General features: G+C 62.8%; 43 protein-coding genes and 1 tRNA gene (2 of these 44 running past the window's edge). 27 read left to right on the top strand and 17 right to left on the bottom strand.

Translation table 11 applies throughout. From position 1 onward, the window contains the following. On the bottom strand, positions 1-49 hold the beginning of the coding sequence (locus PQQ95_RS09010) for a lysozyme inhibitor LprI family protein (RefSeq protein WP_408436930.1). 524 nt of this gene lie to the left of the window's left edge; only the first 49 of its 573 coding nucleotides appear in the window; it begins with the start codon at positions 47-49; the stop codon falls past the left edge of the window. A 317-nt stretch (positions 50-366) separates the two neighbouring features. Between PQQ95_RS09010 and PQQ95_RS09005 the strand changes: the two genes are divergently transcribed. Beyond that, a complete protein-coding gene (locus PQQ95_RS09005; RefSeq protein ID WP_408436928.1) occupies positions 367-1272 on the top strand; it encodes an SH3 domain-containing protein in 906 nt (301 codons plus the stop codon). A gap of 169 nt (positions 1273-1441) precedes the next feature. On the opposite strand, the gene PQQ95_RS09000 is transcribed toward PQQ95_RS09005, so the two are convergent. Further along, entirely contained in the window at positions 1442-2305 is an 864-nt protein-coding gene (locus PQQ95_RS09000; protein WP_408436926.1) for a LysR family transcriptional regulator, read from the bottom strand. 94 nt (positions 2306-2399) lie between these two features. On the opposite strand from PQQ95_RS09000, the gene PQQ95_RS08995 reads away from it, so the two are divergent. The 9 genes from PQQ95_RS08995 (at position 2400) to PQQ95_RS08955 (ending at position 10446) form a co-directional block, all read left to right on the top strand. Then, positions 2400-2969 carry a DUF4865 family protein gene (locus PQQ95_RS08995; RefSeq protein ID WP_408436924.1) on the top strand — a complete coding sequence of 190 codons (570 nt, stop codon included), beginning with the start codon at positions 2400-2402 and terminating at the stop codon, positions 2967-2969. A 122-nt stretch (positions 2970-3091) separates the two neighbouring features. Continuing rightward, positions 3092-5401 (top strand): putative bifunctional diguanylate cyclase/phosphodiesterase, encoded by a 2310-nt coding sequence (locus tag PQQ95_RS08990; RefSeq protein WP_408436922.1) that lies wholly within the window; start codon positions 3092-3094, stop codon positions 5399-5401. Positions 5402-5633: 232 nt separating this feature from the next. Beyond that, a complete protein-coding gene (locus PQQ95_RS08985) occupies positions 5634-5822 on the top strand; it encodes a hypothetical protein (RefSeq protein WP_408436920.1) in 189 nt (62 codons plus the stop codon). Positions 5823-6007: 185 nt separating this feature from the next. Continuing rightward, on the top strand, positions 6008-7408 hold the full coding sequence (locus PQQ95_RS08980) for an FAD-containing oxidoreductase (RefSeq protein ID WP_408436918.1): 1401 nt from the start codon (positions 6008-6010) through the stop codon (positions 7406-7408). A gap of 101 nt (positions 7409-7509) precedes the next feature. Further along, complete coding sequence (locus tag PQQ95_RS08975; RefSeq protein ID WP_408436916.1) at positions 7510-7827, top strand: hypothetical protein; 318 nt, start codon at positions 7510-7512, stop codon at positions 7825-7827. An 85-nt stretch (positions 7828-7912) separates the two neighbouring features. Then, positions 7913-8299, top strand: a complete 387-nt coding sequence (locus tag PQQ95_RS08970; RefSeq protein WP_408436914.1) for a DUF488 domain-containing protein — start codon at positions 7913-7915, stop codon at positions 8297-8299. Positions 8300-8552: 253 nt separating this feature from the next. After that, the gene (locus tag PQQ95_RS08965) at positions 8553-9128 is read left to right on the top strand and encodes a TMEM175 family protein (RefSeq protein ID WP_408436912.1); all 576 of its coding nucleotides are present in this window, start codon (positions 8553-8555) and stop codon (positions 9126-9128) included. Between the two features lie 2 nt (positions 9129-9130). Further along, positions 9131-9940 (top strand): hypothetical protein, encoded by an 810-nt coding sequence (locus tag PQQ95_RS08960; protein ID WP_408436910.1) that lies wholly within the window; start codon positions 9131-9133, stop codon positions 9938-9940. Positions 9941-9957: 17 nt separating this feature from the next. Beyond that, complete coding sequence (locus PQQ95_RS08955) at positions 9958-10446, top strand: metallophosphoesterase family protein (protein WP_408436908.1); 489 nt, start codon at positions 9958-9960, stop codon at positions 10444-10446. Between the two features lie 153 nt (positions 10447-10599). On the opposite strand, the gene proP is transcribed toward PQQ95_RS08955, so the two are convergent. The 3 genes from proP to argA all read right to left on the bottom strand — a co-directional run bounded on the left by proP (position 10600) and on the right by argA (position 14767). Further along, on the bottom strand, positions 10600-12102 hold the full coding sequence (proP, locus tag PQQ95_RS08950) for a glycine betaine/L-proline transporter ProP (protein WP_408436906.1): 1503 nt from the start codon (positions 12100-12102) through the stop codon (positions 10600-10602). Positions 12103-12954: 852 nt separating this feature from the next. Then, positions 12955-13230, bottom strand: coding sequence for an oxidative damage protection protein (locus tag PQQ95_RS08945; protein ID WP_027775455.1), 276 nt, complete (start codon positions 13228-13230; stop codon positions 12955-12957). A 148-nt stretch (positions 13231-13378) separates the two neighbouring features. Beyond that, positions 13379-14767 carry an amino-acid N-acetyltransferase gene (argA, locus tag PQQ95_RS08940; protein ID WP_408436904.1) on the bottom strand — a complete coding sequence of 463 codons (1389 nt, stop codon included), beginning with the start codon at positions 14765-14767 and terminating at the stop codon, positions 13379-13381. Between the two features lie 23 nt (positions 14768-14790). On the opposite strand from argA, the gene hrpA reads away from it, so the two are divergent. Further along, a complete protein-coding gene (gene hrpA, locus PQQ95_RS08935; RefSeq protein WP_408436902.1) occupies positions 14791-19212 on the top strand; it encodes an ATP-dependent RNA helicase HrpA in 4422 nt (1473 codons plus the stop codon). Positions 19213-19487: 275 nt separating this feature from the next. On the opposite strand, the gene PQQ95_RS08930 is transcribed toward hrpA, so the two are convergent. Continuing rightward, entirely contained in the window at positions 19488-21959 is a 2472-nt protein-coding gene (locus PQQ95_RS08930; protein WP_408436900.1) for a YadA-like family protein, read from the bottom strand. A gap of 618 nt (positions 21960-22577) precedes the next feature. Here PQQ95_RS08930 and PQQ95_RS08925 point away from each other — a divergent pair. The 4 genes from PQQ95_RS08925 to PQQ95_RS08910 all read left to right on the top strand — a co-directional run bounded on the left by PQQ95_RS08925 (position 22578) and on the right by PQQ95_RS08910 (position 26571). Beyond that, on the top strand, positions 22578-23597 hold the full coding sequence (locus tag PQQ95_RS08925) for a YVTN family beta-propeller repeat protein (RefSeq protein ID WP_408436898.1): 1020 nt from the start codon (positions 22578-22580) through the stop codon (positions 23595-23597). A gap of 105 nt (positions 23598-23702) precedes the next feature. Then, positions 23703-24701: a sterol desaturase family protein gene (locus PQQ95_RS08920; RefSeq protein WP_408436896.1), complete on the top strand. Its 999-nt coding sequence runs from the start codon at positions 23703-23705 to the stop codon at positions 24699-24701. A 178-nt stretch (positions 24702-24879) separates the two neighbouring features. Beyond that, positions 24880-25710 (top strand): EI24 domain-containing protein, encoded by an 831-nt coding sequence (locus PQQ95_RS08915; protein WP_408436894.1) that lies wholly within the window; start codon positions 24880-24882, stop codon positions 25708-25710. Between the two features lie 30 nt (positions 25711-25740). Next, positions 25741-26571, top strand: a complete 831-nt coding sequence (locus PQQ95_RS08910) for a competence/damage-inducible protein A (RefSeq protein ID WP_408436892.1) — start codon at positions 25741-25743, stop codon at positions 26569-26571. 452 nt (positions 26572-27023) lie between these two features. Here the strand turns inward: PQQ95_RS08910 and PQQ95_RS08905 are convergent, their stop codons facing one another. After that, on the bottom strand, positions 27024-27488 hold the full coding sequence (locus PQQ95_RS08905) for a rhodanese-like domain-containing protein (RefSeq protein WP_408436890.1): 465 nt from the start codon (positions 27486-27488) through the stop codon (positions 27024-27026). Positions 27489-27927: 439 nt separating this feature from the next. Here PQQ95_RS08905 and glnA point away from each other — a divergent pair, with 439 nt between their 5' ends. The 4 genes from glnA to PQQ95_RS08885 all read left to right on the top strand — a co-directional run bounded on the left by glnA (position 27928) and on the right by PQQ95_RS08885 (position 34899). Further along, entirely contained in the window at positions 27928-29343 is a 1416-nt protein-coding gene (gene glnA / locus PQQ95_RS08900) for a type I glutamate--ammonia ligase (protein ID WP_105506871.1), read from the top strand. Positions 29344-29554: 211 nt separating this feature from the next. Further along, complete coding sequence (gene glnL / locus PQQ95_RS08895) at positions 29555-30697, top strand: nitrogen regulation protein NR(II) (protein WP_408436888.1); 1143 nt, start codon at positions 29555-29557, stop codon at positions 30695-30697. 118 nt (positions 30698-30815) lie between these two features. Continuing rightward, a complete protein-coding gene (gene ntrC, locus PQQ95_RS08890) occupies positions 30816-32333 on the top strand; it encodes a nitrogen regulation protein NR(I) (RefSeq protein WP_408436887.1) in 1518 nt (505 codons plus the stop codon). A gap of 247 nt (positions 32334-32580) precedes the next feature. Next, on the top strand, positions 32581-34899 hold the full coding sequence (locus tag PQQ95_RS08885) for a prolyl oligopeptidase family serine peptidase (RefSeq protein WP_408436885.1): 2319 nt from the start codon (positions 32581-32583) through the stop codon (positions 34897-34899). 16 nt (positions 34900-34915) lie between these two features. Here PQQ95_RS08885 and xth read toward each other — a convergent pair whose 3' ends face one another. Continuing rightward, complete coding sequence (gene xth / locus PQQ95_RS08880; RefSeq protein ID WP_408436883.1) at positions 34916-35692, bottom strand: exodeoxyribonuclease III; 777 nt, start codon at positions 35690-35692, stop codon at positions 34916-34918. 257 nt (positions 35693-35949) lie between these two features. Between xth and PQQ95_RS08875 the strand changes: the two genes are divergently transcribed. Then, positions 35950-36237, top strand: a complete 288-nt coding sequence (locus PQQ95_RS08875) for a hypothetical protein (protein ID WP_408194027.1) — start codon at positions 35950-35952, stop codon at positions 36235-36237. A gap of 126 nt (positions 36238-36363) precedes the next feature. After that, positions 36364-36440 (top strand) — tRNA-Met (locus PQQ95_RS08870). 93 nt (positions 36441-36533) lie between these two features. On the opposite strand, the gene PQQ95_RS08865 is transcribed toward PQQ95_RS08870, so the two are convergent. Beyond that, the gene (locus PQQ95_RS08865) at positions 36534-37232 is read right to left on the bottom strand and encodes an aspartate/glutamate racemase family protein (protein ID WP_408436882.1); all 699 of its coding nucleotides are present in this window, start codon (positions 37230-37232) and stop codon (positions 36534-36536) included. 214 nt (positions 37233-37446) lie between these two features. Here PQQ95_RS08865 and PQQ95_RS08860 point away from each other — a divergent pair, with 214 nt between their 5' ends. Then, positions 37447-38739 carry an amidohydrolase family protein gene (locus PQQ95_RS08860; RefSeq protein ID WP_408436880.1) on the top strand — a complete coding sequence of 431 codons (1293 nt, stop codon included), beginning with the start codon at positions 37447-37449 and terminating at the stop codon, positions 38737-38739. A gap of 177 nt (positions 38740-38916) precedes the next feature. Here PQQ95_RS08860 and PQQ95_RS08855 read toward each other — a convergent pair whose 3' ends face one another. Beyond that, positions 38917-41025, bottom strand: a complete 2109-nt coding sequence (locus PQQ95_RS08855; RefSeq protein ID WP_408436878.1) for a M3 family metallopeptidase — start codon at positions 41023-41025, stop codon at positions 38917-38919. 333 nt (positions 41026-41358) lie between these two features. On the opposite strand from PQQ95_RS08855, the gene PQQ95_RS08850 reads away from it, so the two are divergent. Further along, on the top strand, positions 41359-42474 hold the full coding sequence (locus PQQ95_RS08850) for an acyltransferase family protein (RefSeq protein WP_408436876.1): 1116 nt from the start codon (positions 41359-41361) through the stop codon (positions 42472-42474). A 227-nt stretch (positions 42475-42701) separates the two neighbouring features. Here PQQ95_RS08850 and folD read toward each other — a convergent pair whose 3' ends face one another. The 6 genes from folD to fixL form a co-directional block, all read right to left on the bottom strand. Further along, entirely contained in the window at positions 42702-43562 is an 861-nt protein-coding gene (folD, locus tag PQQ95_RS08845) for a bifunctional methylenetetrahydrofolate dehydrogenase/methenyltetrahydrofolate cyclohydrolase FolD (RefSeq protein ID WP_408436875.1), read from the bottom strand. A 388-nt stretch (positions 43563-43950) separates the two neighbouring features. After that, positions 43951-44892, bottom strand: coding sequence for a DUF2950 domain-containing protein (locus PQQ95_RS08840; protein WP_408436874.1), 942 nt, complete (start codon positions 44890-44892; stop codon positions 43951-43953). Between the two features lie 20 nt (positions 44893-44912). After that, on the bottom strand, positions 44913-46271 hold the full coding sequence (locus PQQ95_RS08835; protein WP_408436872.1) for a DUF3300 domain-containing protein: 1359 nt from the start codon (positions 46269-46271) through the stop codon (positions 44913-44915). A gap of 21 nt (positions 46272-46292) precedes the next feature. Continuing rightward, on the bottom strand, positions 46293-46763 hold the full coding sequence (locus PQQ95_RS08830; protein WP_408436870.1) for a hypothetical protein: 471 nt from the start codon (positions 46761-46763) through the stop codon (positions 46293-46295). Positions 46764-46895: 132 nt separating this feature from the next. Further along, positions 46896-47540: an oxygen response regulator transcription factor FixJ gene (gene fixJ / locus PQQ95_RS08825; protein WP_011488992.1), complete on the bottom strand. Its 645-nt coding sequence runs from the start codon at positions 47538-47540 to the stop codon at positions 46896-46898. Beyond that, entirely contained in the window at positions 47537-50053 is a 2517-nt protein-coding gene (gene fixL / locus PQQ95_RS08820) for an oxygen sensor histidine kinase FixL (protein ID WP_408437004.1), read from the bottom strand. Before fixL ends, fixJ begins: the two co-directional genes overlap by 4 nt. Positions 50054-50329: 276 nt before the next feature. Here fixL and aceE point away from each other — a divergent pair, with 276 nt between their 5' ends. The 4 genes from aceE to PQQ95_RS08800 all read left to right on the top strand — a co-directional run bounded on the left by aceE (position 50330) and on the right by PQQ95_RS08800 (position 57053). Next, positions 50330-53026, top strand: a complete 2697-nt coding sequence (aceE, locus tag PQQ95_RS08815) for a pyruvate dehydrogenase (acetyl-transferring), homodimeric type (protein WP_408436868.1) — start codon at positions 50330-50332, stop codon at positions 53024-53026. An 86-nt stretch (positions 53027-53112) separates the two neighbouring features. Continuing rightward, on the top strand, positions 53113-54774 hold the full coding sequence (gene aceF / locus PQQ95_RS08810; protein ID WP_408436866.1) for a dihydrolipoyllysine-residue acetyltransferase: 1662 nt from the start codon (positions 53113-53115) through the stop codon (positions 54772-54774). Between the two features lie 268 nt (positions 54775-55042). Further along, positions 55043-56818 carry a dihydrolipoyl dehydrogenase gene (gene lpdA, locus PQQ95_RS08805; protein ID WP_408436864.1) on the top strand — a complete coding sequence of 592 codons (1776 nt, stop codon included), beginning with the start codon at positions 55043-55045 and terminating at the stop codon, positions 56816-56818. Positions 56819-56861: 43 nt separating this feature from the next. After that, on the top strand, positions 56862-57053 hold the full coding sequence (locus PQQ95_RS08800) for a hypothetical protein (protein WP_408436863.1): 192 nt from the start codon (positions 56862-56864) through the stop codon (positions 57051-57053). Between the two features lie 103 nt (positions 57054-57156). On the opposite strand, the gene PQQ95_RS08795 is transcribed toward PQQ95_RS08800, so the two are convergent. Beyond that, positions 57157-57671, bottom strand: the 3' portion of a protein-coding gene (locus PQQ95_RS08795) for a phasin family protein (protein WP_054038013.1). The gene runs 58 nt beyond the window's last position; 515 of the gene's 573 nt are visible here — the last part of the coding sequence; its start codon lies off the right edge, out of view; its stop codon occupies positions 57157-57159.

The following is a 57671-nucleotide window of genomic DNA, read 5'->3' as shown; positions in this document are numbered from 1 at the left end:
GCGTCGACAGCATGAGGGCGGCGACAAGCATGAGGCGGAAAATTTTCATTGTGCTCCCGGCAGTGCATGGGTTTTTCATGCAATGGATGATCGGTCGAGTCGCCGGAACACAGATGCCCGAGAACAGCGTGGGTTCGGGTGGGTAATTACCAAATCTTGCCTTACGCGGGACGCACTGGAATGGGGTAGGGCAAGCCCGCACGATTTCAGGTATATGCATTGCAGGTGCGAATGAGTAGACGCCTTGCTTGCCACGCCGCTTGAGACGATGGCGAAGCCGACGCATTCACCCATGCGCACAGGCAGGCACAGTTGCGGGCCGTAATGGCCCGCACGCAAACGCGGGACGTAAAAACGGGAGAAAAAATGAAACAAGGCCTCGTTCGATGTATGTATGCGGTGGCCGGCTTGCTGGCCCTGCCAGCAGTGGCGTACGCGCAGTCGCAGGCTTATACGAACGGCCCGGTCAACATGCGCGCCGGGCCGGCTTCGGATTACCCGATCGTGACGCAGTTGCCAGGCGGTGTCCCGGTTAGCGTGATGGGTTGCATCAGCAGCTATCAGTGGTGTGACGTCGCCGCGCCGAACCTGCGCGGCTGGGTGTATGCGGGGCGGCTCAGCTATCCCTATCAGGGCAGCAACGTGCCGGTGATGAGCTACGGCACGGTGATCGGATTACCCATCGTGACGTTCTCGATCGGCACGTATTGGGGCAATTATTATCGGGGCCGGCCGTGGTACGGCCAGCAATCGCGCTGGGCGCATCATCCGCCCCCGCCACCGCCGAGACCGGGGGCCGGACGGCCACCGGGAGGGCGCCCGCCGGGACATGCGGGTGGGCGGCCGCCGGGTGGCCCGCCACCGGGGCATGGTGGGGGGCGACCGCCGGGGCATGCAGGCGGTCGGCCACCGGGTGGGCCGCCGCCAGGGAATGCGGGCGGGCGGCCACCGGGTGGTCCGCCACCGGGGAATGCGGGTGGGCGTCCTCCGGGAGGTCCGCCACCAGGGAATGCCGGCGGGCGGCCACCGGGCGGTCCGCCACCGGGGAATGCGGGTGGGCGGCCACCGGGCGGTCCGCCACCGGGGAATGCGGGTGGGCGGCCACCGGGTGGCCAGCCGCCAGGTAATGCAGGTGGCCGTCCGCCGGGAGGTCAGCAAGGCGGCGGGAATAACCGCCCTCAAGGCGGGCCTCAGCAGGGCGGAGGCGGACCTCCGGGTGGCGGAAGAGACGGCGGAGGCGGCGGTGGCCGGCCACCCGATCAGCACGGCTGATCGGGTTCGCGCCATCTGCGGGCGGCACAACGCGCCTCAACTCGCGTGAGTCAGACTCCAGATTCCAGGGGCCGCACCGCCGCGAAGCGCGAGCGGAATCCGTCTTATGAGCTCACTAGATCGCCACCACTATCCCCGCGTTGGCGACCTGGTAAGCCGGCGCCTCTCTTCAATACGCCGCGTTCAGAAACGCCGAGCTGACCGCCCGCAAGGTTTCCTGGGAGCGCGGATCGCTCAGCCGCGTATGCAGTACCACTTTCGAGGTCGGCAGCGGCGGCAGGCCGAGTTGCTCGCCGACCTCGATCGCTCCCGCCGGTGCCACGCGCTGCGCCAGCGCGGCCACGGCGAGCCCTGCGCTGACGGCCGCGCCGACGGCCATCACGCCGCCACCGACGAACACCTCGGTCCACGCGATCCCGGCCGCATCGAGCGCATCTGTGGCAATCGCGCGAATTCCGCACGGTGCGGCGAGCGTCGCCAGCTTCAGCGGCTGCCCCTCGCGATGTTGCCAACCCGGCGTCGCGAACCAGCCAAGCCGTTCCTCAGCCAGCAACTGTCCATCGTGGCGATCGCCCTCGCGACGGCCGATTGCCGCGTCGACTTCGCCCCGCTCGAACCATCCAAGCACATCGCGTGACGCGGCAATGCGCACCTCGATGACGAGCAGCGGATCGTACGCCGCGAGCCGCCCCAGCAGCGCCGGCAGATTGGGTCCTGCCACATGGTCGCTGATGCCGAGCTTGAGCCGGCGCTCTGGCGCATCGGCGGTCCCCGCGAGCGCTCGTTCGTGGGCGAGCAGCAATTGCCGGGCTGCGCCGATGAAGGCATCGCCGCGCGGCGAGAGCCTTACCGCGCGCGGCGTGCGCTCCAGCAAGCGGTAACCCAGACGCGCTTCGAGCCGTTTGAGCTTGAGGCTCATCGCGGCCTGGGAGGTGTCCATGACTTCGGCGGCGCGCGTGAAGCTGCCGAGATCCGCAACCAGCACGAAGGCCTGGATCGCATCCAGATCGAGAGGGCGAGCGAGGGTGTTCATATCAAAACTTTATCGCAGATATAAATCACCATATCTTGATGTAATGATTGCGCAGGCGCAAGCTCACCCTCAATCGAAACCACAAGGAGTTCGCATGCTTGCCAAACAGTATTCGCACCGTCTGCCCTGCACTTATGACATGGGGATCATCCGCGAGCGCGCGACGCGGCGCGGCCCGTTGTGGGATGCGACCGAGGGGCTCGGGTTCAAGGCGTTCGTCGCCCGCGAACGGGGCCGCTACGGTGCCACCGCGAACGTGTATTCCGCGGTGTATCTGTGGCTCGACGTCGAGCAGACCGCCGACTTCTTCATGGGCTCGCGCTTTCAGAACGTGATTGACGACTTCGGCCGTCCCGATGTCGAAACCTGGCTGCCGCTGGATGCCCGCAAAGGGCCGGCGCAACGGGCGCTTGCGTTGTATCGCGAGGAACAGCCAATCGGCGAGCAGGACAATCGCGCCGAGCTGCGCGCCGCGCACGCCGAACAGAACCGTCGCATCGCCGGGCAGGACGATACGGTCGCCGTGGTCTCCGCGCTCGACGTCGCCAACTGGAAGCTGATCCGCCTCACGCTGTCGGCGGCGGCGCCGGTCGCCACCGCGGGCCGCACGGTCTACGAGGTGTTGCACCTCGCGCGACCGGGCGTCGCGAGCCTGATCGGCTGACGCGCCAGCCGGCCGGCTCGCGCACTTTGCGCCGTGTATCGCGATTAAAGTGCGCGGGCCTCGCGTAAACCCCGGTGCGCCGCGTACACTAACCTGCCGATGTGGGGTTAGGGGGCGCACAAATGACACGCGAAGCGACATCAGATTGCACGATGGGAGCAACGCCTGAGGGCACCCGCTACGGGCCAGACCGGGCCGAGGGGGTGCTGGCGTCGGAGCGTACGGTGTTGCGGCTGATTACGCGCAATACCCCGCTGCCGGAATTGCTCAATGAAGTATGCCGCCGCGCGGAAGCGCTGCTGGGCGATGGTGCGAGCTGTACGATCCTGCTACTGGACGCGGACGGCCTGCGCGCGCGCGTGGGCGGCGCACCCTCGCTGCCGGCGCACTTCAGTGCCGCGATCGACGGCGTCGCGATCGGCCCACGGGCCGGTTCGTGCGGCACCGCGATGTTCGAGCGGCGCATGGTCGCCGTCGAAGATATCGAAACCGATCCGCTGTGGGCTGATTTCCGGCATCTTGCCTTGCCGCTCGGCCTGCGCGCGTGCTGGTCGATGCCGTTTGAAAACGATGCCGGCAAGGTGCTGGGCGCGTTCGCGGTCTATCACCGCACCTCGCGCCGACCGAGCGCCGAAGAAGCGGCGATGCTGCAGGACATCAGTCACAGCGTCGGTCTCGCCGTCCATCAGGACGCCATGGCGCAACGCCTCGCGCAGAGCGAGGAACATCACCGGCTGGTGGTGGATCACCTGAACGAAGGCATCGTCGTGCAGTCGCGCGACGGCGTGGTGCTGGCCTGCAATCCGAGTGCGCAACGCATTCTGCGCGCGAGCCCCGACCTGATCGGCCATGACATTCTGACGGTGATGGTGCGGGCGTATCACGAGGACGGTTCCATCGTCACCGAGGCCGACCGCCCGACCACGCAGGTGCTGACGACCAACAAACCCATACTCGGCATCACGATCGGTCTGGAACTGACCGACGGCGATATCATCTGGATTACTGAGAATGTCGTGCCGATAATCAAACCGGGCGACAGCGAACCCAGCTCGGTGCTGATCTCGTTTACCGACATTGGGCCGGTGCGCGAGGCGCAACGGCAACTTAGGTTTCTGGCCACCCGCGATCCGCTCACCGGCCTCTACAACCGTGCCTACCTGGCCGAGCGGATGCAGGATCTGTTCACGCCGGGCGGGGTGGTGGGAATGGGCGAGCTGGCGCGGGTCGCCGTGCTGTTCGTCGACCTGGACGGTTTCAAGAAGGTCAACGACACCGCGGGTCACGAGGCTGGCGATGCGCTGCTGTGCAGCGTGGCGGAACGGCTGTCGGCGTGTGTGGGACGCGACGATACGCTCGCGCGCGTGGGGGGCGACGAATTCGTGATCGTGGTCAGTGCTTACGAAAACACGGGACATCTGATCGCGCTTGCCCAACGTATTCTCGACACGATCGCGGTGCCGTTCGCGGTGGCCGACAACGAGTACTACATGGGTGCATCGATCGGTATCAGTCTGTTTCCCGAAGACGGGCAGGACGTGCCCACGCTGATGCGCAACGCCGACTCGGCGATGTACCACGCCAAACAATGCGGCCGCAACAATTTTCAGTTCTTCACCGCCGAGCTGAATCAGCATCTGCAACGGCGCTTCATGATCGAGCAGGCGTTGCGGCGCGCGCTCGCCACCGACGAACTGAGCCTCGTGTATCAGCCGATCGTCGACAGCCAGTGCGGCCGGACGATCGGCGCCGAAGCGCTGCTGCGGTGGTACAACAGTGAGCTGGGCAATGTCTCGCCGGCGGAATTCATCCCCGTGGCGGAAGACGCCGGCCTGATCGTCGAGATCGGCGCCTGGGTGCTGGCGCGGGCCTGCGAGCAGGTCGCGCAATGGCGGCGCACGCTGGCGCCGGATCTGATCGTCGCGGTGAATCTGTCGCCGCGCCAGTTCAAAGGTGGCCTGGTGGAGCGGATCGCGCGCTGTCTCGAGGAGTCCGGGCTCGAGCCGGCGGCGCTGGAACTGGAGATTACCGAGCGGCTGCTGATGAACGACAGCGACGCCGTCCTGCCGATGCTGAGCGCATTGAGTGCGATGGGCGTGCGGATTTCCGTCGACGATTTCGGTACCGGCTATTCGTCGCTGTCGTATTTGAAGCGGTTTCCGCTGCATAACCTGAAGATCGACCGGTCCTTCGTCGCGGGGTTGCCGGATCATCGCGATTCGATCGCGATCACCCAGGCGGTGGTGGCGATGGCCCATTCGCTCGGCATGAACGTCACGGCGGAAGGCGTGGAGACCGCCGAGCAGGCGGCGTTTTTGCGCGGGATCGCCTGCGATAAGCAACAAGGGTATTTTTACAGCCGGCCCGTGGGCGCGAGTGCTTATGCGCGTAGTTTGTATGACGCGCAGGTGGGGTTGGCCAGCGCCTCATGACTGTCCGGACGTCTGCGGCCATGGCCGCGGGCGTCACAAATCCACTTCGCCGGCCGGGGTAATAGGGCAATGGGACGTCACTGCCGGGGGCATTCCGGCTCGATTGTTCAGTTTGACAAACAAGTGCCTTCGCGTTCCCGGTATTTATCCGCGCCCCCTGTCTCCTTAAAATCCTCCCATCGAATGTAAATTCCGCGCCGTGCCGAAGCGGCACAGCGCGATGGGAGTCGTTATGTCAGCCTTGATTCAAAAGCAGCTCTATCGGCCTGAGGTAATCCTGCCGATGGTCGCCCTCATGCAGGTGATGGTGTCGCAGGATTTCAACCTGGGCCAGGTCGGCTGGGTCGTCGCGGCGCGCGGTGCGCAGGCCGCCTTGCAACGCTCGCGCGAATTGATTTGCGCCGTGCATTGCCACGCCTGAGCCTGACCAGGGGCAATTCCCGCCAATCGACCGGCGTCGGTCTCCCGGCGGGGTGAGAACAGATCGCTTGCCGCAGCGGCGACGTCACAGTACGCAACAGAATCAACGAGAAGAGGCGATAAAGGCAATACGAGGCGCTGAGGGTAAGATGCTACGACCTGCACCCCAGCCTCGGGAGATCTGCCATGCCACAGCACTTCGACGCAGTCGTGATCGGCACGGGACAGGGCGGTTCGCCGCTCGCAGTCCGTCTCGGCAAAAGCGGCCGTAAAACCGCTGTCATCGAACGAGGGGCCTTCGGCGGGACCTGCGTGAATGTCGGCTGCACGCCTACCAAATCGTATGTGGCCAGCGCCCGTGCGGCGCACGTGGCGCGCCACGCCGCGGACCTGGGCGTGCAGCTGAGCGGGGCGGTCAGCGTCGATCTGGCCGCGGTCAAGGCGCGCAAGGACAGGATCATCGGCCAATCGCGCAGCGGCGTGGAGAAATGGCTGCGCGGCGCGGATAACGTCACGGTCTTTAGCGGCCACGCGCGCTTCACCGGCCCGCATACGCTCGCCATCAGCGGCCCGGACGGCATGGTGCGCGAGGAACTCAGCGCCGGCGAAATCTTCATCAACACCGGTACGCGCGCAGTCGTGCCGCCGCTCGAAGGGCTCGAGCGCGTTCGCTATTACACCAACTCCAACCTGCTCGAACTGACGGAATTGCCGGACCATCTGGCGATTGTCGGCGGCAGCTATATCGCGCTCGAATTCGCACAGATTTTTCGCCGTTTCGGCAGCCGGGTGACGGTGCTGGTGCGCGGCGAGCGTGTGCTCACGCGCGAGGATGCCGACTTCGCCGACTCCGTGCAGAAGGTGCTGGCGCGGGAAGGGATCGAGTTTGTCTTCGGTGTGCAGCCCGTGCGGGTCGAACCGCATCCGCATCACGAGAACGAGGTGTGTATCGGTTTTGAGCAGAACATTCCCGCGCTCGAAGCGTCGCACCTGCTGTTCGCCACCGGCCGTGAACCGAATACGGACGACCTCGGTCTCGCCGCCGCCGGCATCGTGACGGACAAGCACGGCATGATTCCCGTCGACGGCCAGTTGCGCACCAACGTGCCGGGCGTCTGGGCGATCGGCGACATCAACGGACGCGGTGCTTTTACGCACACTTCCTACGATGATTTTCAGATCGTCGCGGCCAATCTGCTCGACGGCGGCGCACGCAGTGTCGATACCCGGATCATGACCTATGCGGTGTTCGTCGACCCGCCGCTTGCGCGCGTCGGGCTCTCGGAGGCCGACGTGCGCAAAGCCGGCCGCGATGCGCTGATCGCCACCATGCCGATGACGCGCGTGGGCCGCGCGCGCGAACGCGGCGAGACCGACGGTTTCATGAAGGTGCTGGTCGACCCGCAAAGCCGGCAGATTCTCGGTGCGGCGATCCATGGCATCGAGGGTGACGAAGCGCTGCACACGTTCATCGACATCATGACGGCCGGCGCGCCGTATCCGACCTTGCAGTACGCCATGCACATTCATCCAACCATCAGCGAGCTGGTGCCGACTTTGCTCGACGGCCTCAAGCCGATGAAGTGAGCAGACCGTGTTCAACGGCTTGACGTGCAACAACCGAAAGCTGCGGTCACGCCGTCCTAACGGGATTACACTCGAACTGGCACGTATCCTGGAGCGAGATCATGACTGAGGCCAACCCCAACAGCACTTTTCGCGGTCTTCCGTTGACCCCGGAGCAGGACGCGGAAGTCAGGCACTACATCAAGAAACAGAAGCAGCAGGGCGCGCCGTGGGATACGCCGGAACTGGCGTCCATGCTTCAAGACATGCTGGAACCGCCGGGCGATGACGACGCGGAATTCGATCCCATCTTCGACGAAACGAAGGCTGTCGCGGAACGCGCGGCGGCGTCGATCGACGAGTCGATGGACCCGATTGAAGCCAGCGAGGAACTGCACGCGGCCATGGAAATCGAGGCCATGAAGGGCATGCGACGTTGAGCTTGCGTCGTGGAGCTACGGGCGAGCGGCGCTTCTCGACCCCGCGGGGAACGGTCGCGCGGCGACCACGAATCAGGGAAAAAACATGAGCATCAGCATCGTCCAGCTCGGGTCTCCGAGGGCGCCCGACGAAGGGCTGCGCATCGGCACCGTTCGGCGACCGCCGCGCGGCGTACCCCGGGCGGAATTCGCCACGCGCGACTACTACGATGTGTGGCTGCCTAATCTGTCGCCTGATGCGGAATTGATCAAGGAAGCAAAGGCGGCTTCCAGCGACACCGAATGGGCCGCATTTGCGAAAAAATTCCGGGCGGAGATGAATAGTAGCGATACCAGTAAGGTGCTGGACCTGCTGGCCGCATTGTCAAAAACGACGCACTTTTCCGTCGGCTGCTACTGCGAGGACGAAAGCCGGTGCCATCGCAGCATTCTCCGCCAGCTGTTGGACGAGCGCGGGGCGCTGGTTCGGTGATTGTTTAAATACGCTAGACACGCCTCGTGGTGTAACAGCGCCGGCGATACCGGTCAATTTGGCGCGCCGGGTGCCGGTTATGTGCATGCGTAGCCGGTCCACATTCGACAAGTCTCGTAGTCATCGTCGATAATCGGCAGCGTGCGGGGCCACCTGGGCGTCCAGGATGCTGCGCCTGGCTGGCCATTGCGGTGCGCGATGCCCACTAGCACACGTCTTCACACTCGCGACTACACAATCAGGAAACCGACCGATGGGCAAGGGACGCGTCGAAGCCTTCAGCGATGGCGTGATCGCCATCATCATCACGATCATGGTGCTCGAGTTGAAGGTGCCGGAAGGCTACGATCTCGCCGCGCTGCGCCCCGTGATCCCCGTGTTCTGCGCCTACGTGCTGAGTTTCATCTACGTCGGCATCTACTGGAACAATCATCACCACATGTTCCATGCCGTGCAGAAGGTCAACGGCGCGGTGTTGTGGGCCAATCTCCACCTGTTGTTCTGGCTGTCGCTGCTGCCGGCCGTCACCCATTGGGTCGGCGAAAACCATCTCGCCGCCTGGCCGACCGCGATGTACGGCGCCGTGCTGTTCATGTCGGCGATTGCGTATTTCATTCTGACGCGCGTGTTGATCCGCGAGCACGGCGCCGGGTCGACGATCGCGAAGGCGGTCGGCAATGACTTCAAGGGCAAGGTCTCGGTCGTCATCTATCTGACGGGGATCGCGCTGGCATTCGTTCAGCCGTGGCTCTCGGCGGCGCTCTACACGCTGGCCGCCGCGTGGTGGCTGGTGCCCGACCGCCGTATCGAACACCTGATGGAAGCGTAAGCATGTTGCTTGCGCTCAAGCTCGCGCTGGTGCCCGCGTTTCTTGCCGCGCTGACCGTGGCGGGGCGTGTCTGGGGACCGTCGGTGGCGGGATGGCTGGCGGGATTGCCGGTGGTGGCCGGACCGATCGTTTTGCTGCTCGCGCTGGAGCGCGGGCCGGCGTTCGCGGCGCAGGCGTCGGCGGCATCGATCGCGGCGATCGCCGCATCCGAGGCGTTTAATTTTGCCTACGCGTGGACCTGCCGGCGTTCAGCATGGCCGCTTGCGCTGACGGTCGGCATGCTCGGGTGGGTTGGCGTGGCGATGCTGCTTACGCATTTGCCGGGCGGACTGATATGGGCGGTGGCCGCGGGATGCGTCGCTGTCGCGATTTCGCAAAGCGGCTTGCCGCGCGTCGCCGGTCACGTGCCGGCAGCGCGCGTCGCGCTCGGCGATCTTGCGCTGCGCATGCTTGCCGGCGCGTTGCTGACAGTTGCGGTGACCACGCTGTCCGCCTCGATGGGGGCGACGTGGAGCGGGCTGCTCTCGGTGTTTCCTTTGCTCGGCATCGTGCTCGCGGTATCGGCCCAGCGCGCGCACGGCGCGGACTTTGTCGCATTGCTGATGCGCGGCATGGTGATCGGCCGCGGCTCGTTTGCGGCGTTTTTTGCCGTGACCGCGACGATGTTGCCGCATAACGGCGTCTGGCTGAGCTTCGCGTGCGCGGCGGTGGTGTCGATGGTGGTGCAGGGCGCGACCCGGCGGATGCTGGGCGCGAAGCGATCTGTGCCGGCTTTGACTCGTGAACTTGCCGAACCGCAGTCGGCGGATTGAGTGTTTGAATTCGAATCATGACTTCGCGTACCCACCGCTCCCCAACCACCCGAATCGGCCTGATCTCCGACACGCACAACCTCGTGCGTCCGGAAGCCCTGCACTATCTCGCGGGGTGCGACGCGATCATCCACGCGGGCGATATCTGCAATCAGGCGGTGCTCGATGCACTCGCACAGATCGCGCCGGTCACCGCCGTGCGCGGCAATAACGATATCGATGAGCCCGTCGCCTCGCTGCCGACGCACGTCAAACTGACCGTGCAACAGGTGACGATCCTTGTCGTGCATGACATCGCCGACGTGGGTCACGATCCGCGCAGTGAGGGCATCGGCGTGGTCGTGACAGGGCACTCGCACAAGCCCGCGATCAGCGAACGCGACGGGGTGCTGTTCGTTAATCCAGGCAGCGCCGGACCCCGGCGTTTCAAGTTGCCGATTTCCGCGGGCATGCTAGTCATTGAAGGCTCGCATGCAAGCGCAACGTTCGATTCTCTGCTGACGTAAAAAAACGGGCCGGCAAATCTGCCGTCCCGTTTTCGGACACGCTAATGCGAATTGCCACGGTTGGTCGCCTCTTACTGCGAGCGATACGCGGCTGATCCGCGTACACCGTCGGTGGTCAGCTGCTACGGTCAACTACCGTGGCGTAACTCGGAATCAGGCACGCGCCGTAGCCGCGGTCGCGTAACCTTCGTCCATCTCCGCCGCCTCACGCTCGCCGCGCAGCACCGCATGCGCTTCCGCACGCGTTGCGACACACGGACCCGAGCCGAGCAACGGCTTGCGGGCCGTTTCGCGCAGCGCGAACACCGACACGATACCGATCAACGACGCGCCCATCAGGTAGTACGCGGGCATCATCAGATTGCCGGTGCTGTCGACCAGCCATGCCGTCACGAGCGGCGTCGTCCCGCCGAACAGCGACACCGAAATGTTGAAGCCGATTGCAAGCGCGCCATAGCGAATTTTGGTCGGGAACAGCGCCGGCAGTGCCGACGGCATCACACCGGTAAAGCACGACAGCAGCACGCCGAGAATCATCAGGCCGCCGAATACCGGCAGCACCGTGCCCATGCGAATCAGCAACAGCGCGGGAATCGACAGCACGAACAGACCCACGCAACCGAACAGCATGACCGGCTTGCGGCCGATCGTGTCGGACAGGCGGCCGGCCGCCAGCGTCATCGGCATCATCAGCACCATCACGAGCAGCACGAGGAACAGGCCGTGCGTTTCGTTGAAGTGCAGCGTGGCCGACAGATAGCTCGGCAGATACGAGAGCGCCATGTAGTCGGTGACGTTGAAGATCAGCACGAGACCCACGCACAGCAGAAGCGGTTTCCATTGCTGCATCAGCAAGTCGCGGAACGATTGCTTCGGGAGCGCCTTGTCTTCGGCTTCGCGCTGCTCGGCCTGCTTCTTGAATGCGGGCGTTTCTTCGAGCTTCATCCGGATGTAGAGCCCCACCAGACCCAAGGGGCCCGCGATCAGGAACGGCACACGCCAGCCCCACGAGAGCAGCGCCTCGTTCGACAGCGTCGCCGTCAGAACCGCGACCGTACCCGCGCCGAGCACGTAGCCAATCAGCGTGCCGAACTCGAGGAAGCTGCCCATGAAGCCGCGGCGCTTGTCCGTCGAGAATTCGGCGATGAAGGTCGCGGCGCCGCCGTATTCACCCCCCGTCGAGAAGCCTTGCACGAGGCGTGCGACCAGCAACAACGCCGGCGCAAAAATGCCGATCGTCGCGTAGCTCGGAATCAGGCCGATCGCGAAGGTGCCGAGCGCCATCATGATCATCGTCATGGCCAGCACGCGCTGACGGCCGATGCGGTCGCCCAGCGGCCCGAACACCATGCCGCCGACCGGTCGCACGAGGAACGCCGCGGCGAACGTGCCGAAGGTGGCGATCAACTGGGCGGACGGGCTCGACGACGGGAAGAACACTTTGCCGAGCGTGACAGCGATGTAGCTGTACACGCCGAAATCGAACCATTCCATTGCGTTGCCGAGCGCCATGGCGCCGACGGCCCGCTTGAGGAGGGATTTGTCGACGACGGTGATGTCGTCGAGTGAGAGGCGTTGTTCTTCTTTGTGATGTCGCCAGAAGCCGTTGCTGGAAGCGGTCAAGGTGAAAACTCCAATGACTGCGACGAAACTCATGAAAACGCGTATGAACGTTCCGCCACGGGTGCTGGGGAAGTGCCGTTTCGCGAGCTGAGCGAGGGGGTTTCACTCATTCACCCGGAGGCGACTGAGGGAGAGGGCGTGAAAAAGAAAATAAAACGCCCGTGCCTCGCGAACGATTCGCGAAAAAACACTCGTCTAGATTGTGCTGACTGTTGCATCTGCGTGGCCGTGGAAGGGGGGCAGATGCATGAGGACGCTGGGGTGGCTGAAAGCTGGCCCATGCGCCGCTGGAAGGCTCGAAACGAAAAAGGCCGGTGCTGGATCGCCGCTCAGGGTATGAGCTCAAGCGGGGAAACGACCGACAAGCCTTCTTGTATAAAAACTGTTCAATTCGACGCGGCGCCGTGCGGGAAAACGGCGCGGTGGGCCAGCTTGAAAAGAACGTAACCGAGGGTGAAATGCAGGTGAAATGCTGTTGGAACGATGAACATGGTAGCACGATGACAGAGGATCGTGCAAACCTATTGTCCTTCCGGAAGCTCGGGGAGGGCGCTCAATCCCTTGCGTGACGGGGGATTCAGCGGATTGCGGCGGTATGGAAAGAAGGCTTAAAAGTGGCCGGAAATGGTCCGGTTAGTGAGTTTTTGCTGGAGCTCGAAAGCGGCGAAAGCGCAACGGGAAGGCTGCAAAAGGCCCAACTGGAAAGCGGCGATCTGGCGGCGAAAAACTCGACGAAAATGTGTGTATCGAGTGGCGAATGAAGCGATAAAAATCTACTGCGTCTAGCGGCGAAAGTCCCGGCCAAACGGACGAAAAAAATCCGCGCTCGCGGCGCGGATTTTTCATACGGCTGATGGCCAATACGGGCATGTAGCCGAAAAGCGTTTACTCGGCCGGCGGCGGCACGTAGCCCTGCGCCGTATCCGCGCCTTCGCCGAAGAAGAACTTTTCGGTCTGCTTCATCAGGTATTGACGTGCGCGCGGATCGGCCATGTTCAGGCGGTTTTCGTTGATCAGCATGGTTTGCTGCTTCAACCAGGCCTGCCAGGCTTCCTTCGAAATGCTTTCGTAGATCCGCTTGCCGAGTTCGCCCGGCAGCGGCGGGAAATCGAGGCCTTCGGCTTCCTTGCCGAGCTTCGCGCATTGAACCATACGAGTCATGCTGTGCTTCTCCTGTGTCGACCGGTGTAGGTGCTTCAGCACTTACTCCGGTCCCATGAAAGATATTTACTGCAGTTAGTGCTTCAGCACCTGTTCCGGTCCCGTGAAAAACGTTGACGGGGCGGGCAGGCGCTTTATATGGGGCTCTTCAAAGCTGTTTCATCAGCACGAGCGACTTGCGCTGCCAGTTATAGAGCCGGCGGCGGTCTTCCGGCAAATCGTCGACCGTGACCTTGACGAAGCCGCGCTTGAGGAACCAGTGTTCAGTACGCGTGGTGAGCACGAAAATCCGCGTGAGGCCGCGTGCCCGGGCGCGTTGTTCGATGCGCTTGAGCAGGCGCTCGCCGTCGCCAGTGCCTTGTGCTTCAGGCGCGACCGTGAGGCACGCCATTTCGCCGATGCGCTCCTGCGGGTACGGATACAGCGCCGCGCAGCCGAACAATACGCCATCGTGCTCGATCACCGAGAAATGGTCGATGTCGCGTTCGATCTGATGGCGGCCGCGCCGCACCAGCGTGCCGTCGGATTCGAGCGGCTCGATCAGCGAGAGAATGCCGCCGACGTCGTCCGGCGTGGCTTCGCGCAGGCTTTCGAGGTTCTCGTACGAGATCATCGTGCCCACGCCGTCGTGCAGGAACAGTTCGAGCAGCAGGCTGCCGTCGAGCGCGTAGGGGATGATGTGCGCCCGCGCCACGCCGCCGCGGCAGGCGCGGATCGAATGTTTCAGATAGAAACCCGCGTCGCCGGTGACTTCGCCGCTTTCGTGCAGCTTGTAGGCGTCGTCGAGCGACAGTTCGCGGACCAGTTCGGGGCCGTCTTCGCCGGTTTCCATCAGGCCCGGGGTCTCCGTCAGGAAGACGATCTTGTCGGCGCGCAGCGCGATGGCCGCCGCCGAGGCGACGTCTTCCATCGACAGGTTGAATGCCTCGCCGGTCGGCGAGAAGCCGAGCGGCGACAACAGCACCAGCTTGCGGCTCGCGAGCGAATGGCGGATCGAATCCGCGTCGATCTTGCGCACCACGCCGGTGTGGGCGAAATCGACGCCGTCCAGAATGCCGACCGGCCGTGCCGTCACGAAGTTGCCGGACACCACGCTGATGTGCGCGTGCGCCATCGGCGTGTTCGGCAAGCCCTGGCTGATCGCCGCCTCGATATCCAGACGCACTTCGCCGGCCGCTTCTTTCGCGGACTCCAGCGCACGCGCATCCGTAATGCGCATGCCGTGCGAGAACTCGGATTCCACGCCGTGCAGGCTCATCTGCTCTTCGACCTGCGGCCGGGAGCCATGCACCAGCACGATCTGGATACCCATGGCCTGCAGCAGCGCGATATCGGACACGAGCGCATTCAGGAGTCCCTGATGCACCACCTCGCCGCCGAAACCGACGACGAACGTCTTGTTACGGAACGCATGGATGTAAGGGGCGACTGAACGCATCCAGTCGACGAATTGCGCGTGCTGTGCGAGGTCTTCCGTTGTTCCGGCGGGGGCCGGAACGCTCGCGGGCGCGGGGACGAGGTCGGTTTGGGAATTCATGCCGGGGATTATAATGCGCCCCCATGTCGAATGTACCCAAAAGTCCCGCTCCGGCGAACGAGAATGTGGCGCCGGCCGCCGATCAGGTGAAGCCCGGCGACGCGCCACGCCGCGATGCGCAGGACGCTAAGCGCAACACGCCGGAAACGGCGCGCGAGCCGCGCCGTCCCGCGGAAGGCGCGCAAGCGTTGCCGCAGAAAAATAATCCGCCGCGTGAGGCGCGCCGCGAAGCGGGTGCGCAGGCGCCGAATACCGCTCATGAGGGGCGCAAACAGCCGCCGCGTCGTGATGACGGGCGCGCGCGCGGTGCGTCTCGCGGGCCGAAGCGCGGCGATGGCCAAACTAATCAGCAGGGCCGCGCACGGTCTCAAGGCGGCGAGGCTAACCGCGAAGCCGGCGCGCCTGTGCAAATTTCGCCGCAAGCAGGTGAAGCGCAAGGTGCTCAGCCGCGTCGTGAACCACGCCCGCCGCGCGCGCAGCGTGTGGTCGAACCGAATCCGATTCCGCCGATCACGTTCCCTGAAGCGCTGCCGGTTTCCGGTCGTCGCGAGGAGATCGCCAAGGCCATCGCGCAGAATCAGGTGGTGATCGTTTGCGGCGAGACGGGTTCCGGTAAGACGACCCAGTTGCCGAAAATCTGCCTCGAACTCGGGCGCGGTCTCGGCGCGGGCGGCGCCGGTCTGATCGGGCACACCCAGCCGCGCCGGATCGCGGCATCGGCGACGGGCCGCCGGATCGCCGAGGAACTCGGCACGCCGTTCGGCGAAGTGGTCGGCTACAAAGTGCGGTTTACCGACAATCTGTCGCCGGGCGCGTCGGTCAAGCTGATGACCGACGGTATTCTGCTCGCCGAAACGCAGACCGATCCGCTGCTCAAAGCCTACGACACGCTGATCATCGACGAAGCGCACGAGCGCAGTCTGAACATCGATTTTCTGCTCGGCTATCTGAAGGAAATTCTCGTCAAGCGCCCCGATCTGAAGCTGATCGTGACCTCGGCGACGATCGACGCGGATCGCTTCGCGCGCCATTTTGGCAGCGAGGAGAAGCCCGCGCCGGTGATCGAAGTGAGTGGGCGTCTGTATCCGGTCGAGGTGCGCTATCGGCCGGTCGCGGAGGACAGTCCGGCGGTGAAGGCGGCTGAGGGCTCCTCTTCTTCGTCGCGTGAATCGCGTGACAGGCCGAAGACGCAGCGCGAAACCGATCGCGATCTGATGGAAGCGATCGTCGACGCGGTCGACGAACTGTGCCGCGAAGGTCCCGGCGACGTGCTGGTGTTCCTGCCCGGCGAGCGCGAGATTCGCGATGCCGCCGAAGCGCTGCGCAAACACCATCCGCCGCATACGGAAATTCTGCCGCTCTTTGCACGTTTGTCCGCAGCCGAACAGGAACGCGTGTTCCGCACCTCGAACGCGCGCCGTATCGTTCTGGCCACTAACGTCGCCGAAACCTCGCTGACGGTGCCGGGGATTCGCTATGTCGTCGATACGGGGCTCGCGCGCGTGAAGCGCTACTCGTATCGCAACAAGGTCGAGCAACTACAGGTCGAGTCGATCTCGCAAGCCGCCGCGAATCAGCGGGCGGGGCGCTGCGGCCGCGTTGCCGATGGCGTGTGTATCCGTCTGTATGAGGAAAGCGACTATCAGGGCCGCGTGCGCTTCACGGATCCGGAAATTTTGCGGTCGTCGCTGGCGTCGGTGATTCTGCGCATGAAGTCGTTGCATCTGACGGCGATCGAAACCTTTCCGTTCATCGAGCCGCCGCCGGGCCGCGCCATCGCGGACGGTTATCAACTGCTCAACGAGCTCGGCGCGGTCGACGACGACAACCAGCTCACGCCGCTCGGCCGCGAACTGGCGCGCTTGCCGCTCGACCCGCGCGTCGGCCGGATGATTCTCGCCGCGCGCGATCAGCAGGCATTGAAGGAAGTGTTGATCATCGCCAGCGCGTTGTCGGTGCAGGACCCGCGTGACCGGCCGATCGAGGCGCAGGAGCAGGCCGATCAGGCGCATCGCCGGTTCGCCGACGAGCGCTCCGAATTCCTGCAGTGGCTGAAGATCTGGAACTGGTTCGAAGAAGCGATCGCGCACAAGAAGTCGAACAAGCAGTTGCAGGACGAGTGCCGCAAGAACTTCCTGTCGCAACTGCGTCTGCGCGAATGGCGCGACGTGCACTCGCAACTGCTGACGGTGGTGCGCGAGCACGGCTGGCGGCTGAACGAAACCGAAGCGACTTTCGAGCAGATTCACCTCGCGTTGTTGACCGGCTTGCTCGGCAACATCGGCCTGAAAGCCGACGACGAACCGTATTTCCTCGGCGCACGCAGCATCAAGTTCTACCTCTGGCCGGGCTCGGCGCTGGTGAAAAAGGCCGGCAAGTGGGTGATGGCCGCCGAACTGGTCGAGACGAGCCGTCTGTACGCGCGCTGCATCGCGAAGATCGAGCCGGAATGGATCGAAAAGATCGGCGAGCATCTGCTGAAGAAATCGTTGTCCGAGCCGCATTGGGAAAAACGCGCCGCGCAGGTGTCGGCGTTCGAGCGCGCAATGCTCTATGGCCTGCCAATCTATCACCGGCGGCGCGTGAGCTTCGGCAAACAGGACCCGGCGCGCGCGCGCGAATTGTTCATTCGCGGTGCGCTGGTCGAAGGCGAGTTCGATACGAAGCTCGCGTTCTTCGCGCACAACCGCAAGCTGCTCGCCGATATCGAGCAACTGGAACACAAGTCGCGCCGTCAGGACGTGCTGGTCGACGATGAGCTGATTTTCGGCTTCTACGATCAGGCGCTGCCGCAAGGTATTTACACGGGCGCGTCGTTCGAGCGCTGGTATCGCGACGAGGTGAAGAAGAGCGGCCAGCCGGAAGACAAGCTGCGTCTGCTGTATCTGTCGCGTGACGATCTGATGCGGCACGAAGCGGCAGGCGTGACGACGGACCTGTTCCCGAAGCGGATGACGATGGCGGGCGTCGAGATGGCGCTCACGTATCACTTCGAGCCCGGTTCGCCGCGCGACGGCGTGACGCTCGCGGTGCCGCTCTACGCGCTGAATCAGGTCGACGCGCGGCGCTGCGAATGGCTCGTGCCCGGCATGCTGAAAGAGAAGACGCAACTTTTGCTGAAGTCGTTGCCGCAGAAGCTGCGGCGTCATTGCGTGCCGTTGCCTGAGTTCGCGGCGGGTTTCGTCGAACGGCATAGTGGTCCGCGCTTCGGCGCGGGCGGTTTGCTCGAAGCGCTGATCGCGGACATTCGCGAGCAGACCCAGGTCGCGATGAAACAATCGGACTTCAAGCTCGAGACGCTGACGCCGCATCTGTTCATGAACTTCAAGGTCGTCGACGAGCATGGCCGGCAGCTCGCGATGGGCCGCAACATGTCGCAATTGCGTGCCGAACTCGGCGGCCAGGCGCAGCAGCATTTTCAGAAGATTGCGTCGGGCGCGGCTGGCGTGGCGTTGGCGGATGCGGGCGGCGGGGGCGCTGGCGCGCAAGCGGGCGGAACGGCCGGTGCGGCAAGCGGTGCGGTTTCGCGAGGCAAGGGCACACCTGTTTCAGGTCCGCAAACCGCGTCGCAAGAGGGTGCAGCGGGCACCGCGCTGTACGAAAAACTGACGACGTGGAATTTCGGCAAGCTCCCCGAGTTGCTGGAAATTCGCCGTGGCGGCCAGACCTTGTTCGGTTATCCGGCGTTGGTGGATCGCGGCACGCACTGTGACGTCGAAGTGTTCGATTCACCGGACGAAGCGGCGCGTATCCATCGCGCAGGGCTGCGGCGTTTGTTCGCCTTGCAACTGAAAGAGCCGATCAAGTATCTGGAGAAAAATCTCCCGGGTTTGCGCGAAATGGCGATGCAGTTCATGCCGCGCGGCACGCAGGAAGAATTGCGCGATCAACTGATCGACACCGCGCTCGATCGCGCGTGTCTGCAAGACCCGCTGCCCGCCGATGACGTCAGTTTCCACACGCGCCGCGACGAAGGCCGCAGCCGGTTGACGTTATTGGCTCAGGAAATCGCGCGGCTGGTAGGGCAGATTCTCAGCGAATACGCGACGGTGACGAAAAAGCTGGTGCAGGCGAAGTCGTTCACGGCGGCGCACGCGGACATGCAGAATCAGCTGGATGGCCTGATCGGCAAGCGCTTCGTGGTCGATACGCCGTATTCGCAGCTGGCGCACTTTCCGCGCTATCTGAAAGGGATCGCACTGCGTATCGACAAGCTGAAGGCGGACTCTGCGCGCGACGCACGGCAGTTCGCCGAATTCCATCCGCTGTTGCAGAGCTACCAGCGCGCGCTGGCGCAACGCGGCGGCGTGCTGGATCCGCGCCTGTCCGAATTCCGCTGGCTGCTCGAAGAATTGCGGATTTCGCTGTTCGCGCAGGAGTTGCGTACGCCGATGCCGGTGTCGGTGAAACGTCTCTACAAAGTGTGGGAATCGATGCAGCGTTAACTGTGTGTGGTGAATGCGGAGGGCCGATGCCGCGCTCCGCAGCGCACGGAGTGGGGTGCCGTGGGTGCCCGCTCCGCTCGCCCAGCATTGGCCGATGTGGTTCTCCGCGTGGCGTCCAGCAAAAAAGCGCGCGACGCCACTCCTTTTGAGTATGACGTCACGCGCAAAAGGCGCGAACGCTCAAGGCCCGCGCCTGCTCGCTGCCAGTACGGCCACGCTATCGGCCCGGGCGTGGCTGGGTCTGATCGAACCCGACACGCGCCTTGCCGAATTTTTTACCAGTGCATGCCCGCGCCGACCGACGCGCCGAACTGACCCCGCGAGTCGGTCGTGCCTTGCACCTTGTAGACCCACTTGCCCGTTTCCGAGAGCTGCGACACACCGATGGCCATTGCCGACTGGCCGCCGTACGTGCCCCCCGCAATCGCCACCATCCCGTGACCCGGCAAGACCGCCTGCGGCAACCCCGCGACTGCGAGCGCCGATGCCGTGCCGCCGTACGAATCGCGGCGGGCCGAGCGGATCTGGTCGTCGGTATAGCTGTTTGCCTGGCCGACCGCGCCGCTTACGCTCTGCTGCAGCTGATTGACGTTGACCGCGTCCGTGCCTTGTACGCCAGCTGCGACATTGGTGATCTGACGCTCCTGGCCCGCCGCGCCGACCGACACCGTATTCGCCCGGTCCGCGACCGAACCCTGACCCAAAGCCACTGAGTTGTCTGCGCTGGCGTTTGCCGCGGCGCCGAGTGCGGTGGCGTTGTTGCCGCCTGCGACCGAGTTCGCGCCGATAGCGACAGCGTTGGTGCCCGTGGCCTGTGCGTTCGCGCCCGAAGCAAGCGAGTGCGTGCCGGTTGCCACCGCGCCTTCGGTGTCGACATTGCCGTCGGCGCTGAAGAACGGCACGTTCGGATTCACGGTGATGTTCTGCACCGCGCTGCCGATTGCCGCGTTCAGCTGGCCGACATTGACGGCATCGGTTGGGTCCACGCCGTCGGCGACGTTATGGATAACCGTGCCGCCAGCGCTTGCATCGCCGAGCGTGACGCTGTTCTTATTGACGCTGCCGTCGGCGTTCTTGTCGTACATCACGGCGCCATCGAGCTTGGCGTCGGTTTGCGCGGAAGCCTCCTTCAGTTGGGCGACGTTGACTGCGTCGGTGTCGGCGGTGCCGGCTGCGACGTTGGTGATCTGACGTTCTGCGCCCGCAGAACCGACCGATACGGTGTTGATGCGATCGGCGATCGAACCGTTGCCCAACGCGACCGAGTTGGCAGCGCCGGCATTGGCCTGATAGCCGAGTGCCGTCGAGTTCTCGCCCACCGCTGTAGCGAGGGGTCCGACGGCCGTGCTGTTGTTGCCCTGCGCCGAGGAGGACGTGCCGGCTGCAAATGACGCGTCGCCGGAAGCGTTGGCAGAGGCGCCGATCGCGACCGAGTGGTTGCCGGTTGCGATGGCGTCATCCGAGCCGTCATTGGCGCCGCCTGCCTTGAAATAGCGCGAGGCATTGGCGGCAGCGGCATTCAATTGACTCAGGTTGACGGCGTCTGTCGCTTCGGTGCCGGCCGCGACGTTGGTGATTTGACGTTCTGCGCCCGCTGAGCCGACCGATACGGTGTTAGCGCGATCGGCGATCGAACCGTTGCCCAAGGCGACCGAGTTGGCCGCGCCGGCATTGGCGTTATGGCCGAGGGCCGTCGAACCGTCGCCTGCCGCTGTGGCGAATGCGCCGACAGCCGTGCTGTTGTTGCCCAGCGCCGAGGACGAGGTGCCGGCTGCAAATGACGCGTCGCCGGAGGCGTTGGCAGAGGCGCCGATCGCGACCGAGTGGTCGCCGGTTGCGGTGGCGTCATCCGAGCCGTCATTGGCGCCGCCTGCCTTGAAATAGCGCGAGGCGTCAGCGGCAACGGCATTCAGCTGGCTCAGGTTGACGGCATCCGTAGCCTGGGTGCCGGCTGCGACGTTCGTTATCTGGCGCCGTTTCGTGGAGGAGCCAACCGACACCGTATTCGCCCGCGTAGCCACTGAGCCTTGGCCTAATGCAACGCTGCCGTCAGCGGAGGCGGCAGCGTCAAGACCTAGGGCGACCGCGCCGCTGTTGCTCGCGAGCGCATTGGCGCCGAGCGCCGTGGCACCCACGTTAAACGCATAAGCGTTGGCTCCAAACGCGCTCGCTTGCGAGCTGTTCGCCCGCGAATAGGAGCCAATGGCGATCGAATCCGCACTTTGTGCCATCGAGCTGTAGCCGAGCGCAACGGAGTTCTCTCCATTGGCCTGCACGAACGCGCCGAGCGCCGTCGCGCCCACGCCATTGGCGACGACGTAGTTACCTATGCCGGTGCTGAAATCAGCGGTGGCCAGAGCCGTCATCCCGGCGGCGAATGCTCCTTCACCGTTGCTTTGTGCCTTGAACCCGAACGCGATCGCGGCCGTGTTCGTTGCCGTTGCCCAGTTGCCGATCGCGATGGACCCTGACGCCGATGCGCTCGCGCCAACGCCCGCCGCCACGGAGCCCGGTCCCGAAGCTGTCGCATTCGGATCCACGCCTGGAACGACCCCGCCGGCAGCAAAGTAAATCGTGTCCGCCTGTGCTACCGGCACACCGCTTAGCAACGCTGCGCCAGCCAACATAGCTTGCGCCAGCGCAAGCCGCCGCGACACCCCGCGTTTCGTTTTCGAGCGCGCTGTCTCCGATGTGGCGACCCACGTGCCTGTCGTCTCACACCAAACTGATTTGTAGATTTTATTCATTTTTTCAGAAAACTCCGCCGGAATTACGAACGTGGACGGCACACGAAAGCATGCTGATTCGGAAAAGACGTCATCGCCCTTGATGTATCGCGCATAAACAAAGAATACCGGTGGCGGTTATTATTCCATCCGGTTTTTCTGTGTTCTGTTGAGTTCTTCGCGCGTCCGAATCATCTGCGTCACGCTTTCAAATCCACGGGATTAAGTGCACGGGCGATGAACGGCGAGATTGTCAGTCCTAGCGGGGCGGAGCCGGTATAAGCCAATTCCTAAATTGTTGGAAATAAATAAAATCCGTAATTGATTTTGGATGAGCGTTGTTAATTTTTAAAAATGCAGAATAATCTTGTTATGTCTTATGGAGAATGAAGTTGAGTGAGAATTTAATGGGGCGTTATTTGGCGAAATAAATGCGTTGATACAGATCGCCGCTGTTTTTCCTACGCAAAACCGACGCGAGGTTGTCGGCGTGTAGGAGTTTGCTGACAGCGCTCGTCTTGGAGCCCTCTGCGGCCCTCTTTTTTTCGTGTGTCGCACGCGCATCCACCACGCATCCACGTCAACCGCTGGCCCCAGCAAACGTTCTACAATGATGGTTGTTCTCCGAAGTGAGTTTTCATGCGTAAATTTTTTCTTCCTGGCTTGACTGCCACGTTCGCCGCAGGCGCGGCGCTGGTCTTCGCCACAGGCTTTTTTTCTCCCGCGGCTTTCGCCAACAACGTGATCGTGCTGAATTCCGGCGAAGCCACGCTGAGCCTGATCGACGAGACCACCCGCCAGGTCGTCGGCACGGTGCCGACGGGCAAGGAACCGCACCACCTGATGGTCACGCCGGACAATTCGTCGCTGATCGTCGCCAACTCGGTGTCGAACAACCTGATGTTCGTCGATCCGAAATCGGGCCAGGTGCAGCGCTGGGTCGAGAATATTGAGGACCCGTACCAGATCGGCTTTTCGCCCGACCGCAAGTGGCTCGTCACCACCGGGCTGCGTCTGGACCGGCTCGACATCTATCACTACGACAGCCAGAAGAACCAGATGACGCTGGCTTCGCGTCTGCCGCTCGCGGTGATGCCGAGCCACATGGCGTTCACCAATGACAGCAAGACGGTTTTCGTCACGCTGCAGGTTTCGGGCGAGCTCGCTGCTATTGATCTGGCCACGCAAACGGTCAAGTGGAAGATGAAGGTCGGCAAGGTGCCGGCCGGGCTGTGGATGACACCGGGCGAGAAATATCTGCTGATCGGCATGACCGGGGCGGATTACGTCGCGGTGGTCGACTGGCGCAACCAGAAAATCGTCAAGACGATCCAGACGGGTAAGGGCGCGCACAATTTCCGCTCACTGGCGGACGGCAAGCATGTGGCGGTGTCGAACCGCGTCGCGAGCACGATCAGCATCATCGACGAAGACACGCTCACTAATGTCGGTGATATCACTGGCCTGATGCCGGGACCGGACGACATGGAACTTTCCGCTGACAAACGCTATCTATGGGTGACCTTCCGCTTCGCGAAGCATATCGGCATCATCGACCTGAACACGCGTAAGCTGATCCAGACGATTGCTGTCGGCCGTTCACCGCACGGTATTTATTTCTTCAATCGCGCGCCGGTCACGGCGCCGAACGGCGCTTGATGCACAGGCAGCGCAGCGAGAAATGAACCAGGAAGCGAACCGAAAAGCGAACCAAGAAGCGAACCAAGAAGCGAACCGCCAGGAATGAAGTAACAGGCCAGCACCATGTTCCATCTGATTTTTTCTTCTCTCGACAACTTCGTCTCGACAGTGCAGACGTTGCTGTATGTCGACGTGGTGCAGCCGCTGCTGTTCCGCTTCAATCTGATGGACTACGACGAAGACACGTTCGATAGCCTGTATTGGGTGATCGTGGGTGTCTTCGAGGTGCTGGCGATGTACGCGATCCTGCGCCCGCTCGAGGCGCTTCGGCCAGTGGAGCAGTGGGAAAATCGCAAGGCGGTGCGGGTCGACGTGATCTACACGTGGATCGCCAAGCTTGGCATCCTCAACCTGTTCTTCTTTTTCGCGCTTCAGCCTTTCTTCGACAATGTGCAGGCCTGGCTGCGGCTGCACAACATCGCGAATATCGAATTCGACAATCTGTGGCCGGGTGTCACCACGCAACCGATCGTCACGTTTGTGATGTATTTACTCGTGCTCGATTTCGCCGGTTACTGGTATCACCGCTGGGAGCACCGGATCGGCGTGTGGTGGGAACTGCATGCGGTCCATCACAGCCAGCAGCAAATGTCGCTCTGGTCCGACGATCGCAACCATCTGCTCGACGATCTGCTGCAGGCGTCGTTTTTTGCGGTGATCGCGCTGGTGATCGGTGTGCCGCCGTCGCAATTTGTCGTGCTGGTGGCTATCACGAACCTGGCGCAGAGCGTGCAGCATGCCAACATTCGTTTGTATTTCGGCTGGCTTGGCGAACGCCTGCTGGTCAGCCCGACGTTCCATCGCCGTCACCATGCGATTGGCTACGGTCATGAAGGCCTGAAGTACGGTTGCAACTTCGGCGTGCTGTTCCCCTGGTGGGACATGCTGTTTCGCAGCGTGTCGTGGAGCCGGGAGATGGAGCCGACCGGCATCCGTGACCAACTCGAAGGCCGGCGCTACGGCGACGGTTTCTGGGCCCAGCACTGGCTCGCCTTTGTGCGCATCGCCGGGCGGCTTGCGCCGAAGCGCCGCACCGAAGGCAGCGACGCCGCCCCGGTTTGAGCATTTCCCCTCTCGCGCGGCCGGTTTTCCCGGCGGCGCGTCACGTGGTTTATCCTGTCCACGTTTGCGCGCACGTTCCTGGTCCGCTTTCGGGGCCGAGTTCGGATCCGTTTGCCGGACGCTTTGCCGGTTCGTCGCGTCTCCTATTCCATCGTTTCGTTCACCGGCACTGGCTCGCATGAATGATCTGTTGCGCTCGTTCGGGCGCGCGCTTGCAAGCGCGCTCCACCCGCGCATGCTCTGGTTGACCTTCCTGCCGTTTCTGGCGGCAACGGTCGGGTGGGGCGTGATCCTGTGGTTTTCCTGGCAGACGCTGATCGGCGCCACCCGCACGTGGCTGGAAAGCTGGTCCTTCACCGTCACGCTTTATCATCTGTTCGACTGGCTCGGCTTTTCGGCGCTGCACGCGGCGATCGCGCCATTCATCGTGATTGCGATGGCGATTCCACTGATCGTCGTCACGGTGTTGCTGTTGATCGCCACGTTGTCGATGCCGGCGGTGATCCGCTTTCTGTCGGCGCGGCAATTCCCCGGCCTTGAAATGCGCCGCGGCGGAACGTGGTACGGTAGCCTTGGCCAGGCGTTGTGGACCACGCTGGTCTGTCTCGTGCTGCTGATCGTCACGTTGCCGCTCTGGCTGGTGCCGCCGTTTTTCGCGCTGATTCCGCCGCTCCTGTGGGGCTGGCTGACGTATCGCGTGATGAGTTACGACGCGCTCGCGCTGCATGCCACGCGTGACGAGCGGCGCGCGCTGGTGCGGCGCTTCCGCTTGCCGCTGCTGCTGATCGGCATCGCCAGCGGGCTGCTAGGTTCGCTGCCGACGCTGTTGTGGGCGTCGTCGGTCTGGTTGATCGTGCTGTTCCCGGTGATCACCGCGGTGACGATCTGGATCTACGCGTTCATCCTCGTGTTTTCGGCGCTGTGGTTCGGCTACTACTGTCTGCGCGCGCTGCAACGCATGCGCGCGGACGAGCACGGGCCGCGGCACGCGGCGCCGGTTCCCTACTGATGAATTACTGACTAAGCAAAAGAGGCGGCCATGGCATTTGGCGTCATCATCATCGGCGACGAAATCCTGTCGGGCAGACGTATCGACAAGCATCTGCCGAAGGTCATCGAATTGCTGGGCGCGCGCGGGCTGTCGCTCAGTTGGGCGGAATACATCGGCGACGAGCCGGAGCGCATCACAGCCACGTTGCGACGCACGTTCGCGTCGGGCGACATTGTGTTCTCCACGGGCGGCATCGGCGCCACGCCGGACGACCACACGCGCCAGTGCGCGGCAGCCGCGCTCGGGGTGCCGCTCGAACTGCATCCGGAGGCCGCGAAGCTGATTCAGGAGCGCATCCGCGATATGTATCCGGCGAATTCGCCTACGCCGCTCGATCTGGAAACGCCTGAGAACCGGCATCGACTGAATATGGGCACGTATCCGCAGGGCGCGTCGATCATTCCCAACGGCTACAACAAGATTCCTGGTTTCTCGATCAATCAGCATTATTTCGTGCCGGGCTTCCCGGTGATGGCGTGGCCGATGATCGAGTGGGTGCTGGATACGCAGTACGCGCATCTGCATCACGCGATGCCGCACGCCGAAAAGTCATTGCTGGTGTTCGAACTGCCGGAGTCGCGCCTTACGCCGTTGATGGAAAAAATCGAACACGATTTTCCGGGCGTGCGCGTGTTCAGCCTGCCGAGCGTGGGCGATGCGGAACGCGGCGGCGTGTATGCGCGCCATCACATCGATCTTGGTGTGAAGGGCGAACCGGAAGCGGTGGCGGCGGCCTTCGTGAAGCTGCGCGAAGGCGTGCATCTGTTGGGCGGCGATATCGTGGAGCTGGAGGCGGCTGTGGCCAAACCGCGCGCTTGAGCCGCGTTAGCGTCGCAGCTGAGCGGTCATTGAGCCGGGTCGAGTCGCGGTGTACTCGCCGCGCACGCGATCCGATCTTTCCTTCGGGCGCGTTTGTGCCCCTTCCTGCGCTTGCCCCGTGCCTGATTAAAGACGTAAATAAAGACGTAAAGACGCGGCCCATCATCGGCCTGTCACATGCAGCGCCGACGATGCACCCAATTGTCCCGTCTAACCTGCGGGGGCATCCTCACGCGTCTGCTCGCGTTGGTTTGAACGCATGCCCGACGAACGCTATTCGTCGCACCGTGCCGGCAACGGCGCGCGCACACAGGCCTCGCTGAAGCGAGCACCGGCGATCGCGCAGCTGGCGAGGCTGCGCTCAGGCAACCCGCAATCAGAGGCGCAATCAGCAATCAAGCACGCATTCCGCAATCAGACACGCAACCTGCAATCCGACGCACAACCCGCAATCAGGCGCCGATCCACGGCAATCCGCGAAAGCACCAGCCCGACACTGTCTTCCGATGCCCCTGGCCGTCCTTGTCGCCTTCGAAGCCTTCCAGCAGGTCATATGCCTTGGTAAAACCGGCCTGGGTAGCGGCGATCGCGGCGAGCTTCGAGCGCGCGGCGCTGCGGCACAAGAACAGCACCGGCGTATCGGGCGAGGCAGCCTGACTCAGTTGCTGCAGGAATTCCTGGTTCGGCACGGCGCCCGGATAGCGGGTCCATTCCACATGGGCGTATTGCCCGTCGCCGATAACCGGCCGCCCAACCCAATCGAGTTCGGCACGGGTGCGCACGTCGATGAGACGCGTGCGCGGATCGAGTTGCAGCAGTTCGAACGCCTCGGCGGGCGATACCGCGCCCGCATAGGGCAACTGGTTCTCAGTGCGGCGTTTCTCCGCCTGGGCGTACAACTGTTCGAGCGTACTCATGAGCGCAAATCTCCCTCGGACCAAATGACCATTCTAGCGCGCGGTGTGCGGCGCGCACGCGGTTCACCATGGGCGCCGCGTGCGCTCGAAACAAAAGGACGGACGCCCGGAAATGGTGCATATTCCGGTGGATGCACCAAAATAGAGAGGTCATCCGTTGCCAATTGTATGAGTGCACTAGTTCGGTGCGTTATAGGGTGGCAGGATTTTGGGGCTGCATGCTGTTCGGTGCGCCCATTCCCTGCAAACGCGCGCGCAACGTGGTTTTGCGCCGGGTTGGCGCATACATGGCACAGAAGCTGCTTTATTGGTGCCGATCGATTTGTTCCAGCAGGCTTTTATGTTCATCCTCAACGATAGAGGGGTGGACGCGCCGGGATGGGTCAGCTAGATTGGGCGGCGGCTGAATCCGCCGAATTCGTTAATCAGGAGATAGGTTATGAGTAAATCCGTGGCCGACGTCGTTCAACTCGTCAAAGACGAAGACGTCAAGTTTGTCGACTTCCGTTTCACCGACACGCGCGGCAAAGAGCAACACGTTTCGGTGCCGGTGTCGGCATTCGATGAAGACAAGTTCGAAAGCGGCCATGCGTTTGACGGTTCGTCGATTGCCGGCTGGAAGGGCATCGAAGCATCGGACATGTTGCTGATCCCGGACGCGAACACCGCCTTCATCGACCCGTTCTACGAAGAGTCGACCTTGGTTTTGACCTGCGACGTCGTCGAACCGGCTGACGGCAAGGGCTATGAACGCGACCCGCGTTCGCTCGCCAAGCGCGCTGAAGCGTATCTGAAGAGCACGGGCCTCGGCGACACGGCCTTCTTCGGTCCGGAACCGGAATTCTTCATTTTCGATTCGATCAAGTGGGGCACGGATCAGTCGGGCACGTTCGTCAAGATCGGTTCGGAAGAAGCACCGTGGTCGTCGTCGATGGACTTCGAAGGCGGCAACACCGGCCACCGTCCGGGCACGAAGGGCGGCTACTTCCCGGTCGCTCCGGTCGACACGTTCCAGGACATCCGTTCGGAAATGTGCCTGTTGCTCGAACAGATCGGCATCCCGGTCGAAGTGCATCACCACGAAGTCGCGGGCCAGGGCCAGAACGAAATCGGCACGAAGTTCTCGACGCTGGTTCAGCGCGCCGACTGGCTGCAGCAAATGAAGTACATCATCCACAACGTCGCGCACACGTACGGCAAGACGGCAACGTTCATGCCGAAGCCGGTGGTCGGCGATAACGGTTCGGGCATGCACGTTCACCAGTCGATCTGGAAAGACGGCACGAACCTGTTCGCAGGCAACGGTTACGCAGGTCTGTCGGAATTCGCGCTGTTCTACATCGGCGGCATCATCAAGCATGCTCGCGCGCTGAACGCGATCACGAACCCGTCGACGAACTCGTACAAGCGTCTCGTGCCGCACTTCGAAGCACCGGTGAAGCTGGCTTACTCGGCTCGCAACCGTTCGGCATCGATCCGCATTCCGCACGTGTCGAACCCGAAGGGCCGCCGTATCGAAACGCGTTTCCCGGATCCGATGGCGAATCCGTACCTGTGCTTCTCCGCGCTGATGATGGCGGGTCTGGACGGCGTGCAGAACAAGATTCACCCGGGCGAAGCAGCCGACAAGAACCTGTACGACCTGCCGCCGGAAGAGGATGCAAAGATCCCGACCGTGTGTGCCGGCCTCGACCAGGCGCTCGACGCACTCGACGCGGATCGCGAATTCCTGACGCGCGGTGGCGTGTTCACGGACTCGATGCTCGACGCGTACATCGAACTGAAGACGGGCGAGCTGCAACGCTATCGTCAGTCGGTGCACCCGATCGAATTCGAAATGTACTACTCGCTGTAAGCGGCAATGGCGCTTCGCCCTTCAAACGGCGAAGCGCGTTGCCCGACGCTCGCGATCGGTCACGAAGGGACGGCGGCGCCGTCCCTTTTTTGTTAGACGCGAACGAGTCCACGCGCGGCGTTTGCGGCGTAGGGCAATGAAGCAGAGCATCAGGCAGGACAATAAGCTGTACACCTGATTGATCACCATCTCCTATCGGCCAGACTGCAAGATGGTTCTGAAGAATCTGATGAAGGCAAGGAAAGGGCACGAGCAGACGCTGTCGGACGACGCTCAGCTGGTGAGTTCCGGTTTGCTGCCGGGCTTCGAGGCATTGCCGACGGTCGTGCTGGTGCTGGAGAAACGCACGCTGCGCGTGGTGTTTGCGAACCCGTCGGCGGAGTCGATGCTGGAGCTCTCGCGCAAGCAATTGACGCAGATGGCGTGGCCGGACATCTTCTCGAACGCGGACGAACTGCTCGCCACGATTTCGGCGATCGCCGCTCACCGTTTTCACGCGACGCATCTGGACGCCGTCCTCGAGCGTCCGGGCCACGAGCCGCTGCATGTGCACGCGATCGTCGGCCACCTGGAAAGCGCGCAAGACTATGTGCTGCTCGAACTGTTCGAGAACGAGCGGCATATCCGTACCGACCGCGAGGAACGCATCAACGACCTCACCGCGGTCAACAAACAACTGATTCGTAATCTCGCGCACGAGATCAAGAATCCGCTCGGCGGGATTCGCGGCGCGGCGCAACTGCTCGAGTTCGAACTCGGGGAGCGTCAGCGCGACGAGTTGCGCGAGTACACGCAGGTCATCATCAAGGAATCGGACCGGCTGCAAACGCTGGTCGATCGCTTGCTGGAGCCGCACCGTCATCCGCATATCGTCGGCGACGTGAATATTCACGAAGTGTGCGAGCGCGTGCGCCAGGTGATTCTCGCGGAGTTTCCGCGCGGTCTCACGATCGAGCGCGATTACGACGTGAGCGTGCCGGATCTGCGCGGCGACAAGGAGCAGTTGATTCAGGCGCTGCTGAACATTGTGCGTAACGCTGCCGAAGCACTGCGCGAACGCATCTCGCAAGGCGACGCGCGCATCGAATTGCGCACGCGCATTGCGCGCAAGATTACCGTGTCGAAACGTTTATGTAAGCTGGCACTGGACTTGCATATCACTGACAACGGCCCAGGCATTCCCGATGAAATCCGCGACCGTATTTTCTATCCGCTCGTGTCGGGGCGCGAAGACGGTAGCGGTCTCGGCCTGACGCTCGCGCAGACTTTCGTGCAACAACACGACGGACTGATCGAAGTGGATAGCCGCCCGGGCCACACCGAGTTTCAGATTCTGCTGCCGCTCGACTGCTAACACCAAACCTGGTGAGAGAACGTGGGGCCGCCCCAAGTTTTCTCATTCCTCTTCGGGGGGCCTGGCGCGAAGCGACAGGCATGGGGGCTCTTCTTATCAAGACTTCTGACCGACCTATATGAAGCCGATCTGGATAGTAGACGACGACCAATCGATTCGCTGGGTGCTCGAGAAAGCACTCGCTCGCGAAAACTTCGCGACACGCAGCTTCGCGAACGTGCGCGAGGCTTCGGCGGCGCTCGATCACGACAGTCCTCAGGTGCTGGTATCCGACATCAGGATGCCCGGCGGCTCCGGCCTCGAACTGTTGCAAACCGTGCGTGACAAGGTGCCGGGCTTGCCCGTCATCATCATGACGGCGTTCTCCGACCTGGACAGCGCGGTCGCCGCATTCCAGGGCGGCGCATTCGAATACCTCGCCAAACCGTTCGACGTCGACAAGGCGGTCGAGTTGATCCGTCGTGCGGTCGACGAAAGCATGCGCGGCGAACAGACGTGGGACGACCGCGTCGCCGATGCACCGGAAATGCTCGGCCAGGCGCCGGCGATGCAGGACATGTTTCGCGCGATCGGCCGGCTGTCGCATTCCGCCGCCACCGTGCTCATTACCGGCGAATCAGGCACCGGGAAGGAACTGGTCGCGCGTGCGTTGCACCGACATAGCCCACGCGCGAACGGCCCTTTCATCGCGCTGAATACGGCGGCGATTCCGAAGGATCTGTTGGAATCCGAACTGTTTGGTCACGAGCGCGGTGCGTTCACCGGCGCGCAGGCGATGCGTCAGGGGCGCTTCGAGCAGGCCGAGAACGGCACGCTGTTTCTCGATGAAATCGGCGACATGCCGTTCGATCTGCAGACGCGTCTGTTGCGCGTGCTGTCGGACGGGCAGTTCTATCGCGTCGGTGGGCACAATCCGTTGCGCGCCAATGTGCGCGTGATCGCGGCGACGCACCAGAACCTCGAATCGCGCGTGCGTCAGGGTCTGTTCCGCGAGGATTTGTATCACCGGCTCAATGTGATCCGTTTGCGCTTGCCGGCCTTGCGCGAGCGCAGCGAAGATATTCCGCTGCTCACGCGCCACTTCCTGCAGAAGAGTGCGCGCGATCTGGGCGTGGAACCGAAGCGCGTGTCCGAAGAGGCGCTGGCTTATCTGGCATCGCTGCCGTTTCCGGGCAACGTGCGGCAACTGGAGAATCTCGCCAACTGGCTCACGGTGATGGCGCCGGCGCAGACCATCGAGATCAAGGACTTGCCGCCCGATCTGGGGCCCACGCAAGTCGGCGTGACCGATCTCGCGGGCGGTGGCACTGGTGTGATCGGCACGGGTGAAGCGGGGCTTGCGGGCGGCGCGCCGATCAATGGCGCCAGCGCGGCCACTCATCCGGCGACGGCTGCCGGCATGCCCGCCGCAACTACCGTCAGTGCGTGGGAAGGCGGCTTGCGCACCGAAGTCGCCCGGATGTTGCGCGAGAATGCGGCCGACGTGATGGACGAACTCGCGCGCCGTTTCGAAGCGGCGGTGATTCGCGAGGCGCTGGATTTCACGCGCGGACGCAAGGTGGAGGCGGCGGAGCGGCTCGGCATCGGTCGCAATACGATCACGCGCAAGATTCAGGAACTCAATCTCGAGCCATGAAGTTGGCATGGTTGGCCGGGGCGGCGTGCCAGTCGCTCCGGTAGTGGTTTGGCTCGGGCAGCTTGCGGCCGCCTCCTGGATAGCCCTCTGAGCTTGTGTCCCATAAGCTGTCCCATGGGTCGCGGCCTAAGCCGCTCCATAAGCGCCCGGTCGGGCGCTGCACTTTTAGCCGCTCAGGCGCATAGCAGCAAAGGCCCTCGGGCTCCCGCAAGGCATAATCAACGCTGTTTTCATTCGACAGCCGACGATGCCCGCTTCTCCCGCTTTTTTCTCCTGGCCGCTTTCTTCCGATCCCTTTCTGTCGCTCGAAGCGCTCGACGACCCTGACGCGCTCGCATGGGTCGAAGCGCAGAACGCCCGCACGCGCGCCGCGTGGTGCAGCAGTGCGGAATTCGAGTCGCTCAAACAGCGGCTCGCCGACGCGTATCTGCCGCGCGAGCGTCCGGTGATTCCCGATCGCTGGAAGGAGTGGGCGTACGATCTGTGGCAGGACGAGCGCAATCCCAAAGGCATCTGGCGGCGCACGACGTGGGCTGCCTGGCGTAGTGGCGCACCCGTCTGGCAGAACCTGCTCGATTTCGACGCGCTCGGTGCAGCCGAAGGCACGCCGTGGGTTTGCGCCGAACTCGACATTCTCTATCCGGATGGCGATCGTGCGCTGGTCACCTTGTCGCCGGGCGGCTCGGATGCGCTGGTTGTGCGCGAGTTCGACATCGACGCGCAACGTTTTGTCGACGACGGTTTTGTGATTGCGAAGGCCGGCAAGCACACGGCTTCGTGGATCGATCGGGATACGCTCTATGTTGGCTGGGACAATGGTCGCAAGACGCTGACGCGCTCCGGCTATCCGCGCGAAGTGCGGCGCTGGACGCGGGGCAGTGCGCTGGCCGACGCGCTGGTGGTTTTCAAGGGCGCGTATGGCGATATCGGCGTGGAGGCGCACTACGATCCGATCGAGCAGCGCCATACGGTGGTGAGCAGCGTCGATTTCTTCGATTCGCATACGTACTACCTCGATAGCGCCGATGGCTCCGCAGATGGTGTCAAAGCGGCTGGTGCGGCCAATGCAGGCAGTCGTTCTCATGCGGCCAGTAGTGCCCCTGTGTGGCACAAGTACGACGTGCCGTCGCACGTTGCTGTAGGCGGCTGGCAAGGCTGGCTGCTGCTCGAGCCGCGCCTTGACTGGAACTGCAACGGCGTGCGCTATCCGGGCGGCGCGTTGCTGGCGATCCGTGAAGCCGCGTTCCTGCGTGGCGAGCGCGACGTGGTGCCGCTGTTCACGCCGACGTCGAAAACCTCCGCCTGCGAATGGAGCCATACGCGCAATCATCTGATCGTGTCGTACCTCGAAGATGTGCAGAGCAAGACCTCGCTGTGGATCCCGTCGCAAGCGGCCGATCAGGCGTGGCACTGGCATCAGCGCCTCTTTCCGTCGCGTGACGACGTGCAAGCCGATGTTTCGCCCGTCGAGCCGACGCTGAACGACGAAGTGTTTGTGGATACCGACGATTATTTGCAGCCGCCTGCGTACTGGCTCACCGATCTTGCCCAGGACGACCTGACCGACTGGACGTTGCTCGACCGCTGGCCGACTCAGTTCGATGCGACGCCGTTCGCGGTGACGCATGGGCACGCGGTGTCCGCGGATGGCACGCGCGTGCCGTACACCGTGATCGGGCCGCGGGTTGGGCACCAATCTGCGCAAGGGCAGATGGCGCAGAACGTGCAGCAAACGCACAAACAAACGCACGAGCAAACGCACGAGCAAACGCACGAGCAAACGCACGAGCAAACGCACGAGCAAACACACGAGCAAACACACGAGCAAACACACGAGCAAACACACGAGCAAACACACGAGCAATCACGCCCATGCCTGCTCAACGGTTACGGCGGTTTCGCGATTCCCTTACTGCCAGGCTATCTGACCGGGCAGGGCATCGGCTGGCTGGCGCGGGGCGGTGTGTACGTAGTGGCGCATATTCGCGGTGGCGGCGAATTCGGTACGCAATGGCACACGGCGGCGCAGGGCGAACATCGGCAGCGCGCATTCGACGATTTCATCGCGGTGGCGGAGGCGCTCATCAGCACGGGCGTGACCAGCGCGGCGCAACTCGGCATTCAGGGCGGCAGCAATGGCGGCCTGCTGGTCGCGGCGTGCATGGTGCAGCGGCCCGACTTGTTCGGCGCCGTGGTGTGCGAGGTGCCGCTGCTCGACATGAGCCGCTATCACCTGTTGCACGCAGGCGCATCGTGGATCGATGAATACGGCGACCCGGACGACCCCGACGCAGCACGCGTGCTGGCCGCTTACTCGCCCTATCACCGTGTGAGTGCGGACGTGGCGTATCCGCCCGTGCTGTTCACCACGTCGACGGCCGATGACCGTGTGCACCCTGGACACGCGCGCAAGATGGCCGCGCGCATGCAGGCGCTGGGTGCGGAAGCGGTCTGGTATCGGGAGAATACGGAAGGAGGCCACGGCGGCTCCGATGAACTGGAGCAGGCCGAGCATGATGCGATGGTCTTCGAATTTCTGTGGCGCTGTTTGAGCGGGGCGGCGTAGGCCCCGCACGACGCGTTCAGCCGATCTGCGCGACCACCGGTGCGTGGTCCGACGGCTGTTCCCATTTGCGCGGCACTTTGTCCACGTCACAGGAAGTGCACGCTTCGGCAAGCGCTTTGGACAGCAGAATGTGGTCGATACGCAGCCCTGCATTGCGACGGAACGCCATCATCCGGTAGTCCCACCAGGAATAGATTTTTTCCGGCTGCTCGAACTGGCGGAATGCATCGACGAGACCGAGTTCAATCAGCCGCACGAATTCGGCGCGCTCTTCGGGCGACACCAGATTCTGGCCTTCCCATGCTTTCGGATCATGCACGTCGCGATCTTCCGGCGCGATGTTGTAGTCGCCGAGCAGCGCGAGCTTCGGATACTGCGCCATTTCGCGCGCGACCCAGTCGTGCAGTTCGCCGAGCCAGGACAGCTTGTAGGCGAATTTATCGGTGCCCGGCGCCTGGCCGTTCGGGAAGTACGCGGAGATGATGCGCACGCCCTCTACGGTCGCGGCGATCACGCGTTGCTGAAGATCTTCGTAACCGGGGATATTGCGCACGACGCTGCTTTCGTCGACGCTCAGGCCTTCGCGCACCAGGATGCCGACGCCGTTATAGGTCTTCTGGCCCGCGAACCAGCTCCGGTAGCCTTTCGCTTCGAGTTCGGCGCGGGGGAATTTGTCGTCGGTCAGCTTCAGTTCCTGCAGGCACAGCACATCTGTTTGGCTGGTTTCGAGCCAGTCGATGACGTGCTGCAAGCGGACTTTGAGGGAGTTGACGTTCCACGTAGCGATTTTCATGAGGTTCTCACATTCTTGCTGGGCAAGGCTTTGTAGGGCACTGCCCCCGCGTTTTGCTTTATTTTTGCTGCAGTGACTACCCGTCTGGCGACCCGGATTCGGATTGGCAGGATCGGGTCGATTCCGATAGTTCCGCATCTTATCGCGCGAGACGGGCGACGGTGAAAATTGCCCCGGTGGCTGCCGAAAATAAAAGCCCGATGCTGTCATGCCACAGCGTATAGTGGGATCACATTTACGCGCATCGGGAATGCAATATGGCCCAACTTTATCCAGCCCTTTATAAGGACTTCGAAGTGCATCCGCTGGTGTTTTCGCGGCAGTTCGACAAGTTCGACGGTCACAAGCGTCATGCCGAAGGTTACGACGTGGCGGTACGCGTGTGCCGGCCCGGCGCGATCAGCGGCTCGAAGGCAAGTCGCGTATTTCGTCTCGTGCTGCCGTCCACGTTCTCCGATTTCGGCGTCGCGAAACGCAGCGCGAGCCAATACGGCGCGGACATCATCGACGGCAAAGTGGAAGGCGCGACGGTCGAGGATCTCTGAATGGCACGCGCTCATGCCGCATTCATTTGCGGCATGAGCGCGGACTCGCGGCACACACGTATTTGAAATTATTTCGTCAGATTGTTTGACGTCTCGCGAGCCGCCCTATATACTCTTTTTCTCTGACGCGGGGTGGAGCAGTCTGGCAGCTCGTCGGGCTCATAACCCGAAGGTCGTAGGTTCAAATCCTACCCCCGCAACCAAGCATTGTTGAAAGCCCGCTAGCGCAAGCTACGCGGGCTTTTTGACTTCTGGCGGTTCCTCTCACGCATGGTACGCACCACACGTACGTGCATTCACGCTGACTCGATCGCCCAATCCACTGCCGCTTGCGCATGCAACGCGGTCGTGTCGAACACGGGTAACGCCGAATCTTCCGGCTTGATCAGCAAGGTGATTTCCGTGCAGCCGAGAATCACCGCCTGCGCGCCACGCGCGGCGAGTTCTTCGATCACACGCTGATATAGCACGCGCGAGGCGTCATTCACGTTGCCGTGGCACAGCTCGTCGTAGATGATGCGGTGCACCTCTGCGCGCCCGGCTTCGTCGGGAATCAGGGTTTCGAGTTCATAGCGCTCGTGCAAGCGCCCCGTATAAAACGTCTGCTCCATCGTATAGCGCGTGCCCAGCAAGCCCACCCGCGTGATGCCTGCTGCGCGCAGCGCGTTGCCGGTCGGATCGGCGATGTGCAGGAAGGGCACGTCGATTGCCTGCTCGATCGATTCGTACACGCGATGCATGGTGTTGGTCGCGAGTATCACCAGGTCGGCGCCGCCGCGTTCGAGTTGACGTGCGGCGTCGGCCAGCTGATTGCCGAGCGCGGTCCAGTTGCCGGCGCGCTGGTTGGCCTCGATCGGCGCGAAGTCGACGGTCAGCATCAGGCTGCGGGCGTTGTGATGGCCGCCGAGGCGCGCCTTCGCGTGGCGGTTCAGGAGCCTGTAGTACTCGGTAGAGGATTCCCAACTCATTCCGCCGATTACGCCGATGGTTTTCATGGTCTTGCTCCGGTGGTGGATGAGGCAGGCCGTTGTGCGTCGAATGACACGCCTTGAACGTGTGGAAAGTCGAGTATAGGCGGGTGTCATCGCCCGGAGCCGGTACGGATTTCCCTGTGCTCACCGGTACGGCGTTTTGTTAAAACCTCGGCGTGCACTTTCTGACGCCGATAGAATCGTGCTCAGTCAACGAGCGGTCAACAGGGAGCGAACCATGGATCTGATCATCCGCCGCGCGATGCTGCCGCCGGGCGCCGCACTGCAGCACAAGCGGCCGGTCGACATCGGCATCGAAGCGGGGCGCATCGTCGCCGTCGAACCGAATCTGGCGGCGAGCGCGCATGAAGAAATCGACGCAGCCGGTTCGCTCGTCACGCCGCCATTCGTCGATCCGCATTTCCACATGGATGCGACGCTGTCGTACGGTCTGCCGCGCGTGAATGCGTCGGGCACCTTGCTGGAGGGCATCGCGCTATGGGGCGAACTGAAGCCGGACCTCACGCAGGAGGCGTTGATCGAGCGTGCGCTGCAGTACTGCGATTGGGCGGTCGCGCGTGGTCTGCTGGCGATTCGCAGCCACGTGGACGTGTGCGATCCGCGCCTGCTCGCGGTCGAGGCGCTGCTCGAAGTGAAGCGCCGTGTCGCACCGTATCTCGACTTGCAACTGGTCGCGTTTCCGCAGGACGGCGTCTTGCGCAGCGCCGGCGCATTCGAGAACCTCAAGCGTGCGATTGCGATGGGCGTCGACGTGGTGGGCGGGATTCCGCATTTCGAACGCACGATGGCCGACGGCGCGCAGTCCGTGCGCATGTTGTGCGAGTTTGCGGCGGAGCAGGGCTTGCGCGTCGATATGCATTGCGACGAATCGGATGATCCGATGTCGCGCCATATCGAAACGCTCGCGGCCGAAACGCACCGGCTTGGCTTGCAGGGGCGCGTTGCCGGTTCGCACCTGACCTCGATGCATTCAATGGACAACTACTACGTCAGCAAGCTCTTGCCGCTGATGCGCGAGTCGGGCGTCGCGGCGATCGCCAATCCGCTGATCAACATCACGCTGCAAGGCCGCAGCGACACGTATCCGAAACGGCGTGGCATGACACGCGTGCCGGAGATGATGGCGGCGGGCATCACCGTCGCGTTCGGCCACGACTGCGTGATGGACCCGTGGTACAGCCTCGGCTCGGGCGACATGCTCGAAGTCGCGCACATGGGCTTGCATGTTGCGCAGATGACGGGTGTCGACGGTATGCGTGCCTGTTTCGACGCGGTCACGGTGAATGCCGCGCGTATTCTCGGTCTGGAGGGCTATGGGATCGCGCCGGGGTGTGCGGCCAATCTTGTGCTGCTCGACGCACGCGATCCGGTCGAAGCGATTCGCTTGCGCGCCGCGCGACTCGCGGTGGTGAGCCGCGGCAAGGTGGTGAGCCGTGCGCCTGCTGCGCGCGCGGCGTTGTCGCTGGAAGGACGTCCTGCAGAGGTGGATTTCAAGCTGCATCGCGGTTAGCCCCAGCGCACCGCACCGCTCGCGACACACGCGCGAACGGAAAACGCCGGCGCTTCTCATGAAAAAACACCCCAGATCGTTGGACGGATATCCAACGATCTGGGGTGCAGTTCAATGACCGGCTTTTTCGCCTGCGTCGGCGCCATATGCAGCGCCGACTGATCCTTCAACGCAGGATCAATGCGTCGCGGCAGGCGTCATGCCGTTGTGCCGCAACAAGGCATCGATACTCGGCTCGCGGCCGCGGAACGCCTTGAACGATTCCATCGCGGGACGGCTGCCGCCCACTTCCAGAATCTCCTTGCGATAGCGCATGCCGGTTGCCTGATCGAGCACGCTGCCGCTCGCGGCTTGCGCCGCTTCTTCGAACGCGGCATACGCATCGGCGGACAGCACTTCAGCCCACTTGTAGCTGTAGTAACCCGCCGCATAACCGCCCGCGAAGATATGGCTGAACGTATTCGGCCAGCGCGAGAACGAAGCTTGCGGCACCACATGGAAACGCTCGTTGATCTCGCTCGCGAGTTCGGTGGCGTTCTTCGTGCCGGACGCATCGAAACCGGTATGCAGTTGCATATCGAACATCGAGAACACGATCTGGCGCAACGTACCGAGACCGCTCTGGAAATTCTTCGCGGCGAGCATCTTGTCGAACAGATCACGCGGCAGCGGCTTGGCGGTGTCGACGTGCGAAGTCATATCGCTCAACACGTCCCACTCCCAGCAGAAGTTTTCCATGAATTGCGACGGCAATTCGACCGCGTCCCACTCGACGCCGTTGATGCCCGACACGCCCAGTTCATCGACCCGCGTGAGCATGTGATGCAGACCGTGGCCGAACTCGTGGAACAGCGTGATCACTTCATCATGCGTGAAGCAGGCGGGCTTGCCGCCGACCGGCGCCGAGAAGTTGCAGGTCAGATACGCCACCGGCGTTTGCACGCTGCCGTGCGTGTGCTTGTGACGTCCGCGTGCATCGTCCATCCATGCGCCGCCGCGTTTGCCTTCGCGTGCATACAGATCGAGATAGAACTGCGCGACGAGGCCGCCGTCCTGATTCTCGACGCGGAAAAAGCGCACGTCCGGATGCCACACGGCGGCTTCGTCGCGACGGATGCGTACGCCGAACAATGTTTCGGTAACTTTAAAGAGACCCTTGAAGACGGTGTCTTCCGGGAAGTATTGTTTGACCTCGTTCTCGGAGAACGAATAACGCTTCTGACGCAGACGTTCAGCAGCAAACGTCATGTCCCACGGCTGCAGGTCGGCCATGCCGAGTTCGTTCGCCGCAAATTCGCGCAGCTCCTTCCAGTCCTGTTCAGCGTGCGGACGCGCGCGCGTGGCGAGGTCTTCGAGGAAGGCCATGACTTGCGCCGGCGACTCGGCCATCTTCGGCGCGAGCGAGACTTCGGCGAAGTTGTTGTAGCCGAGCATGTGCGCTTCTTCGGCGCGCAGCTTCAACTGATCGGCGAGCACGGCGGTGTTGTCCCATTCCGGCTTGCCTTTGCCGTATTGCGGGCCGAGTTCCGACGCGCGTGTCACATACGCGCGATACATCGTTTCGCGCATCGCGCGATTTTCCGAGTACTGCATCACCGGGAAATACGACGGGAAATGCAGCGTGAACTTGTAGCCGGTCTTGCCTTCGCGTTCGGCCGCTTCCTTCGCGGCTTCGATCACGTCTTCGGGCAGGCCGGCCAGTTGTGCCTCGTCGCCGGCTTCGACGATATAGGCGTACGCGTTCGTCGCGTCGAGCACATGGTCCGAAAACGCTTTCGACAAGCCTGCCTGCTTTTCCTGCAATTCGGCGAAATGCGGCTTCTGGTCTTCCGGCAATTCCGCGCCGGACAGGCGGAAATCGCGCAGCGCATTGCCGAGAATTTTCTTGCGCTCGCCGGTCAGCGATGAAAAGTCGCTGCTGGCGTGAAGCGCCTTGTATTTCTCATACAGGGCGAGATTCTGGCCGACGCTCGACCAGAATTCGGTGACGCGCGGCAGATTCTCGCCGTACACGGCGCGCAGTTCCGGCGTATCCGCCACGGCGTTCAGATGGCCGACCACGCTCCAGGCGCGCGACAGCGGCTCGGTAGCGCGCTCGACCGGTTCGACCACATCGGCCCATGAAGCAGGCGTAATGGGCTGGGCGGCGCGCTCGACGGCGGCAGCCGCGTCGGCGAGCAGGATATCGAGGGCGGGCGTGACGTGTTCGGGGCGGATTTCGCCAAAGCGCGGCAGGTCGGAGAAATCGAGGAGCGGATTGTCGTGCTTCGAGGGGGTAGTGGACATAAGGCTTCCTGTCTGACGCGGGTGAACGGGTAATCGGTGCATCGACGGGCGCGCGATGACGCCCCAATGACACTCCATAGGGACATTATTGGGGCAGGGTGCGCCGATTCCAATCCGTCGGTAGACAAATTATCAGATGTCGCGTGACTGTGTGCGGAAGCGCGGACGCTGCTTGCGGTTCAGGCGCTGGGAGTGCGCTGTTGGGCTGGTCCCGTTCACCGTTTCCGCTGTGCCGTGGCGCTTTGTGCGAAAGCGAACGGTGCGAATTGTTGCCCTGCCGCATTCTGGCGTGTCGCCATCCGCTAGTGATGATGTTTTCTGTAAGAGGTATCGATGAACCCGCTTTCGCACGCTCTATCGCGCAACGGCAACAACTTCGATCTCGTGCGGCTCCTTGCCGCCATTGCCGTGGTGTATGGCTATTCGTATCAGCTGCAGGCGCCCGACGGCACGACGGACTGGGTCCGGAATGCGCTCGGCTTCGACAGTTTCGGTGCGCTGGGTGTTTACGCATTTTTTCTGTTGAGCGGCATGCTGGTGACCGCGAGCTTCGACCGGCAACGCTCGGTGCCCCGTTTCGCCGCGCTGCGCATCGCGCGCCTGTGGCCGGCGGTGGCAGGCGGCTCGCTGGTGACGGTGTTCATCGTCGGGCCGTTGTTTACGACACTGCCGTTGCGCGACTATTTCGCCTCCGGCGTGACGTGGACCAACCTCGACAACTTCTCCACCATCGTGCTGAAAACCGGCTGGGCGCTGCCCGGCGTATTCGAGCACAACCGCTTTCCCGTAGACGTCTGCGCGCCACTGTGGACCTTGCCGCTCCAGGTGCGCTGCTATCTGATCGTCATGGTGACCGGCATGCTGGGGATGCTGTCCAGCGCGCGCGGCGCGGCGCTGGCGGCGGCGCTCGGATGCGCAGCATTCGTTTTGCGCGTGCATCTGCCGCATTTGCAGATCGGTCTGCGTGACTTCAGCGAAACACCCGGCGGCTATTCGTTCTGGCCGGAGCCGTTTTTCATGCTGGGGATGCTGCTGTATGGCTGGCGCGAACGGATCGATATCAACGGCCTGACGGCGCTCGCGCTGGTAATGGTGTTTCTGGTGTTCCGCGACATGGCCGGCGCTCAACCCCTGTTCTATCTGGCCTTTGTTTACGGCGTGCTGTGGGTAGGCACGACGCCGCTGCTGCGGCGCTTCGTGCCGCGCCACGATTACTCGTATGGGATTTATCTGTACGGCTTCATGGTGCAGCAATGCGTCGCGAATATCGCGCCGCAGTTGGGCCATGTGGCGGCGGTGCTGATCGCCGCGCCGTTCATCCTGCTGTGCGCGGCGCTGTCGTGGCGCTTCGTGGAGCGGCCAGTGCTGAATTGGTGCCGCGGGCGTCTTGCGCGCCGGTCGACGGAGCTTGGCGCGGAGATGGCGGCGGGGGATCAGGCGGCTCAATGAGTTGCGGGTTGGTGCCAGAGTGAGGCGCCGAGCGCTGAACCCGCAAACCGGCAACTGATCGTGTTGACGGGGATCGAGGCTTGATATCGACGCCGTGAACGACGTCGGAATAAAAACGGCGCATCCACCAGCGATTGCTGGCGGGATTGACGCTTGAATTCGCCGTGGGGAACGACGCCTTGCACGCCGGCGAAAGGGCTCGCCGGCATTGTCCTTCAGCTTTGGCTTTACGCTTTTGCCGCTGCTTCGCGCTCGGCGGCTTCGATCGTATTGACGAGCAGCATGGTGATGGTCATCGGACCGACGCCGCCGGGCACCGGCGTGATGTAGCCGGCCACGTCCTTGACGCCCGCGAAATCGACGTCGCCGCACAGCTTGCCGGCTTCGTCGCGATTCATGCCGACGTCGATCACGGCTGCGCCCGGCTTCACCATGTCTGCGGTGAGGATGTTGCGCAGGCCGGTGGCGGCGACCACCACGTCGGCGTTACGGGTATGGGCGGCCAGATCGCGTGTCTTGCTGTGGCAGATCGTGACGGTCGCACCGGCTTCGAGCAGCAACAGCGCCATCGGCTTGCCGACGATGTTCGAGCGGCCGATCACCACCGCATTCGCGCCTTGCAGCGGAATCTCGTAGGCTGCCAGCATCTTCATCACGCCGTACGGCGTGCACGGACGGAACAGCGGGCGGCCGGTCATCAGCGCGCCGGCATTGGCAACGTGAAAACCGTCGACGTCCTTTTCCGGGGCGATTGCCTCGATCACCTTGTGGCTGTCGATATGCGGCGGCAGCGGCAGTTGCACCAGAATGCCGTGGATTCGCGGGTCGCGATTCAGTTCGTCGATGCGCGCCAGCAGATCGGCTTCCGGCAGATCGGCCGGATAGCGGTCGAACGATGAACCGAGGCCGTTGTCATGGCACGCCTTGACCTTGTTGCGCACATAGACTTCGCTGGCAGGATTGTCGCCGACCAGCACCACGGCGAGGCCCGGCTGATGCCCGCGGGCGGTGAGGGCGGCGGCGCGCGTGGCGACGTCGGCGCGCAGGGTCTTGGAGAGGGCTAGGCCGTCGATCAGTTTGGCAGTCATGGTCGGTCGAGATGGGCAGTTTGGAAAGCGGAGCAGGGGCAGGTGCGCATGCGTGGCGCCTGCGATGGCGCTTTTCGTCGGAAACGGGTCGGCACATGAAAAGCGCGCGGCGCGAATCGGGGATAAGCAGCGCTGCAAAGTCCGACATTATACCGGCCCGGCATGGCGTGCCATGGAAGGATTCTGGGGGACTGGGACGTGCCGGAATCCGCGATGCGTTCGGTCGTTAGTGCCTGCGCGGGTCGGCACACGCATGGTGCGGCCGGCGTATGTGAGTGCCAGCGCGAATACCAGCGTGGACACCGGCGCTGTGCCCATACGTAGAACCGGAAGCAGATCGGCCGCAGACGGCTTGTGCGCCGCTGCGGCCGTCGACCGGCTTCTCCCGCTACTCCTGTACTGGCTGCCAGCTATCGTCCGGGTCGAACGATTTGATCGCGGCCGCCGCACGCGCGGTTTGCGGCCCGAGGTTTTTCTGATAGACCTGACCGTCCTGATTGACGATAAAGCTCATCACGCCGGTCTTGGCATACTCGGCCGGCGAGGCAATCAAACCGAACCCTTTGGTCAGCACACCGTTCTCGACGTAGTTCTGCGCGCCACCCTTCGCGTGCGCACCTTGCGCCGTCAGGATACGGTAGTGGTAGCCGTGATAGGCCTCTTTCGGCAGGGTGCCGTTGGGCATGGTGGCGGCGAGCGGTCCGAGCGGACTTTCCGTTTCACCGGGTGCTGTTGCCCAATACAGGCCGTCATGCTGGCCCTGCGTGCTGACGAAGCGCTGTGCATAGTGCTGGGTCAGATTGTGATAATCGTTTTGCGCGTCGAGGTAGGCGAGCGACGTCAGGATCGCCGCGTGTTCGTTGCGGCCGATGCGGCGCGTCAACATTTCATCCTGCGCGGCGGGTGGATCGAATCGCCAACCCTTGCCCATCTGCACGAGCGGAATCGGCAAGGTCCAGCCACTTTCGCCCACCGCCAGATGCGCGGTTGCGTGGCCCTTGCTCTTCACGGGATCCTCGACAATCTGATGCCCTTTCGACCATGCGCCGAGGAACGTGTAGATGTCGTCCTGACCGATTCCTTCGGTAGGAATGAAGCGGTGATAATCGTTGCCGAGTACGTGTTTGAGCGCGCCTTCGTCGTTGCGGGCCAGGGCGTCGACGAATGCATTGGCGGCGTCGTCGGCACTGGGATAGACCGTCTGCGCGTGGGCGGCGGTCGTGCCGAGCAGCAGGACCGGCGCCACCAGCAGCGTGCCGGTCGTGCCGAGGGCGACGGCGAGTGTCACAACGTGGGCGCGCAAGGCGCCGCGTGGAAATAAGCGAATCATCAGAGACTCCTCCTGATCGTTCAACGGTTGCGGCCAAGGTGGCGCTCACCGCCGCCGCCACCGCCCAGTCTGCCGCCACCGCCGAAGTTGCCACCACCACCGCCGCCGCGCTGGACGCCTCCGCCGTTTGCACCGAGACCCCCGCCGCGCTGGACGCCCCCGCCGTTTGCACCAAGACCGCCGCCTGCGCGTTGCTGACCGCCGCCATTGGCGCCAAGACCGCCGCCGGAACGGTTTGCGGCTGCGTTGCGGCTCGCTTCGCCGCGTTGCGTTTCCTGGCGCGCGGCGTTGCCGTCGCCGGCGCCGCGTAACGCGTTATCGCGGTTGGCATTCTGTGCGCGGTTTTGCAAATCGGCGTTCTGCGTGCCGCCCTGGTGGATCCCTTGCACGCGCTGGCTCGCATTGCCGCTCAGGTTCTGGCCGGTACGGTTCTGCAAGGTCTGCTGCGCCTGGGCACGGGCGGCGTCGTCACGGCCGCGATAGGCGTCGCGCTGCGCCCCGCCGAGGTTGTTGTTGACGTTACGGTTGAGATTCGCGTTGTTGACGTTGCGATTGACGTTGGCGTTGCGGTTCCAGTTCGTCGTGTTGCTGTTCACGTTGAGCCGGTTGTTCACATTGATGTTGTTGTACCGGTTCACGTTGATGTTGACGTCGTGCGTGTTCCAGTTGAAGCCGCCCCACAGCGAATTGGCAACCGCGACACCGGCGCCGAACGCAAGGCCGGCAGCCAGACCGCTTGCGATTGCATAACCGGGGGGCGGCGGCACATACACGGGCGGGTAGGCGGGATAGGGCCACGTACCGTAGACGACAGTCGGGTTATACGTCGGCACGTAGACCACTTGAGGATTGGCCGGCACGATCTGAATCGTGCTTTGCTCGACCACGACCGTCTGCTGCGAACTCGTCTTCAGATTGCCGGCCGCCTGCGCCTGTTTGCGCAGGCGTTGCACGGAGTCCATCACGTCATTCGACTGGCCGAGAAAGGCGGTGCCGAGCTGCGAGACCCAGTCGGGTTTCGACGCCATTGTTGCGAGAACCTGCGGGAAAGCGACGAGTGATTGCACGCTCGGGTCCCAGGGCTCGGAGGCGACCGCCTTGACGGCGTCGTCGCCTTGCAGCTTCGAGTTCGCTTTCGACCATGCGGCCGCGGCCTGCACGTCTTGCGGGAAGGTGGCGGCCATCAGCACCTGCGCGAGGAGTGCGTCGGGATAGAGCGCGATGGGCGCGGTGAGCGAATCGAGTTGCTGGTTCGACATCTTCGCGGCGCTTTGCGCATAGACCGCGCCTGGCATGACCAGACCGGCGAAGAGCGGTGCGCCCGCAAGTGCGGCGCAAACAAGCAACACACGCGAACGGTGTGTTCCGGATCGTTTCACGATGAAATCCTCCCGGCTGCGTTAGACGCGCGAAGCCGATGAGCAGCGCACGCTGCGTTGCTTCGGCGCGATGGAATGGAGAAGGCAGCGAATAAAGCGAATAAAGGTCGGCTCAGCTTGGCTTGAACCGCTCGATATGGCAGATGCCTCAGTCATGCGGCCGAACCGCTTTAGCTGATTTGCACCGCATGGCGACGCCACATACGACAACGACAGCACATTTGTCCTGCGTTCATCGGGCATCAAAGATTCCTGCTGAGGAGTTCTTTGTAAATTAAGGGGCGCAGCGAAGCTTGTCAATCTTGTCGGAGGAAAGAAGTTGTTGCTGTGCAGCGTAAGCAGGTGCTGAGTAATGCGTAATGATTGGCGAATGCCAGATGCCAGATGCCAGATGCCAGATGCCAGATGCCAGATGCCAGATGCCAGATGCCAGATGCCAGATGCGGGATGCGGGATGCGGGATGCGTGCGTGCGTGCGGCGGATGTGCGCACGTCGAGTCACGCAGCGCATCGCTTGACGCGAAGTGGGGGCGGGGAGGATGCAGCGGGCCGGACTTTTCGACAGTCCGGCCGTTGAAACTCAATAGCGACCTATGGCGCGGGCCATGGTCGCTATGTTGAATGTCATTGCGCCGGTTGCGGCTTGTTCGACAGCGCCAGTCGCAGCAGATCGGCGACCGTGTTGACGTTGAGCTTTTCCATGATGTTCGCGCGGTGCGCTTCGACCGTCTTGATGCTGATGCCCAGGTCGTCGGCGATCTGCTTGTTCAGACGGCCGGCGATGATGCGTTCGAGTACCTGGTGCTCACGCGCGGTCAGCTTGCCCAGACGCTCGGCGGCGGCGCGTTGCTGCTGCACGCTGGTGCTTTCGCTGCGCGCCTTGTCGAGCATGCGCTCGACCAGCTTGCGCAGTTCGGCTTCGTCGAACGGTTTTTCGATGAAGTCCATCGCGCCTTTTTTCATCGTCGACACGGCCATCGGCACGTCGCCGTGGCCCGTTACGAAGATGATCGGCAGCGACGCGTTGTCGGCGATCAGGCGTTCCTGCAACTCGAGCCCGCTCATGCCGGACATCCGCACATCGAGAATCAGACACGCGATCTGGCCCGGATGCGTATGCGGCTGCCATGCGTCGATGAACTGCTCGGCGCTGGAGAAGCATTGCACGCGATAGCCGTTTGCCTCCAGCAGCCAGCGCAGCGAATCTCGCACGGCCTCGTCGTCGTCGACGACAAAGACAGTTTCCTGTGTGGTGACTGGGCTGTTCATAGCTCTCCCGTAACGGTTTGTGGTGTCGGCGCCTCTGACCCGCCGTTGCTCGGGCCGTCAGGCTCTCCAATAGGCAGACTGCAATGGAACGTGGCGCCTGTGATGTGGCCGTCAGACTCGACGTTGTTCACCACCCACAGACGGCCGCGGTGCGATTCGATAATCGAACGGCAAATGTTCAGCCCCATGCCCATACCATCGGACTTGGTGCTGTAAAACGGTTCAAAGAGACGCTCGGCTGTCGCTTCGTCGACGCCCGGCCCCTGGTCGACGACGCTGATGCAGACAAACCCGCTCTCCAGTCGCACGACCACGCGAATCACGGGGTCGACCGCATTCGGGCGCGCGTCGTGCATGGCCTCGACGCCGTTCTTCAGCAGGTTCACCAGCACCTGCTCGATCAGCACGGGGTCGACGTAAATCACCGGCAGGCGCGAGCGCAGATCGGTCACGATGCGAATCTTGCGCTTGCGCGCTTCGAGTTCGGCGAGACCCACGGCGTCGGCGACGATATCGGCCACGCGCGTCGCCTGGCGTTTCGGCTCGCTGCGCTTCACGAACTCGCGAATCCGCTTGATGATCATGCCGGCCCGTACCGCCTGCTGGGCGGTTTTCTCGAGCACCGGCAGGAGATTGTCAGGCGTCGTCCGACCGGATTTAACCAGCGCCACGGTTCCCGAGCAATAGTTATTGATCGCGGCGAGCGGCTGGTTCAGTTCGTGCGCGAGCGAAGAGGCCATTTCGCCCATGGTCATCAGGCGGCTGGTGAACTGCAGCTTCTCGTCCTGCTGGCGCGAGAGTTCCTGCGCTTGCTTGCGGGTGGTGATGTCGGTCGCGATCTGCATCTGCGCAAGGTGGCCGTCCACCCACTGAATGTACTGACGGCGCACTTCGAACCATTTCTGGATGCTTTGCACGTAGATTTCCTGCGCGTCGGCCGTGCTCTCGGTCAACGCGGCAGCGGGCAGACCGGCGTAGGTGTCCACCATATCGATCGAATCGGACGACGCCTGGGCGCTATCGAATCCGCCGCCCGCCAATTCCAGATGGCCGTCCGGGCGAATGCCGAACAGGTGACGGTAGTAGCGGTTGGCGAACAGCAGTTCGGCTTCGTCGGCGGCCAGCACGGAGACGGCGGCGTCGAGACTTTCGAGCACGGTGGTGAAGCGCTCGTGCGCGGCGGCGAGTTCTTCGCGCGCGCGTTTCGGTTCGGTGATGTCGGTCATCGACGACATCCAGCCGGTCTGGCGGCCCGAGCTGTCGATCAGCGGCGACACATAGAGGCGCGCATGGAACAGCGAGCCATCCTTGCGGCGCACCCGCAATTCGAAACCCGAAGAGGGCGCCTTGCCGCGCAGCGTCATGTCGAGCTGGCGTTGCATTTCAGGGTAGGCGTCGCGCGGCCAGTAGGCGAACGGCGCATTCTTGCCGACCAGATCGCTTTCGTCCCAGCCGGTCATGCGGCAAAACGCCGGATTGACGTGGGTGATGCGCCCGTGCATGTCGAGCACGCGCATACCGATCAGCACCGAGTTTTCCATCGCACGGCGGAAGAAGGCTTCGGCGTAGAGCGCCTGCTGCGCCTCGAAGCGTTGCCGCGTGTGTTTCCACAAGCTCCACAGGCTCCACAACACGAAGCACGACAGGCCGGCCACCAGCCAGACCAGCGTGTTGTTGGTGAAGTTGGTCATCTGCGGGAACGCGTAGACGCGTACCGAGACGCCCTGGCCCGGCGGGTCGAGCGGCAAGTCGTAGAACATGTCGCGCGGCAGGCGCGGACGGGTCGACGTGGTGGTCAACTCGCGGTTGTTTACGTCGATGATCGAGATTTTGTATTTCGCCGACAACTCGGGCGGAATGTCGTGCTTCAGGATCCCTTCTACCGAGAACACGGCGGCAATCGTGCCGAGGAAGTCACGGTCGCGGTAAACCGGCGTCTGCAGCGTGATGTAGCCGTTGCCGAGGTCGTCGTAGATCAGCGGCGAGTACACCTGGCGGCGCGTATTGCGCGCCTCGTTGAAGGCGGCCTTGACGGCCTCGTCCATCTGCGCGTCGTTCGGCTTGGCGAGACGCTGGCCGAACACGGGGAGGGCGGTATTGGGCCAGCGCGGCTGCTGCAGGCTCGTGTACCAGTTCATGTAGAGGATCTCGGGATGCCCCTGCATGATGTCCGTGGTGGACACCTGGAATGAATGCGGATCGGCGTGGCCGGCGACGAGATCGCGGGAGAGGGCCTGAATCTGTTCCTGCGCGCCGGTCATGGACAGGCGGATCTGCTGCTGCGCCCACGCGACATTGCGGTAGAGCGTGTCTTCCTGCTGCTGCTGTTCGCGCCGGTTCAGACTCCACAGAATCAGGCTCATGACGACCAGGAAAACCAGGATCGACAGCAGCGGCGTGAGCAAATAGGAGTTCGACCACCACGGTCCGTGGTGCCAGCGGGAGGACGGCGTCGAATCCGCCGGCGAACCGGCGGTGCGCGCCGAGCGAGCGAAAAGCCGTTCGGTCAACATGCGTGGCATTGTAGCGCAGCGAGTCGCTAGCAAATGGCGCAAAAAAGCGCTGAAAGTAACGTTAATCGGCGCAAACTAGCCGACGTATCCGTCGATCGGCAGTCAAATCAGGTTGCGCCGCAACAATTTTCCGCATTATGAGAACCTATCTCGTGATTCGAAATTTTTGTTGCACAGACGTCGGGACCCCTTTTACAATCGGCCGAAGCTGCCGCGGTCGTGCTTCGTCCGCGTCGTCTGTTCAAAAGAGCGTTCCTCTATATCCAGGAGACGAGCATGTCCGCTGTACCCGACGAAGTCATGAAATATGTCGCTGCCGAAAAAGACGACGATCCCCAGGAAACCGGCGAATGGCTGGAAGCGCTGGATGGCGTGATTTCTGCTGTGGGCCCTGATCGCGCTCACTACCTGATCGAGAAACAGATCGAATTCGCCCGTGTACACGGCGAGCATCTGCCGTTCTCTGCAAACACCCCCTACATCAATACGATTCCTGTGTCGCGTCAGGCGCCGATTCCCGGCGACCAAGACCTCGAACACCGCATCCGCTCGTACACGCGCTGGAACGCCATCGCGATGGTGCTGCGCGCGGGCAAGGACACCAACGTCGGCGGCCACATCGCCTCGTTCGCGTCGGCCGCTACGCTGTATGACGTCGGCTACAACCATTTCTGGCACGCACCGTCGGCTGAACATGGCGGCGACCTCGTGTTCGTGCAGGGTCATTCGTCGCCGGGTGTGTACTCGCGCGCGTTCCTGCTCGGCCGTCTGACCGAGAACCAGCTCGACAACTTCCGTCAGGAAGTGGGCGGCGAGGGCATCTCGTCGTACCCGCACCCGTGGCTGATGCCGGATTTCTGGCAATTCCCGACCGTCTCGATGGGCCTCGGCCCGATCATGGCGATCTATCAGGCGCGCTTCATGAAGTACCTGCAGGCGCGCGGCATTGCGAAGACCGAAGGCCGCAAGGTCTGGGCCTTCCTCGGCGACGGCGAAACGGACGAACCGGAATCGCTCGGCGCAATCGGCATGGCCGGTCGCGAACGTCTCGACAACCTCGTGTTCGTGATCAACTGCAACCTGCAGCGCCTCGATGGTCCGGTGCGCGGTAACGGCAAGATCATTCAGGAACTCGAAAGCGAATTCCGCGGCGCCGGCTGGAACGTCATCAAGGTCGTCTGGGGCAGCCGCTGGGATGCGCTGTTCCAACGCGACAAGTCGGGCGCGCTGATGCGCCGGATGATGGAAGTCGTCGACGGCGAATATCAGACGTACAAGTCGGAGTCGGGCGCGTATGTGCGCGAACACTTCTTCAATACGCCTGAACTGAAGGCGCTGGTTGCCGAGTGGTCCGATGAAGACATCTGGAACCTGAACCGCGGCGGCCACGATCCGCACAAGATCTACGCCGCGTTCTCGGAAGCATCGAACTCGCAGGGCCAGCCGACCGTCATCCTCGCGAAGACGATCAAGGGCTACGGCATGGGCGAAGCCGGCCAGGCGATGAACATCACCCACCAGCAGAAGAAACTGCACGTCGATCAACTGAAGAAGTTCCGCGACCAGTTCCGTCTGCCGATCGCCGACGAAGACCTCGTCAACGTGCCGTACCTCAAGTTCGAAGAAGGTTCGAAGGAACTCGAGTACATGCGCGCTCGCCGTCAGGAGCTCGGCGGCTATCTGCCGGCGCGCCGCCAGAAGGCCGAGTCGCTGCCGGTGCCGGCGCTCGACGCGTTCGAGCCGCTTCTGAAGGGTACGGGCGAAGGCCGTGAGATCTCCACGACGATGGCGTTCGTGCGGATCCTGAACATCCTGCTGAAAGACAAGGCGCTCGGTAAGCGCATCGTGCCGATCGTGCCGGACGAGTCGCGTACCTTCGGTATGGAAGGCCTGTTCCGTCAGATCGGTATCTGGAATCAGGAAGGCCAGAAGTACGTGCCGGAAGATTCCGACCAGCTGATGTTCTACCGCGAATCGGAATCCGGCCAGATCCTGCAGGAAGGGATCAACGAAGCCGGTGGTATGTGTGACTGGATCGCAGCCGCGACGTCGTACTCGACGCACGGCGAGATCATGATCCCGTTCTACATCTTCTATTCGATGTTCGGCTTCCAGCGTATCGGCGACCTGGCATGGGCGGCGGGCGACATGCGTTCGCGCGGCTTCCTGCTGGGCGGCACGGCGGGCCGCACCACGCTGAACGGCGAAGGTCTGCAACACGAAGACGGTCATTCGCTGCTGTGGGCAGCATCGGTGCCGAACTGCATCAGCTACGACCCGACCTTCGGTTACGAACTCGCGGTCATCATGCAAGACGGTCTGCGCCGCATGGTTGCCGACCAGGAAGACGTGTATTACTACATCACGGTGATGAACGAGAACTACGAGCACCCGGCGATTCCGCAGGGCGATGCTGTAGCGGCCGATATCATCAAGGGTATGTATTCCTTCAAGAAGGCCGAAGCCGACGCCAAGGCGCCGCGCGTTCAGCTGATGGGCGCAGGCACGATCTTCAACGAAGTGATCGCCGCGGCCGATCTGCTGAAGAACGACTGGGGCGTCGCTGCCGACCTGTGGAGCGTGCCGAGCTTTACCGAACTGGCGCGCGAAGGTCACGAAGTGCAGCGCTGGAACCTGCTGCATCCGACGGAAGAGAAGAAGGTCTCGCACGTCGAGAAGCTGCTGAAGGACGCACAAGGTCCGGTCATCGCTTCGACCGACTACGTGCGCGCGCTAACCGAACAGATCCGCGCGTTCGTGCCGCAGAAGTTCGTCGTGCTGGGCACGGATGGCTACGGCCGTTCGGACACGCGCGAAAAGCTGCGCCACTTCTTCGAAGTCGACCGCTACTGGGTCACGGTTGCCGCGTTGAATGCACTGGCAGATGAAGGCACGATCGAACGCAAGGTCGTCGCCGAGGCGCTCAAGAAGTACAACCTTGATCCCGCCAAACCCAACCCGATGACCGTCTAAGGCATCATTCCCCGTGTGCCACGGCGTGCGCGCCTGCTCCTGATCGACAGGAGCGGGCGGCGTGCGCGGCCCAGGAGACACTAACAATGAGTCAAGCGATCGAAGTCAAGGTGCCGGACATCGGCGATTACAAGGACATTCCTGTGATCGAGGTGCTGGTGAAGGCGGGTGACACCGTCGAGAAAGAGCAATCGCTCGTTACGCTGGAATCCGACAAGGCGACGATGGACGTGCCGAGTTCGGCTGCCGGCGTCGTCAAGGAAGTGAAGGTCAAGGTGGGCGACAACGTGTCGGAAGGCTCGCTGATCGTCGTGCTGGAAAGCGCGGGCGCGGCGGCTGCCGCTCCGGCTCCGGCGCCTGCCGCTGCACCGGTTCCCGCAGCGGCCCCGGCTGCAGCGCCTGCACCGGCGCCCGCGCCCGCGCCGGCCGCAAGCGGCGGTGGTCTGCAAGAAGTCAAAGTGCCGGATATCGGCGACTACAAAGACATTCCCGTGATCGAAGTCGCGGTGAAGGTCGGCGATCGCGTCGAGAAAGAGCAGTCGCTGGTGACGCTCGAATCGGACAAGGCGACCATGGACGTGCCGAGCTCGGCCGCTGGCGTCGTCAAGGAAGTGAAGGTCAAGGTCGGCGACAACGTGTCGGAAGGCTCGGTCATCGTCGTGCTGGAAGCGGATGGCGCTGCTGCGCCGGCTGCCGCACCTGCTGCGAAGCAGGAAGTGCTCGAGAAGCCGTCGGATGCACCGGCTGCTCCGTCGCCCGCTCCGGCTTCGCCGTCGGCGCTTGCCCAGGCGCCGCTGATTCAGGCGGGCGAGGGTGGCGCGCGCCGTGCGAGCCACGCTTCGCCGTCCGTGCGCAAGTTCGCGCGCGAACTCGGTGTCGACGTGACGCAGGTGCAGGGCACCGGTCCGAAGGGCCGTATTACGCAAGCGGACGTGACTGGCTTCATCAAGGGCGTGATGACGGGGCAGCGTGCTGCACCGGCAGGCGCTGCTGCGCCGGCCGCGGGTGGTGGCGAGTTGAACCTGCTGCCTTGGCCGAAGGTGGATTTCACCAAGTTCGGTCCGGTCGATGCGAAGCCGTTGTCGCGTATCAAGAAAATCTCGGGCGCGAACCTGCATCGCAACTGGGTCATGATTCCGCACGTCACGAACAACGACGAAGCGGACATCACCGATCTCGAAGCGCTGCGCGTGCAGTTGAACAAGGAAAACGAAAAGTCCGGCGTGAAGGTCACGATGCTGGCGTTCGTGATCAAGGCGGTGGTTGCTGCCTTGAAGCAGTTCCCGACGTTCAATGCGAGCCTCGACGGCGACAACCTGGTGTTCAAGCAGTATTTCCATATCGGATTTGCTGCCGATACGCCGAATGGTCTGGTCGTTCCGGTGATTCGCGATGCGGACAAGAAGGGGTTGATCGATATCGCGAAGGAAATGACCGAGCTTTCGAAGCTCGCGCGTGACGGCAAGCTGAAGCCGGATCAGATGCAGGGCGGCTGCTTCTCGATTTCTTCGCTGGGTGGGATTGGCGGGACGAACTTCACGCCGATTATCAATGCGCCGGAAGTCGCCATTCTCGGGCTGTCGCGTGGTGCGACGAAGCCGGTTTGGGATGGCAAGCAGTTTGTGCCGCGTCTGATTCTGCCGCTGTCGTTGTCGTATGACCATCGGGTGATTGATGGGGCTGCGGCGGCGCGGTTCAATGCGTATCTGGGTGCGATTCTTGCCGATTTTCGGCGTGTGATTCTTTGATCTGATGTTGCGCGGGGCGCTGTGTTTATCAGTTATCCGCGTCTCTCGTTGAACTTGCTTTCTTATCGGTCTATTAGTGTCGCCCCTGTGCGGGGCGGCACCTACTTTTCTTTGTCTTCCAAAGAAAAGTAGGCAAAAGAAAGGCGCGTCCTTGGGCGGACGGCAAAGGATGTTTCTGTCCGGCGCGCTGCCAGCTTTTGCGCTGTTTTTTTAGGCTGCTTTGGGGCGGGTTCTTCCCTCATCACGATCAATAAGAGAAGGGGACACTATGAGTCTCGTCGAAGTAAAAGTGCCGGATATCGGTGACTTCAAGGACGTCGATGTCATCGAAGTCAATATCAAACCGGGCGATGTCATCGAGAACGAACAGGCGCTGATGACGCTCGAGTCCGATAAGGCCTCCATCGAAGTGCCGAGCGATACCGCCGGCACCGTCAAGGAAGTACGCGTCAAAGCCGGCGACAAAGTCTCGCAAGGTACCGTCATCGCGCTAGTCGAAACGTCCGCAGACGCAGCGCCGGCTAAGGCGCCTGAGAAAGCGCCCGCTCCGGCGGCGGCACCGGCGCCTGCGCCCGCACCGGCGTCCAAAGCTGCCGCGCCTGCTCCGCAAGCCGGTAGCTTCTCCGGCAACGCGGATATCGAGTGCGACATGCTCGTGCTCGGTTCGGGCCCCGGCGGTTACTCGGCGGCATTCCGCTCGGCTGACCTCGGGATGAAGACGGTGCTCGTCGAACGCTATTCCACGCTCGGCGGCGTTTGTCTGAATGTCGGTTGCATTCCGTCGAAGGCGCTGCTGCACACGGCGCTCGTTATCGACGAAGCGGAAGCGCTCGGCTCGCATGGCATCACGTTCGGCAAGCCGCAAATCGATCTGGATAAACTGCGCGACTTCAAGTCGGGCGTCGTCAAGAAGCTCACCGGCGGTCTCGCCGGTATGGCCAAGATGCGCAAGGTCGAAGTGGTGACGGGTAACGGTTCGTTCGTCGATCCGCATCACATGGAAGTGCAGACCGAAGGCGGTAAGAAGGTCGTCAAGTTCAAGCAGGCCATCATCGCCGCAGGCTCGGAAGCGGTGAAGCTGCCGTTCATTCCGGAAGATCCGCGGGTGGTCGATTCGACCGGCGCGCTCGAACTGCGCCAGATTCCGCAACGCATGCTGGTGATCGGCGGCGGCATCATCGGTCTGGAAATGGCGACGGTCTACGCCACGCTCGGCGCCAAGATCGATGTGGTCGAAATGCTCGACGGCCTGATGGCTGGCGCGGATCGCGATCTGGTCAAGGTCTGGGAGAAGTACAACAGCAAGCGTTTTGCCAACGTCATGCTGAAGACCAAAACCACCGCGGCGGAAGCGAAAGACGACGGTATCTATGTGTCGTTCGAAGGCGAAAAGGCCCCGGCCGAGGCGCAACGCTATGACCTCGTGCTGGTCGCCGTCGGCCGTACGCCGAATGGCAAGAAGATCGGCGCGGACAAGGCTGGCGTCGCGGTAACGGATCGCGGCTTTATCGACGTCGACAAGCAGATGCGCACCAACGTGCCGCATATTTTCGCAATCGGCGATATCGTCGGTCAGCCGATGCTCGCACACAAGGCCGTGCACGAAGGCCACGTCGCCGCCGAAGTGGCGCATGGCGAGAAGGCGTACTTCGACGCGCTGCAGATTCCGTCGGTGGCCTACACCGATCCGGAAGTGGCGTGGGCCGGCAAGACGGAAGACCAGTTGAAGGCCGCGGGTATCAAGTACGGCAAGGCAGTGTTCCCGTGGGCAGCCTCGGGACGTGCTATTGCCAACGGCCGTGACGAAGGCTTCACCAAGCTGTTGTTCGACGAGGAAACGCATCGCGTGATCGGTGGCGGAATTGTCGGCTTGAATGCCGGCGACCTCATCAGCGAAGTGTGTCTCGCAGTCGAAATGGGCGCGGATGCAACGGATATCGGTAAGACGATTCACCCGCATCCGACGCTCGGTGAATCGATCGGGATGGCCGCCGAGTTGTACGAAGGCGTCTGCACCGACTTGCCGCCGCAGAAAAAGAAGTAATGCTGCTGAGCCCGCCTGCACGCAGGCGGGCTCGAAGAAGCAGATGCAAAAAACGGCGCGCCCCGCAAAGGGCGCGCCGTTTTTTTGTACAGCAAGCAAGCAGCGTAAAACGTTTGTCGTGAAGCAAAGCGTGCAACATGCGCCGCGCATCTACCAGGCAGCGGGAAAAAAAATCCCGGCCTTTCGCCGGGCAAACGATACGTTATTCAACGTATCGGAGCGTTCGGCCAGATAAAACCGTGTGAGCGGCAACGGCACGACGCTGTTGCTTGCGATAACGCCGGCCCTGCCAGTGAGGCGGGGCCGGCGTGCAGCTTGAAACTTCGGCTGCCTGAAACTTAGACTGCCTTCTTGGCCGAGCGCGATGCTTGTGCAGCGGCTTGCGATGCTGCCTTCGATGCGGCCGTTGCGGCTGCATTGAAGTTGCTTTCGGCGATTTCGACAGCTTGCTTGGTCGCCTTGTGGACCGTTTCGTACGTGGTGTTGGCGGCGGTGATGGCCGACTTCAGCACGGCGACAGCGGTTTCCGAACCGGCCGGGGCATTCTTCGCAACGTTTTCGACGAGCGACTGGACCTTGCGGTTTTGCTCTTCGAATTGCGCTTCTGCTACGCGGGTGAATTCACCTTGCGTTGCCGAAACGATCTCATAGACGTGGCGGCCGTACGACAGCGCCTTTTCAGCCACCGGCTGTGCGAGGCTGGCTTGCAGTGCGAGCAGTTCCTGCGCGTCCTTCACCGACAGTGCGCGCTGGGCATTTTCCTGGCTTTCCGCGAGCGTCGATTTAACGACTTGCAGGTTCAGCTCAACCAGCTTTTCGACGCCTTCAAATGCTTTGGTCGTCAGGCCGAACA

The organism is Paraburkholderia caffeinilytica (assembly GCF_046030355.1).
Taxonomy (GTDB): domain Bacteria; phylum Pseudomonadota; class Gammaproteobacteria; order Burkholderiales; family Burkholderiaceae; genus Paraburkholderia; species Paraburkholderia caffeinilytica_B.
The sequence above is the reverse complement of the archived record's forward strand: the minus strand, read 5'-3'. Positions and strand labels throughout refer to the sequence as shown.

What these genes read in the sequence shown, in the direction of transcription:
- fixL (WP_408437004.1), bottom strand. Translation starts at nt 50,053, where the DNA reads ATGTTGACCGAACGGCTTTTCGCTCGCTCGGCGCGCACCGCCGGTTCG.
- PQQ95_RS08965 (WP_408436912.1), top strand. Translation starts at nt 8,553, where the DNA reads ATGGGCAAGGGACGCGTCGAAGCCTTCAGCGATGGCGTGATCGCCATC.
- glnL (WP_408436888.1), top strand. Translation starts at nt 29,555, where the DNA reads ATGGTTCTGAAGAATCTGATGAAGGCAAGGAAAGGGCACGAGCAGACG.
- aceF (WP_408436866.1), top strand. Translation starts at nt 53,113, where the DNA reads ATGAGTCAAGCGATCGAAGTCAAGGTGCCGGACATCGGCGATTACAAG.
- PQQ95_RS08930 (WP_408436900.1), bottom strand. Translation starts at nt 21,959, where the DNA reads ATGAATAAAATCTACAAATCAGTTTGGTGTGAGACGACAGGCACGTGG.
- PQQ95_RS08995 (WP_408436924.1), top strand. Translation starts at nt 2,400, where the DNA reads ATGCTTGCCAAACAGTATTCGCACCGTCTGCCCTGCACTTATGACATG.
- proP (WP_408436906.1), bottom strand. Translation starts at nt 12,102, where the DNA reads ATGAGTTTCGTCGCAGTCATTGGAGTTTTCACCTTGACCGCTTCCAGC.
- aceE (WP_408436868.1), top strand. Translation starts at nt 50,330, where the DNA reads ATGTCCGCTGTACCCGACGAAGTCATGAAATATGTCGCTGCCGAAAAA.
- PQQ95_RS09000 (WP_408436926.1), bottom strand. Translation starts at nt 2,305, where the DNA reads ATGAACACCCTCGCTCGCCCTCTCGATCTGGATGCGATCCAGGCCTTC.
- PQQ95_RS08800 (WP_408436863.1), top strand. Translation starts at nt 56,862, where the DNA reads ATGCAAAAAACGGCGCGCCCCGCAAAGGGCGCGCCGTTTTTTTGTACA.
- PQQ95_RS08905 (WP_408436890.1), bottom strand. Translation starts at nt 27,488, where the DNA reads ATGAGTACGCTCGAACAGTTGTACGCCCAGGCGGAGAAACGCCGCACT.
- PQQ95_RS08975 (WP_408436916.1), top strand. Translation starts at nt 7,510, where the DNA reads ATGACTGAGGCCAACCCCAACAGCACTTTTCGCGGTCTTCCGTTGACC.
- PQQ95_RS08980 (WP_408436918.1), top strand. Translation starts at nt 6,008, where the DNA reads ATGCCACAGCACTTCGACGCAGTCGTGATCGGCACGGGACAGGGCGGT.
- PQQ95_RS08865 (WP_408436882.1), bottom strand. Translation starts at nt 37,232, where the DNA reads ATGAAAACCATCGGCGTAATCGGCGGAATGAGTTGGGAATCCTCTACC.
- PQQ95_RS08955 (WP_408436908.1), top strand. Translation starts at nt 9,958, where the DNA reads ATGACTTCGCGTACCCACCGCTCCCCAACCACCCGAATCGGCCTGATC.
- hrpA (WP_408436902.1), top strand. Translation starts at nt 14,791, where the DNA reads ATGTCGAATGTACCCAAAAGTCCCGCTCCGGCGAACGAGAATGTGGCG.
- PQQ95_RS08960 (WP_408436910.1), top strand. Translation starts at nt 9,131, where the DNA reads ATGTTGCTTGCGCTCAAGCTCGCGCTGGTGCCCGCGTTTCTTGCCGCG.
- PQQ95_RS08910 (WP_408436892.1), top strand. Translation starts at nt 25,741, where the DNA reads ATGGCATTTGGCGTCATCATCATCGGCGACGAAATCCTGTCGGGCAGA.
- PQQ95_RS08985 (WP_408436920.1), top strand. Translation starts at nt 5,634, where the DNA reads ATGTCAGCCTTGATTCAAAAGCAGCTCTATCGGCCTGAGGTAATCCTG.
- PQQ95_RS08925 (WP_408436898.1), top strand. Translation starts at nt 22,578, where the DNA reads ATGCGTAAATTTTTTCTTCCTGGCTTGACTGCCACGTTCGCCGCAGGC.
- PQQ95_RS08945 (WP_027775455.1), bottom strand. Translation starts at nt 13,230, where the DNA reads ATGACTCGTATGGTTCAATGCGCGAAGCTCGGCAAGGAAGCCGAAGGC.
- glnA (WP_105506871.1), top strand. Translation starts at nt 27,928, where the DNA reads ATGAGTAAATCCGTGGCCGACGTCGTTCAACTCGTCAAAGACGAAGAC.
- ntrC (WP_408436887.1), top strand. Translation starts at nt 30,816, where the DNA reads ATGAAGCCGATCTGGATAGTAGACGACGACCAATCGATTCGCTGGGTG.
- argA (WP_408436904.1), bottom strand. Translation starts at nt 14,767, where the DNA reads ATGAATTCCCAAACCGACCTCGTCCCCGCGCCCGCGAGCGTTCCGGCC.
- PQQ95_RS08990 (WP_408436922.1), top strand. Translation starts at nt 3,092, where the DNA reads ATGACACGCGAAGCGACATCAGATTGCACGATGGGAGCAACGCCTGAG.
- PQQ95_RS08850 (WP_408436876.1), top strand. Translation starts at nt 41,359, where the DNA reads ATGAACCCGCTTTCGCACGCTCTATCGCGCAACGGCAACAACTTCGAT.
- PQQ95_RS08860 (WP_408436880.1), top strand. Translation starts at nt 37,447, where the DNA reads ATGGATCTGATCATCCGCCGCGCGATGCTGCCGCCGGGCGCCGCACTG.
- PQQ95_RS08920 (WP_408436896.1), top strand. Translation starts at nt 23,703, where the DNA reads ATGTTCCATCTGATTTTTTCTTCTCTCGACAACTTCGTCTCGACAGTG.
- lpdA (WP_408436864.1), top strand. Translation starts at nt 55,043, where the DNA reads ATGAGTCTCGTCGAAGTAAAAGTGCCGGATATCGGTGACTTCAAGGAC.
- fixJ (WP_011488992.1), bottom strand. Translation starts at nt 47,540, where the DNA reads ATGAACAGCCCAGTCACCACACAGGAAACTGTCTTTGTCGTCGACGAC.
- PQQ95_RS08840 (WP_408436874.1), bottom strand. Translation starts at nt 44,892, where the DNA reads ATGATTCGCTTATTTCCACGCGGCGCCTTGCGCGCCCACGTTGTGACA.
- PQQ95_RS08885 (WP_408436885.1), top strand. Translation starts at nt 32,581, where the DNA reads ATGCCCGCTTCTCCCGCTTTTTTCTCCTGGCCGCTTTCTTCCGATCCC.
- PQQ95_RS08855 (WP_408436878.1), bottom strand. Translation starts at nt 41,025, where the DNA reads ATGTCCACTACCCCCTCGAAGCACGACAATCCGCTCCTCGATTTCTCC.
- folD (WP_408436875.1), bottom strand. Translation starts at nt 43,562, where the DNA reads ATGACTGCCAAACTGATCGACGGCCTAGCCCTCTCCAAGACCCTGCGC.
- PQQ95_RS09005 (WP_408436928.1), top strand. Translation starts at nt 367, where the DNA reads ATGAAACAAGGCCTCGTTCGATGTATGTATGCGGTGGCCGGCTTGCTG.
- xth (WP_408436883.1), bottom strand. Translation starts at nt 35,692, where the DNA reads ATGAAAATCGCTACGTGGAACGTCAACTCCCTCAAAGTCCGCTTGCAG.
- PQQ95_RS08915 (WP_408436894.1), top strand. Translation starts at nt 24,880, where the DNA reads ATGAATGATCTGTTGCGCTCGTTCGGGCGCGCGCTTGCAAGCGCGCTC.
- PQQ95_RS08875 (WP_408194027.1), top strand. Translation starts at nt 35,950, where the DNA reads ATGGCCCAACTTTATCCAGCCCTTTATAAGGACTTCGAAGTGCATCCG.
- PQQ95_RS08970 (WP_408436914.1), top strand. Translation starts at nt 7,913, where the DNA reads ATGAGCATCAGCATCGTCCAGCTCGGGTCTCCGAGGGCGCCCGACGAA.